This window comes from Roseofilum sp. SBFL (assembly GCF_017746885.1).
GTDB lineage: Bacteria > Cyanobacteriota > Cyanobacteriia > Cyanobacteriales > Desertifilaceae > Roseofilum.
This window is the reverse complement of record NZ_JAGHZH010000048.1, coordinates 1-57,671: the sequence shown is the minus strand read 5'-3', so window position 1 is coordinate 57,671 and position 57,671 is coordinate 1. Positions and strand designations below refer to the sequence as shown.

Below are 57,671 nucleotides of genomic sequence, written 5' to 3'. Positions count from 1 at the left end.
AAACTTACGAATACACCACCATGGATATTCACCGTAATTATTAATCATTAATTGCTTTCCACTACAGCAGAATTTCGTTCATGTTCCCGAAACTCAACACGCTTAACTCTTACTCTACCTTCACTTTCCGTCTGCACAAATTCATTAAGCTTAGTCAACACCAACTCGGCAAACTTTTCTGCACTGACTGCTTGAAGCACTCGAAGCTGAATCACTCCCTGTTCTTGTAGTTGATAAAAACTCGGTAAATAGGGGTCATCTTCTGCTACAATTACCGTATGATCGAACATATACTCCATCCATGCTTTGGGATTCATGCCATCAATTTGAGTCCTGGCTCTTTTCATACCGCCAAAATCCCATACCCAACAATGACAATCTAGCTCTCCTTCAAACCAAACCTTAAACGAGACGCTATAACCGTGTAAAAAATGACAATGTGACCCCTGCGATCGCCACTGTCGAAAGCAAGTAGAAAATCCATCAAAAACTTTTGTCGATTGGTACTTCAATTTAGGCTTTTTATCAATGGGTTCAGAAGCAGAAACGATCTCTTAAAGCAAAAAACAAAGATGCACGCTTAAGTAGAAATCACTCCGTAGTATAACATACTCAGTCAGAATGCGATCGGCTCCATTTAATCAAATTCCGAGACCCAGATTTCTACTACGAGAAATTTCCATCCAGAGAGCAATTTGTTGATTTTATCGGTTCTCGACTTCACTTCAAACATTAGAGCGGGGACTAATTCGGCATAACTGTTAGTTGTACAAAGAATTCATTGATAAAATTATTCATTATTCAGGGTTAAGACTGCTTGCATCTGGCAAAACCAGTTAATTAATTGATCCAGTTGTTGATTGGGTTTGAATACACCTAAGCCTCGTACGGTGACTTTTTTAGGCGTATAGACAAAGCGAGCATGGAAGCGGCGATAATGCTCCGCATCGCTGGCGCGATCGAGTTTTTCTTTTAATAGATTCCAAGCGGGTTCTTCCATGGGTGTTTCTAAAACAACATGCTGTTTTCCGTCGGGTTTAATGCGCGAAAAGCCGAGGGATTTTGCCAGTTGTTTGAGTTCCATCACCTGGATGAGTTGTTGAGCCGGTTGGGGAATACTTCCGTAGCGATCGCCCCATTCCCTCTCGATTAAGCGTAATTCATCACCACAACTTGCCGCCGCTACGGAGCGATAGGCTCGCATTTTCTGATCCATATCCGGGATATAATCGGCGGGAATAAACGCGGTAATCGGCAGATCGATACTGGTATCCTCAACTTTGGGAATCTCTTGCCCTTGGACTTCTTGAATCGACTCCTGTAACATTTCCATGTATAATTCAAAACCAATGGTAGTCATCTGTCCGGACTGTTCCGCACCTAATAGATTGCCGACTCCGCGAATTTCCATATCGCGCATTGCCAACTGATACCCAGAACCTAACTGGGTAAACTCCTGGATTGCCCGCAACCGTTTTTGAGCCGGTTCCGGTAATACTCGGCGATCCGGATAAAAGAGCCAGGCATGGGCTTGAATTCCTGCTCGACCGACGCGCCCTCGTAACTGATATAATTGCGACAATCCGAACTTCTGGGCATCTTCAATTAAGATCGTATTGACGCGGGGAATATCCAAACCCGACTCAATGATAGTGGTACAAACCAGCACATCTGCTTCCCCATTACTAAAACTGAGCATCGTTGCTTCGAGTTCCGTTTCCGCCATCTGTCCATGGGCGATCGCCAATTGCACCCCTGGAACCGTTTCCCGAATCCGGGTACTGATCTCCTCAATTCCCTCAACCCTGGGAACCACATAAAAGACTTGCCCTCCCCGATCCAACTCCTGGCGAATGGCAGTGCGGACTGCCTCCAAATTATACGCCGCCAAATGAGTTTTAATCGGGCGACGCGATGGCGGTGGAGTGGTAATCAAACTCATCTCTCGCACCCCTGACAGGGACATATAGAGCGTCCGTGGAATCGGTGTAGCGCTGAGGGTTAAGACATCCACCTGGGTTTTGAGCGCCTTAATTTTCTCCTTCTGATTCACTCCAAACCGTTGCTCCTCATCCACCACCAATAAGCCTAAATCTCGGTACTTCACCTCTTTACTCAACAGCGCCTGAGTACCAACCACCACATCCAATTCCCCCGTGGCTAACCGTTGCTGAATCTCCTTCCGTTCGGTAGGAGTACGAAATCGGTTTAATAATCCCACTTCAATGGGATAGGGGGCAAATCGTTCTTTGAGCGTGTGATAATGTTGCTGGGTTAAAATTGTTGTCGGAGCCAAAAATGCCACCTGTTTCCCTGCCGTCACTGCCTTAAAAATGGCGCGAATTCCGACTTCTGTTTTCCCAAATCCCACATCCCCACAAACTAAGCGATCCATGGGGCGCGGCGATTCCATGTCCCGCTTAATATCCTGAGTTGCCTTCAGTTGATCGGGGGTGGGTTGGTAGGGAAACGAGTCTTCTAACTCTTCTTGCCAAGCGGAATCGGAGGGAAAAGCAAACCCTTCTTGTTGCGATCGCGCTGCATAGAGTTTGAGCAAGTCCACCGCCAATTTTTTAATGTTTTTGCGGACTTTATTTTTGGTCTTTTCCCAGGTTTTACCTGCTAATTTATGTAAAGTGGGGCGCTTGCCGTCAGTAGAGCGAAATCGGGATAAAGATCCTACTTGATCGGCGGCGACACGAAGTAAACCATCTTCATATTTAATGACTAAATATTCCCGGGTTTCGTCATTCACTGTGAGCTTTTCTAACTTGATAAAGCGTCCAACTCCATGACTCTTGTGAACGACATAATCCCCTGGTTTTAGGGTATTGGGATCGACTTGTTTGGAGGCAGCACGGCGACGTTTGCGGATGTAGCTAGGGGTGGCGAGGCTATGTTGCCCGTAAAATTCGCGATCGCTCACCACCATGATCCGAAACGTCGGCAGGACAAAGCCTTCGAGTTCGGCAACTCCGGAATATTTGAGGGCGATCGGGGTATAGTGAACTTGTAAAGAGTCGATCGCTTGATAGTCCTTGGAATTGGGTATAAATTTAGCTGCACAATCATGTTCTTGCAGCAAGGAAACCGATCGCGAGGGTTGGGCAGAAATGACAAAGATTAACGTGCGATTTTTGCTTTCTTCTCTCAGGGTTTCCGCGAGTTTGGCAAACTGATGGGGGAGAACCGGAACCGGGCGACTGGCGACGTTCAGCCCGTTAGTTATTTTACTTTCAGCCAGTTCCGATAAGTACAGACAAGGGTAGTCTTGAACGGGAGTTAAGGACTGGGCAAAGGAGCGATGAATCGGGGGCACTTTACCCACCCCTTCTAGTTCTTGTAAGCTTTCGTACTGCTCTTCGATATGATTGACCCAATTATTACTATGACTCTCACATTGGGCAGGTTCATCGATCGCAATCAGACTATTTTGGGGTAAATAATCCAACAGGGAAGCAGGTGTATCAAAGCCCAACCCTAAATAGGCTGAGGAGAATTCCGGCAAGGTTTCCACCCCCAGATCCGTGAGGGCTTCCTCAATGATAGGCGTAAACGCAGTGGGGGTTAAAATGACTTCTGGGATCGGATCGAGCGATCGCCCCGTGGCTGGATCGAGTTCCTTAATCTTCTCCAGCGCATCCCCATCGCCCTCCGTTGCCCACCATTCCAGGCGCACCGGCAACTCCGAAGCCACCGGAAAAATATCGACAATGTCTCCTCGGCGACTCCATTGCCCCTCGGTTTCCACGGAAGTCACCCGCTCGTAGCCCAGTTGACTTAACTTCAGATCCAGTGCCTTACTCTCCCAAATATCCCCCTTTTGCAACCGCAGAGCATAGGGTTTAAAGGCTTCTAGGGGCGGCAGATGGGGCTGTAGCGCCCGTTCCGTACAGACGATTGCTCGTTGACGCTCTGGATCGCCCAAAACCAACTCTGCCAACACCTGCATCTGTCCCCAAACCATCTCCGGTTCCGGAGGGCTGAATTCATAGGGCGAGGCTTCCGTGGTGGGATAAAAGAGAACAATATCCCAATCCATGGCTTCTAATTGCGCCGTCCATCGGTTCGCCTCTTCCGTGGTTGCCGCTACCACCAACAAGGAGCGAGATTCCGCTTGGGAGAGGGCAGACGCAACTAAACCCTTGGGAAACCGGGGAATTCCCTGAAGTTCTAAGGAGCGATTGTCGCCGAGTTTAGTCAGTAGCTCTTGCGTAAGAGGCGATCGCCGCAAGGTTCGCAAGATGGAGGAAAAGGCCATAAATCCAAGTGTTAGCGAATGTGAGTCCAATCTATTATTTTAAACCGGGAATGGGTTATTGGCGATCGGTCATGGGGAATGAGAGATGAGACCCTTTAAAATAGAGGAACAGCTCCTCTGCTTAGTAAAATGCTCTAGAGTGACTAACCGTATGCTCAAAGTCATCACAGAGTTTGTTCACCAGATCTTCCATTTCTTTGAAGAAATAGTCTCCTACAGTTTTCCGCTTAGTGGCTTTGTACTTTCGATAAATCTTAGCAAAATCTTCATAAATTTCATCTTCAGATACATCAGAATTAATTTTAATAATCAGGCGTTTACCCTCTTCAGAGTCCCTGACATATTGAAAGAAATCGCGAATCTTGGTCTCAAATTCCTTAATGCGTGCGGCTTTGAGATCCTCTTGCTCATTACGGGACTCAATAATTTCTAGGATATTAAATGGGTAGACAGTTTGACCCGGTTCTTTACCCTTGGCCACTTTAGTTTCTTGTTTTTTCTTAGGTTCCTTTTCTTGGGCTTCAACTTCGACAATACCGATTTGATTGTCAAAGTAAACTTCAATCGCGTCTTTGATATCATCAGTACGGTGGTGCTGATTATAGAGCCGATTGAAGAGGTGTAGGAAGGCTAAAAAGCTGGGTTCCTTATACTTTTCATCGATCGCGATCACATACTCAATACGGTTAAGGAGGGTGAAGTATTGCGCTGCTTTTGCTTTGGCATCGGCGGTATGCTGAGGGTCGGCCCAGATGTGGTTTTCAATGCTGCTTTCTAAATCCAGATAGCTTTCTGGATCGTTGCGTTTGGCATTGTCGTTAAAGATGTGAAGAAATAGGTCAAAAAACTGGTTATATACTCCAGACTTTTTGAGTTCTGAAAAGAGGATCTCTAGCACCCGGCGATCGCTGAACGGGTCAAAGTCACTCACCACCACATCAGAGAAATGCTCAAAGGCATCTTTGATCGTTTGGACGTTGACATTATTGTAAGAGAAGTCAACGATCTTACAATCGTTTTTATATTTGGCTGTGCGGTCAACCCGTGAAATGGCTTGAATGGCGGCAATACCTCTGATTTCTTTGTCGAGGAATAGGGTATGGAGTCGCCGCTCATCAAATCCGGTTTGCAGCTTGGCAACGACGATAATTAAGCCATTTTTTCTGAGGGCAAAGTTTTCTAAGACTTTTTCTTCGCTGAGTCCATTATTTAACCCAGTAGCGCTTTGCTGGTCTTGACTGCTGGAATAGACGACATAGATCGGAGCATCGGCGTATTTTGCGTATTTGGGCTGTTGGGTAAAGGTTTGGAAATGTCGCTTAATGGCTTGTGTATAGAGAATCGCGGCTTGGATGGAGTACACCGCTAACATGGCTTTGCCTGTGCCTCTGATTTGTCGATAGACATCTTTAACGAGTAAATCCGCAATATATTTACTAATTGCGTCTATGCGATCGCGTTGTTCATAGATTTGCTTTTTATCCACGTCTTTGTAGTTGGGTTCCTCAAAACCCTCTAGCGGGTTGCGGGGAAGATCGAACAGCATTTTTGAGGCAACGGGAACGATATTTTTGATGGGGTTGAGGATAAACCCATCTTTGATCGCTTCATTCATGGTGTAGGAGTCGAAGGGAACCCACAGTTTTTCGCTTTCAGCATAGCCGCTAAATTCTCCGAAGCGTGCCAGGGTGTTATCGTCTGGGGTGGCAGTGAAGCCGATGAGTAGGTTTTTCTTGGTGCGGATGAGATTATATTGGCGGTTTGCGTCAAAAGGGGTTTGTAACTCATCGAAGATATTGATCATTTCTTCGTGTTGGCTGCCACTATTGGAGCGGTGAATCTCATCAATGAGGAAGACGATCCGGAGTTCCGCCAGTCTCTGGAGGGTGTCAGCATCGAGAATTTTTTGCACGTCTTGGAATTTTTGCAGGTTGATGATGACTAAGCGCTTATCCGAGGTGAGGGCTTTTTGAAAGGTCTTTTTGTCGTGGGCTTCTAGGAACATGGACTTTTCAATGTTCATGTTCCGCATTTTGGCATCAATCTGGCTGCGGAGTTGGAGGCGATCGACCACAATCATAACTTTATCGTAAACATAAGTACCATTGCGGCGCAGGTCTTTCAGTTGCAGTCCTGTCCAGCCAATAATATTGGATTTACCAAACCCGGCGGCGTATTGCAGCAATAGGGAATAGACGTTTTTATTATTGGCGTAGGCTTTACGCTTTTCAATCAGTTCGGCGCGTTTGGTTGGAGCAACCTGGGCTAGTTGTTGCTCTAGTTGGTGAATGAAATAATCATCTTCGAGTTCGTGTGCTAAAAACTCGTCAATTTTTGCCAGAATCTTATCTGTGCCAAATTTTTGTTTGGGACGGGGGCAAATCAGTTGTCCTTTTTCGTCTTTGAGTTCTTTGCGACCGTTGATGGTGCAAACTTCCCGCTCGATGAAGTTGTAGTAGAGTATTTCTTTTTCAATGAAGCTTTTGCCGTAGTGGTAGCTAAAAAGTTCTTTCAGTTTGTCTTTTTTGTCGGCGTGAGGGTTGAGCAGGGGATAGGGTTTGAAGTCTTGTAGAACTTTCTTGGTGTAGTCCTCTCGATCGAATTTGCCTTTTTTACAGGTGTCTAGGGCTTCGTCAAAGAATTGGTCAATGGTGCGGATAATGTAGGTTTCGGCAATATCGGTGGTGGTGATGTGAATGGCTTTTTCAAAGATTTTGAGGAAGTCTTTGCGGTAGTGGGCTTTTTCGGATTCACTCAGATGAGGGTTTTGATCGAAGATTTCGTAATATTTTCTGACGGCTTCAAAGTAGTCTTTGGAAACTTTGCCCCGTCCGTTTTTCTTGGCGGTTTGGTTGCTAAAGTTGGCTTTCAGTTCGCTATAGCCCAGATACAAGCCATTCACAAAAAAGCTGAGGTCAGGACGGAAGGAAAAAATCTGTTTGCCTTGATAGTCGTATTTATAGGGCAGTTCTTGAATGACGGAAAAGATATTTTGCTTGAATAGGTCGCTATCGTGAATCACGCTGTCATCGGTGTAGAACAGATGGAGCTTAATGCCATGTAGGGTAACGGATTTGTTAGCGTTGATAAACAGCGCCATGTTCCGACTGCTGGCGATTCGTTCTTGGATGAGTTCGAGCAGGTCGGCGAGCAGGGTTTGGGCGTTGCCGTTGTATTTCCTCAGTAGGGTTTCGTAGGGCTTTTGGTTGAGGGTGGTGGTAGCAATGAACTCTTGTAGATCATCTTCAATGATCAGGGAGTTGGTAACAGTGTTGGGTTTGACTTCCCGGTAGTCTAGTTCGGTTTTGATGAACGGGACGAGGAATTTATCTTGCAGGTGTAGTTCACTCATGGGTTAAATCACCTTTATTTTTCCAGTGACAACATCGTTGATTAGGGTTTTACGGAGTTCTTGGAGTTTTTCGATTTGGGTGTTGATGGTTTGGATAATTTGGTCTATTTGGGCGGTTTTGGTGTCGAGGTAGTCAACTATCTCTGACTGCTCTTCTCTACTTCCAAAAGCCACAGGAAAATTCTCAAACATTGGCATCCTTAATGAATCAACAGTTGCTTTTGCATTAAGCCTAAGAGCCTCCTTATAAAAATGATTTTTCATATAGAAAAACAAAAATCTCCCTATCAAATTCCTAAAATGACTGATTTTATAAACACGCTGGTGATAATCAAATTTGCCCTCAAAATAATGAAAAACCTTACCTACTCCAACACCATCGCCAGCAGTTAGGATGGCCTCACCATTGAAAGAGTAGGAATTGATTCGCTCTATAGTTTGCGACCGGACAAAAAAGGGATAAAGCCCATTCTCTATATTGTTATTAGTATCCTTACTTCCAGTATTTATTTTGGCTAGATTTTTCAATCGATCAAGTTCCCAATGCTCAGGAATTTCGCCTAACCACTTGATGCCGCTATCTTTCATCGGCACAGACTTATCTAGACCGCGTGTGACAGTTTCGTTGACGATCGCTCTCTTCAGTTCCTCATAGCGTTGGGCTTTTTGGGTGAGCAGGTCAATTTGGCGATCGATCTGGGCGGTTTTGGTGTCGAGGTAGTGGGCGATCGCTTTTTGAGTGCTTAATGGAATAGATACAGTCTTGAATTGCTTGAGCTTAGAAGAACTGAGGTTTGCTTGGTTAGCTGTTTGTATTGCGTTCGACCGACTGTAGCTTAAGAAATTTTCACTATTGAGTAAATACCAGTAGAACTTACTAGAATTGCCTTTTGAAACCCTCAGCCTGATTAAATAAGATGCAAAAGTAATGTTTTCAACAGAAGACTCAATCAAGCCTACTTTTCCAACCAATGCAAGGCTATTAGTTCTATTGAAAAGCAAATCTCCTCTTGCTAAAAGTAGTTCCTTTTGCACAAAATCAACAAAGCGTATTCCAGGGAAGCTGACTCTTCCATCTTCAATCTCTCCCATTCCCAAAACTTCATATTTTCCATCTTCTTTGGTTTTATCTGAAATTCCGTAGACACATTCGCTGAGAATATCCTTTAAGCGTCTGGTCTCCCAAATCTCTGGTAGAGAATCCAGCCATTCAAGATCGCATTCTGAGTAAGAGTTATATGTTTTCAGTTGGCTTGAAGTCATAGTGTAAATCCTTCCTCAAGCTCTTTTAATGTGTTGCTCAAAGCTTGGATATCATCTAATATCTCTTCCACACTCCGTAACTGCTCCGGCTGATAAAACACCTTGTTAAAGTTAATCTCCACCCCCACCACATTTTCCAAATACTCAAACGGCTTCGTGATGTACTTCGCCATAAATGCTTCAATCCCCGCCCAATTCTCATCCGGGTCACGATGATAGGGAATAATCTCATAATCCTTCTGAGTATCCGGCATTAACTCCACCGTAATTACAATACTTTCGGGCTTCGTTTTCGTCTTTTTCTTAAACGACGACTTCACCACAATCTTGCCACAGCCCAACGCTTCCCGCTTACCCAAAATCTCCTGAATCAGCGTTTCTTGGTCATTATCAAAGCTGTATTGCTCTTTTTCCGTCGTCACCACCAAAGGCTGTTCCTTATAGTCCAACGAACTGATAAACGGCTTAATCTCCTGCTCAAAATAGGTCGCCAAATCCCCCCGGCTGTCGCCACCCCCCTTATCAAGGGGGGCAGGGGGGATCGTAATCTCAAACTCCGTTAACGATCGCTCTCCATTGTCCAACTTGATAGGGTTTAGCTTCAAACTTTTTTTACTCTCCTGGAGGCGACTAGCAAACGTTCTCCCCTGCTCATCGACATTCGTGAGCATAATCGCCTGCTTATTAAAATAGAAAAACTCCTTATCAAACACCCTGGCATAGTCATTATCTGCCCACTGCGCCAACGTTGCCACAATCTCTAAACGGTTCACCTCATCCACCTCTTTCCGCTTAGAGCCTTTATTTTTCTTCAACGGCTTAAACTTTTCACTGGCATTAATCAACATCACCCGATCCTTTCGTTCATCAAGTTTCTGCTTATTCAGCACCCACAAATAAGTATAAATCCCCGTATTAAAAAACTCATCCGTCGGCAACTGAATCACCGCTTCCACAAGGTCATTATCTAGCATCCACTTCCGGATATTGCTTTCCCCTGACCCCGCATCCCCACTAAACAGCGTCGAGCCATTGTGAACCACAACACCCATACCTGTTTCATTCATCTTCGAGATCAGATGCTGCATAAACAACAACTGCCCATCTGATACCGAGGGCAAATACTGAAAGCGTTGGGTCTTGTCGTTGCGGATATCCTTCTGAAACCCCTTCCAGTCCACCCCATAGGGCGGATTGGCAATCACTACATCAAACTCATCGTTGTAGAACTTGTCATCCGTCAGGGTATTACCATGCTCGATTTTAGAATCCACCCGAAACCGACTTTCAATCTTGGCAAGGGCGTAAAGGGGATCATTCCAGTCTTGCCCAAACGTCTGAGTGAAGCGGTTGACCTTTGCCTTAATCCGGTCTTCCACCCCAAACAGCAGATTTCCACCCCCACAGGTACAGTCATAAATTTTCAGTAGGCGATCTGAGTCCTCAATCTTTGACGCGATAATCTCCGCAATCAGGGCGATCACATCATCCGGGGTGTACTGTTCCCCTGCTGTATCCGCAGAAATATCCGCCCAACGGCGCTTGATATGTTCTTCTAGGGTGGTAATATCTGAGTTATTAAACGGCTTTAGGTCAATGCCACTCCACTCTTTGACGTAGCTAAACAGCACCTTCTTCCCTTTCAGTGTGGCGATCGCTCCTTTGATATCGAGGTACTTTTCCCCCTCAAAAGCATCCACCCCCAACAAATCTCTCGTTTCCCCGTCAAATCCTTTCAGATAGGCATCAAAGTCAATATCAAAAGCTTTATCGTTCTGGCAGATGTCCTTTAAAGTCTGGCTTTTCTCAAAAATATAGACGTTGTAGCCTTGTCCCTTATCTTGAATTAGCTCGCTCAAATCATCCGGTTCAATCTCAAAGAGAGTATCTTCCCCCAGTTCCGCCTTTAACTCATCAAACATCCGCAGCAAACGGCTCTCAATCATGACTAGGGCAAAGAACGGCATCATATAGGACGGCCATTCTGATTCTTTGATGCCACAGCCCCGCAACAGGTCAGCCGTAGACCAAATCGTTGATTCGTATTGCAGGATATTGGCTGTAGGGTTTGATCTGGTCATTTCAGAAAGAGTACGATTCGTTTCAACGGAAACCTTTTATCATAGCTTCTAATTGCGCCGCCCATCGGTTCGCCTCTTCCGTGGTTGCCGCTGCCACCAACAGCGATCGCACTAATCAAATTTTGTATATGATGGATCTAGCCATTTTTGACACCTTGATATAGAGGTGCCCTTAATTTACAGCAATTAAACAAACACTCTAAAATCATCAAACTAGCTGAACAATATCACTCCACTAATATTAGAGGATTAGGTTCAGTTGCCAAAGGTAAAAACACCGAAAATAGTGACATTGATTTCCCGATCGATCCCAAACCAGAACAAGATTTATTTGATGTTATTCATTTACGAAGAGCATTACAACAACTGCTTACCCATAAACAGACAATAGGGATCGGGCTGATAGTCACCAAAAGGTGGACAGTCCACATATCCTAATTTTCGATATAAAGAAATCGCTTCGGTTTGATAAATTCCGGTTTCTAACTTCGCCTCACGAATTCCCAAATTAATCAGATGGTTTTCCATTTCACCCATGAGCATCCGAGCTAACCCTTGACCTCTGAACTCTGGCTTGACATAGAAGCGTTTCATCTCCCCATAATCATCAAAGATTTTGACGGCTCCAATTCCTACCAATTTGCCATCCACAAAAGCACCCATCATATGGACATTCTCTTGAGAGAGAACATCCACCGAATCTAAATAATTACTTTCATCAGGATAAAAGCCCTGGAGATAGATATCCAGTTCTGCAATTAGCTCTTGTGCTTCAATAGCTTCAATAACTTTCAGCATTCTCAGGTTTTAGGATGGATTGGGAGCCGTATAGCCTTGAAGACTTTCCGGTTCAAAGGTGCGAATGATGACAGTCGCTTGCTCAATCAGATTACTTGAGCCTTGTACCACAACTAAATACTTGCCTTCTTGTAAGCGGTTGCGATAGGGAAGAGCATCGCCACTACCGCTAATTAAACCGACACCACCACCAACAAATAAAGCTCCTAGCCCGCCAGAAGCAGCACCTAAAATCCCACCAACAACATGATTGCCGATTTCTCCAGCCCAGGCGAAGGTATTCAGCCCAGAAATGACGCTAAAGGTAGCCCCACCAAAAAATCCAAAGGGGACTAACCAAGTCGCCATCAGTCGGGCTTGTTTTTGGGCGGCTTGGTTGGGGTTAATCAGGCCAAACTCATCAGCACTTTTGTAACCTTTACCTAAGATGTTAACTTGGCTTATGGGTAAGCCTCCTTTTTCTAAGGCACAGTAGACTCCTTCAGCTTGAATGCGATCGCGCAATACGGCAACTAGATAATTCATCAGCTCTGGTAATTTAACTCAACACTCTGATCGCGGTTCTTCCTATGATACCGGTTTACGCCTAAGCTGATAAGAAGAGTCTCAATCGAGCGACAATAGTCACAATTCCCAATTGCGCGATCGCCTCCTACGACAGAGTGCTACATATCATACAGCGCAAAGCCCTCTCCGTCGAGGAATGAGGGAAGTCAACAACAGACTCAATCTAGTCAGTGAGCGATTCTGGCGATCTTTAAAAACCGCCATTTGATGTACTGCATAGCAGAGAAGGCAAAAAAGCTCAAATGGGTTCTATCGATAGTTCAACCGTTATGAGCGAAATTGGCGTAACACTTCAAATGCTTTTTCCCTCATCGGTTGAGGTAACCGAGACAGTCCCAATCCAATCCAAGCTTTTTTCGGTGAAAAAGATCTTCCTTTTTGAATCAACTCTCGACCTTCTGTAACTTGATTTTTTTCCACCAGACGCAACCCTAACAACAGTTGAGTTTCTTGCAACCGTTGTTGGCGAATCGTTTCTAACTTTCGATCTTCAAACTGGTAGCTCGATAAATAATTCAGTTTATCTCGTAAATACGGAATCGCTCGATCGATCCCTTGCTGTTCTGGATGAAATCGATATTCCATTAATCTCTGGGGTAAATAGTACCCCTTTTTACCCGCCAGAGCTATCCGAACAAACAAATCATTATCTTCACAATTTTGTAAATGAGGTCGCATAAAATCGACCTCTTTGAGTACCTGAGTCTGAAATAGGGTTGCACCAACCTGAAAACTTTGCTGAACAAAAACTGTTTCCAGTAAGTTATTGACCTGGCCTTCTAATAATTCAGTTCTACCCCAGCGACGAGAATTAATTTCTGTTTGTTCTAGATTCCGTTGATTATCCAGATCGATAATCCAATGATCGGTTCCCACAAAATCGATTTCTGGATGGTCGATCAAGATTTTGCTAGTCGCTGCTAAAAAATCTTTCCCTAATCGGTCATCATCATCGAATTTAACAAAAAAATCACCCTTCGCTGCATAAAAACCTGACCGCATATTATTACTTTTGCCAATATTTTGATCGTGGCGAATATAGGAAATTCTATCATCCTGTTGCTGATATCCAGCCATGATCTGGGGGGTTTTATCCTGAGATCCATCATCACAAACAATCAACTCCCAATCCATTTCAGTTTGTGCGAGTACACTCTCAATCGCATAGGTCAAAAGCTGAACTCTGTTAAATGTAGGAATACAAACACTAATTTTAGGGTGACTGGAGTTCATAAAAATAGGGTGGAATAAAAACTATAGTCAATGGGCTAAGGCTATACCCAGAAATATTGATCTCGGCAAATGATAAAATTCCCTTTGGGAATCTGCGCGATCTATGCAATCAGAGATAAGATAGCAAAGATATCTTATCTCTGATTGAATGTCTCTCAATTTTTATGAAAATTTTAATCCTCTCAGTAACCTTTCCCTATCCTCCAACACGGGGGGGAACTCAGGTGAGAACTTTTAATTTACTCAAATATTTGAGCCACAACCATTCTATCACCCTAGTGACTCAACGTGCCAGTGATGTCAGTGATGCAGAAATTGAAGCCTTGCGCGAGTGTGTGAAGGAGTTAGCGGTCTTTCCTCGTCCCTCAGAACCACCTCCTGGAAAGTTCTCTAAACTCAAACGCTTGCAGGACTTCTTTCAACAGGGAACTCCCCCGAATGTGAGAGCTGTCTTTTCAGAAGCTATGCAGCAATGGGTCGATCGAGCGGTAGCTGAGGGAGACTTTGATGCGATCGCCTGCGAACATAGTGTTAATGAAATCTACATCCGTCCGGAATGGAAATCGACCTGCGGTACGGTGGTCAATATCCATAGCTCGGTCTATGGTAGTTGCAAAAATCAGTTGGAGACTAAAACTTCGGAAAATCAACTGCGAGATAAAATTAATTTGCCTCTACTTCGACAGTATGAAAAACGCTACACGAGCAAGTTTAGGCATCTTGTAGTCACCACAGTTGAGGATAAACGAACGCTGCTGGAGATTAATCCTGAAAGTACAATTAGCGTGATTGCAAATGGTGTAGACCTAACTCTGTTTCCTAAGCGTACTGAAGATCCGGGGGGATATCAATTGGTATTTATTGGAGCGATGGATAATATTGCTAATATTGATGCGGCTCGTTTTTTGAGCTTAGAGGTATTTCCTCAAGTGCAAAATCGCTATCCGGATGCATCCCTAATGTTGGTTGGCGCTAGGCCGGTTCCAGAGGTGAGTTCTTTAGAAGAGCGGCCGGGAATTACGGTGACGGGGCGAGTGCCTTCGATGGTAGACTATTTGCATCGCTCGACAGTTTGTGTGATTCCGATGCGTACTGGGTTTGGGATTAAGAATAAGACCCTGGAAGCGATGGCGGCTGGTATTCCGGTGGTCGCGAGCGATCGCGGTTTGGAGGGCTTGGCTGTTGATGGGCCGGAGATTCCCCAGCGGGCCCTACGAGCCAATACCTTAGAAGATTATGTGGTGAATATTAGTCGTTTGTTTGAAAATCCTGCTTTAAGAAAAAAACTATCCCGTAATGGCCGAGATTTGATTGAACAGGAGTACACTTGGGAACAGGCAGGTATGCGCTATGAACAAGCGTTGATTGCTTCTACCCAAGGTTAATCTAAATCATTAGAGGGTCTGATTTATTCCCACTGAAAAGCTATGAATGAGGATACAGGAAGCGTATTTTCTGAAACTAACCCTAGACGGCCTTCTTCCCTACAGGCCCTTTTTGGCCTGATCGTTTTGACCTTGGGATTCTCTAGTGTAATGGCTGGAGTTTGGGTGGCCTTAAAATTGATGGTTAATCCAGATGCTCTGATTTGGGTCAATCAATATTTACCAAAAACTACTCAGTTAGGAGAAACGAATCGTCGGTCTCTACAAACCTTAGATGAAATTGAAGAAAAACTGATTCAATCGGGTTATACTCCTGGCTATCCCTTGCAGATGAAGGTGGGCCCCTATGAGGATATGATGCTACCGATTTTTGCCCATCGCCAAGGGTGTCAACCGGATGCCCCAGGATCGCCGCCTTGTCGGTATATCGATCAGTTAAGGGTTTATCGCCGGATTAGCGATCCGGAGCCGTTTGAGCGGGAGAAACCGATGTATCAGTTTATTAATCAACTGGAGATCGAATCGCTAACTGAGGGCTTTGTCCTCAAGCCTTTGAACTTAACAATGGAAACGTCCAATGAATTCCTACCACTAACGGGTTTAAAGTGGAGTAATAGCGCTTTGGTTAATGGTGAGTCGGCCCAGTGGGTGCATCTAACGGGCACTATTACTCGGGAAGGAAAAGAGATTCTCTATGGTCAGACGATTTATTACAATCCCAAAACCACTTATGTTGCTTCGTTTGCCAGTTGGACAAGTCCCGCCCATGAGTTGCCGGTATGGTCGAAGCATCCGAAGTGGCCAAAACAGCCGTTTTTGACGGTGAATCAAACGGTGGGTTTGGAACCGCAGTTTAAGATGTATCAACTGCAACCGAGGACATTTTTGCCTGCACCCGTGGAATTGCAACCGGTTTCTCTGGATCGGATGTTGTTGAAAGGTTCTGAGTATACAGAGGCGATGCAGTTGGCTAAAAGTGGCTTATGGACTCCGGCAAAGCAACGGTTGCATGGCTTATGGAATTTACCGGGATGGTCAGTGGATATTCAAGGTCAATGGGAGTTGATTAACCGTCATACCCAATTGAGTGCCCACAATGCTCGGCAATCTTGGGCTTCTCCGAGTCAACAGATCTTGACTCGAATGATCGATGGGCGCTGGGATGAGGCGTTGCAGATTTATGAGGCTTCCGAGAACCGGGAAGAAATGAATCGCTTGTTGGCGACGGATACGGGGGTATTATGGAATCGGATTAAGGGGGCGATCGCGGTTGAACCCAATCACAAGGGGGTCCTGACTTGGGGGGCCTTGCTGCGGGCAGCTCAGGATGGACCGGAAGGGGCGATCGCTTGGCTCAAACAACAAGGAGTTGAGGAGGATTGGGAGATTTTTGATGAAAGCATTTGTGACGGGGGGAACGGGTTTTGTGGGGGCGAATTTGGTGCGATCGCTCCTGGACAAGAATTATCACGTTCGGGCCTTAGTCCGTCGCCAAAGTAGTTGGGATAATCTGGATGGACTCAATATTGAAAGGGTGGTAGGCGATTTTCATGCCCCCAATTTAAGTCAGCAAATGGCTGGATGTCAGGTCTTGTTTCATTGTGGAGCGCATTATTCCCTATGGCAAAGGGATGCTAAAGCACTCTATTACGATAATGTGGTGGGGACGCAAAAGATACTGGCGGCCGCTCGTGAGGTAGGAATTGAGCGCACGGTTTATACCAGTTCTGTGGCCGCTATTGGCGTGGGAAATGGGCAAAAACCTGTAGACGAAACCCACCAAAGTCCCTTGAATGAGCTGATTGGAGAGTATAAAAAATCTAAATATCTGGCGGAACAGGAAGCCCACAAAGCGGCTAAACTGGGTCAAGATATTGTGATTGTTAATCCCAGTACGCCTATCGGCCCCTGGGATCGAAAACCAACCCCCACTGGGGATATTATGGTCCGTTTTCTGCGTGGGAAAATGCCAGCTTATGTGGATACGGGATTGAATTTTATCGATGTGCGAGATGTGGCTGAGGGTCATATTCTGGCACTCGACAAAGGGAAAAGGGGCGATCGCTATATCCTCGGAAATCAAAACCTGACGCTCAAAACATTCCTCGAATATCTGGCAGAAATTACCGGAATCCCTGCACCCACGCAAACCGTCCCCCTATGGCTTCCTCTGACAGTTGCTTGGATAGATGAAATCCTGCTCGCACCTCTCGGTAAATCGCCCTCGGTTCCCCTGGATGGAGTGCGGATGTCCCAACATTCCATGTACTATGATGCGTCTAAAGCTGTCCGGGAATTAGGTTTACCCCAATCCGATATTAAGGGTGCAATTAAGGATGCGGTAGAATGGTTTCAATAATTAACAATTAACAATTAAAAATGAAACAGCCCTACCTTATATCAAGTCCAGCTAATCAGTTATAAATAAGTCATTGCGAAGGTCACGAAGCGGAGTGAAGCAATCTAGATCATCTCGGAGGGATCATCATGGTTACAACAGTAGAAAAACGCAAAGTTATTAGCTTAGAAGAGTTTTTGGCACAGCCAGAAACCAAGCCTGCCAGTGAATATTTCAATGGGGAAGTGAGTCAAAAAATGATGCCACAAGGAAAACATAGTATTTTACAGGTTGAACTTGCCTCTGCAATTAATCAACAGGCGAAACCTAATAAGTTAGCTTATGCTTTGACAGAGTTGAGATGTACATTTGCTGGGCGTTCTATTGTGCCGGATATCGCCGTGATTCGTTGGGAAAATTTGCCCAGAGATGAGGAGGGAGAAATGGCCAATCATTTCGATCGCCATCCGGATTGGATCGTTGAGATTTTGTCACCGGATCAACCGATGGCATTAGTGATGGAAAAAATTCTGTTTTGTCTCCAAAATAGCACAGAATTGGGTTGGCTCATTGATCCTAAAACCCAATCGATTACTGTATTTCAATCGGGTTTGCCCAAAATTTATCGAGTCGCTCATGGGGATACAGAACCGTTACCAATGTTGACGGGTTTACAGGAATGGACGTTATCAGTCAACGATATTTTCAGGTGGTTGAAAGCTTAGAGTCATTTAATCGGCGCTTGGAGATTGACGGAGATCGTCGTCACCCGGCCAAAATTCATCATCTAACACTAGCAGGTAATCAATCTCGTAAAGTGTGGTTAATTTTTCTGGCGATACAGCGCTTTGCGCTGTAACGGAGTACAGTCTCATTGAGATCAGTCATTGCGAAGGTCACGCAAGTGGAATGAAGCAATCGCAAAATCCCCCAATCTTGGCGATTGCTTCCCTGCGGTCGCAATGACCACTCACATCTACGATCAACAATGTACCTCATAGCAGCGCGAAGCGCTGTAAGCTCATCACTCATAGCCCTTACATCTGTTCAACAGCTTACGCACAGTTTAGCCGATGATTATAAATCCAACCTTACAGCAGTAGGAGCGAAAAATTTTTCGCCCCTACAGATGCATGTCAATTCGCAATGACTTTTATAATGAATTAGCCGAATATAATATTACTTCATCGTTGAAAGATCGAGCGCATCAAAGGATTGCAAAAACGCGAGTAGTTTACGGGCAATTTTAGCCACACCACCGCTAACATTGGATTCGATATTTAGGGGAATCACCGGATCGTGGAGGGACAAACGTAAGAGAAACCATCCATTTTCTTCTGGAGCAGTGCAGGAAACTCGCACACCTTCATAGTTATTGGGAACCACGCTCCAGTTCGGTTGAGCGTTAGCAAAGGTTTGCAAGGCTTCAATCACCTGATTCCCATAAGGTTTGAAGTCATCCAGGGCAAGTTTAATGCGGAATTCCTGGCTTTCGACAGGTTCTTTGAGGTTAGTGATTAAATCATTGAGCGATCGCCCTTCTAATTTCGCTTTTGCCAATTCGATCGCCAGTTTACTGACTAAGTAAGCTCCATCATCAAGAAAGTAGTTTTCTTTCATTGCTGCATGACCGGAGGTTTCAATGGCTAACCAAGATTCCTGACCTTCTGCGTTCAATCGTTGGGCTTCATTGATCACATTTTTATACCCACGCTTAAACCGATGATGAGTTCCCTTGAGGTCTTCGGTAATGAACTTCGCTAAACCATCAGAGGTAATGGAGTCCGTAACGATGGTCGATCCGGGATGTTCTCGCAACACAATAGCAGAAATGAGGGCAATGAGACGGTTACGGTTCAGTTCTTTACCCGTCCCATCTACGGCTCCCCCGCGATCTACATCAGTATCAAAGATAATCCCCAAATCCGCTTGATTCTCCGTGACCACTTTACAGATAGCATCCATTGCTTTGCCATTTTCGGGGTTCGGTACATGGTTAGGGAAATGGCCATCTGGGTCAAGAAATTGACTCCCTGTGGTGTCTGCGCCCAAGGGTTGCAAGACTTGACTGACATAAAAGCCCCCTGCACCATTACCGGCATCAACGACAATTTTGAGACCTTTCAGGGGTTGTTCAAAATCTGTCGGATGGTTCGTGCCTTCCCGGATTTTTTGCACCAGTTGACCCGCATAGACGCTCATAAAGTCTTTTGGCGTAATGGTTCCGGGGGTAGCTGCGGGGATAAAATTGGTTTGGGAGGCAATGCTCAGAATCTGACTAATATTTTGTTTTTCTAATCCCCCTTCAGCCGTAAAAAATTTACACCCGTTGCGATTTGAGGGGAGATGACTTGCCGTAAGCATTATTGCTCCATCGCACATAAACCCAGGGGTTACCGTACTCATGAATAGGGCAGGGGTCGAAGCCAGTCCGAAATCATACACTGTTGCTCCCAGAGCGGCGATCGCTTCCATCATCGCATCGATCAATTCTGGCCCAGAAATACGGCTATCGCGTCCCAACCCTAGAGTTAATTCTGTAATCGGTTTTTCTAAAGTTTGACTGAGCCAAGTGCAAAAACTTTGACCAATTTTACGGCAAACGTCCGGCGTTAAATTAACCGGCTCATCGGGGATCGAGGGAAGTGCCACCCCTCGAATATCTGAGCCATTTTGTAATTTTTTCCAATTGATATCATTAACCATAGCTAGTAAGCATAGATAAAGCTAACTTTCAGAGTACCCTAAGTTTCGCTTTTTTCCTCTAAGCTTAAGATAATTTACCGAATATTGATCCAGTCATTATGAAACCCATATTAATTCTCGATCGGTTATGTCAAGAAGCAAAACTTTTTGCGGAAATTGAGTCTGATCATCATGAATCTTCTCTCTATGGTATCACGGATGGTAAAGCCCTAGGAACCTACTTCGAGCATAAATTTCAAAAGTATCTAGAAATCCATTACACTTTCGATCGAGGCAGTTCAGCTAAAGGCATTGATTTTCCTGGATTAAATGTGGATATGAAAGTAACCAGCTATCGGCAACCCCAATCCTCTTGTCCTTTCAAATCTGCACGTCAAAAAATATATGGGTTGGGATATAACTTACTAATTTTTGTCTATGATAAGACTGATGACTCCAACACCAAGACCGGTCAGCTAAAAATACTACACTCAGTCTTGGTAACCAGAGAAAAGACAGCAGACTACCAAACAACACAGGGAATTCAGAAACTCTTAGAAAATAATGCTAACCTAGATGACTTACTCACTTTCTTTGCCGAGCGGATGCTTCCTCTCGATGACATTCAAGCGGAACAACTGGCTGAAGAAATTTTGCATCACCCTCCTAATTTAGGCTATTTAACCATTTCCAATGCCTTACAATGGAGACTTCAGTATCGCCGTGTGATTGCTGAAGCGGGTCATATACCAGGAATTATTCGAGTTTTATAAGATGAGAATCAGTCAACATAGAAAAAAGGAATATGGTGATTTTCAAACGCCTTGGAAATTTACTTGTAAAATCTGTGAATTGCTGTATCAGAAGGGCATTAGACCTCTATCAATTATTGAGCCAACTTGTGGTCAAGGAAATTTTTTGATGGCGGCTATGGAATGGTTTGATTCTGTAGAAATTGGTCTGGGATATGATATCAACGATCGGTATATCCAATATGTAAAAAATCAAGTGTATAATCAGCATTATGCCGATCGAATAAAAGTAGTAAACGCTAATTTTTTTAATATGGACTGGAAAAGGATCGCGACTCAATTACCAGAACCTATTTTATTTATTGGCAATCCTCCTTGGGTAACCAATTCTTTTCTGGGAAGTTTGGAGAGTGAAAATATACCGAAAAAAAAGAACAGCGATCAAGACAAGGGCTTAGATGCATTGACCGGTAAAAGTAACTTTGATATTTCTGAATGGATGTGGCGCTATATTCTAGACTCTCTAGAGAAAAAATCAGGTTGGGTTGCCCTACTAACAAAAACAGTTGTTGCCCGTAAAATCATTCAATACTGTCATAAAAGTCAGTTGCCTATTCTACGATCTGAACTTTATCTATGTGACACAAAAAAACATTTTAATGCCACCGTGAATGCGGGTCTACTTCTGTGTTATATCGGCCCGGGAATATCTAGTTATAGCTGTTCGGTTTATCAAGGCATTAAAAATCCCGTTAATCAGTCAAATTTCGGGGTTTATGAAGGACAGTTGATTGCCAATTTAGAATATCTGAAAACATGGAAACATCTTCAAGGACAGAATATTTATCAATGGCGATCGGGGATTAAACACGACTGCTCTAAAATCATGGAACTAACGGGGAAATTCCCCTATCTCAAAAATGGATTGGGAGAAATACTTAATCTGGAATTTTTTTATTTGTATCCTCTATTAAAAAGCTCTGATATTGCTCATCAGAAAAACAAAGAGATTTCGCGTTATCTCTTGGTGACTCAAAGGAAAGTCGGAGCTGAGACTGACTCTATTTCTATTCACGCACCATTGACTTGGCACTATTTAACTGAATATAAAGAGTTGTTCGAGCGGCGAAAAAGCTCAATCTATCGAGGGAAACCTTCCTTTTCTATTTTTGGAGTTGGTGATTACTCCTTTTCGCCTTGGAAAGTAGCGATTTCTGGACTCTATAAAAAAATAAGTTTCTGTCGGATATCATCCCATGAAGGAAAACCGGTTATGCTTGATGATACTTGCTATTTTATTGCTTGTAAAACTGAATCAGAAGCCGTTCTACTAGAGCAATTATTAAACTCACAGATTGCACAAGAATTTTTTAGTGCATTTATTTTTTGGGATGCGAAACGCCCAATTACTGCCTCCATACTGAACCGTCTGGATTTGTTTAAACTAGCAGATGAATTAGGAAAAGGAGAGGAATTAAGAGGCTATAATCATTGCCCTGATGTTTCATCTATAATTAAGAAATGATGCAAAGATAGGAGAGAGAAAAATGAGTCAAATTTTTCTGACATTAGGATCGCTATTCGCAGCGATCGCCGTTGCTGCCGGCGCTTTTGCTTCCCATGCACTCAAAGATCAACTGAGCGATCGCTCCCTGGAAATCTTTGAAACTGCCAGTAAGTACCAAATGTATCACGCTCTTGGCATTATCCTAGTTGCCCTATTACTGAGTTTTATTCCTTCTGGAAATACCTGGATGGTGACAGCCGGATGGGCATTTGTCGCCGGGATTCTCCTGTTTTCCGGTAGCTTATATGCCCTCAGTGTCACTGGAATCAAGATCCTGGGAGCCATTACCCCCTTGGGCGGTGTAGCTTTTTTAATCGGTTGGGGCTGTTTAGCTCTGTCTGCATGGATGAAAACGGCTGTTTAAACTGAAGACTAAATTATTTAAACGTTACTGATACTTCCCCTAAACCCTCATATTGCGCTCGAATTATCATTGCCTCCTTTACTGGAGTTAAAGGGGTAATGGTTCCTAAAGATAACAAATCTCCCGGCTTGAGCTGAATTCCAGCAGCATTCAAATCCTCTTTCAGCCATAATACAGCTTGTAAAGGATGCCCTAACAGTGCAGCACTGCTACCCTCGGATAGTTTCTCTCCTTCGCCATTTTCCATGACTACCGTAATGGAGCCTAAGCGCTTTTCCCATGCGGGAGTCGCCTCAAGTGCTACCGGTTCCCCCAAAACTCCTAACCTGGCTCCAGTATTGATAGCAACTAAAGCAGGGCCATTTAAGGGTACAGTGCGATCGTATATCAAATCGGCCAATTCAATAAAGGGAATGACAGCATCTAAACTCTCCAATACCTCTTGGGGAGTTCTAGCTTGATTGATCTTTGCATCTCTGACGCGCACGATCAAATCCGCTTCAAATACGCCACGAGTGCCAAAGTTGACGGGAACAGTTGCACCACTCGAGAGTAACATTTCTTTTAATAAAGTTCCCCGTAGAGGATGGGAAACCCCGAAGCGCTCCTGAGCCACAGGACTGGTTAAAGCTGCTTTATAGCCGATAATCGGGCCAAGTTGGGGAATGAGGGCTTGTACAAATTGTTGCTGAAATTGGGCAGCTTGTTCTAGAGTGCCATTGGGAGCGATCGCTGAAACCGGAGTATGATTCATATAATCTCTCACCAAGCGCTCTACAGAACTCGGCATCGAACGAACTTCAGTCCAGACACTGCCGGTGAAGAGTATGCCTCCAGAAAGTCCTATCAGTAGAGGTTTTTCTAATCTCCACATCATAATCGTCTCGTCCTACTCAAAAAAATGAATAAATCAAGGTGACCTTATTATAATCCAGAAAATAAGGATAATTCCCAAAGGCTCAAAGCGGCTGTTCCTGCTGTTTTTTCTTGGAACTTTTTCATCAATCTATTCTGTTGATCGGCAGAAAAATGACATTTCCAATCTCCAATTTTTCCTTTACGGATAAAAGGAGTAAGTGTGTCTGGACGTTCGCTAGACCAACGACTTTGATCTTTACTCATTTGACTAAAGCTGGCATGGTAAATTATCGCCTCTAACGTTTGTTCTCGTTCAATTATCTTCCGATAATCAGGACCAATAAAATCGGCTATCTTAATCACTGCCGATCTGGTATCTTCCTGAATTGATTCATAGGTTAGGAACAGGATATTTTCCTCATCTTTACGATCTATCCAGGACAGCAAATGAGCGAAATAGTCTCCCCAGTCCACTTCTCCCTTCATAAAACACTCAAAAAAGCTATCAAATGTACCTTCAGAAAAATTATAATGCTTGATAAATCCTTGGGTATGGTAATAAAAAGAGACCACACAATCAAAGGGATTACGAGCAATATAAATGTATTTTGCTTCAGGATGGTGGGGAGTTAGATCGTAGGGAAAATGCGTTTTAATAAATCGGGGTTGAGGAGAACTTTTGACAAAATCTGCACCAAATTCTTCAAGGTGAGGAACTTCTCGATTAATTTGTTTACCCACTGGGAAGGGTTGACCTTGATGACTTAACATCCATAGTATGTTCTGTACCCAAGTAGTGCCACATTTGGGATAGGTAACAATAAAAGTATCCCCTTTTTGGGCTTTATAATTTAGGGCTGAATCAAAATTTTTGGGAGGGAATCCCATCGGTAAGCGAAAATTATGATGTAGGATATAGCTTGGTTTTAAATCAGGAATCATAGGGTTTAGCTTATTAACAAAGTCAATTATTGAAAGAATAAGTTGACAAGAATATCTGTTTCACATAAAATATGTTTCTATCTCTTCTGTTAGTAACATTTCTGGGTGTAATTAACATGGTTTTAGTTCAAAAAGCATATCAGGATTTTTCTGACTATTCAAGGCAATCTTATGACAATTGGCAACTGCTTTTAAAAAAGCAGTTAGTTAATATTGAAGGGAGAGCAACCGGCTATTTTATGGAAGGCTTAAAAAGCATCTTACCTTTAATTCAAGATATTCCTAATATTACCGTATTATCTGACTTTTTGTACCAGTCTATTGGCTGGCAACTCTGGCCAGTTCAAGGACTCTTAGAACCTGGTATATTTTTTTATTTATTATCCCATCAATATTTCCCTGTATCAACAGTTGTGCGATCGCAAACGGATTTTACTTATTCTCCAGTCCCCGATCTGTGGCATGATATTTTCGGGCATATTCCTTTACTGTTTTTTCCTCCTTATTCTAGTTTAATACAAAAAACAAGTCAAAACTACTTGGATTACCCCAAATTCAAATCAGCTATCGGCAGTTTATTCTGGTATACAATAGAGGCAGGAGTATGCAATGAACATGGCGATCGGCGAGTTTATGGTGCTAGTCAACTCTCTAGTATTGAAGAAATTGGCTATGCTGTAAGTCATCATCCCATTGTTATCCCCTTTGACTTAGGTCAAGTCCTCAATTCTCCTGTGCAAATTGATAAATTACAAGATTATATTTTTGAAATTCCTTCCTTAGATTACCTTGATAGTATTCCCAATCAGCTCGATCAATACTTATCTTACCAATAGTTGTCCATTGATTTCACTTTAGCGATCGGATGATTGCTTTTGATATGTTATAAAGTTACTACAACACTTACTTGGGTTAATCTCAAGACCTACGTCTTGGAATAATAACGGATAGAGAGTTTGCTTAAAAAACAGCATTGTCAACTCTTCTTGAGCTAATAGTTGTTCATCTTTCTCAAAAAAATAACGTTTTTTATGAAGACGATACTCTGGATTATCTTCTATGGGTTCAATCACTTGGGAATACCTGATTCCTCCAGGCAATTTTTTAGAGAAGTTAACTCCTGGCTTTTGTCGATTCAGTAATATCAATCCGCCTTCTCGCAGATGATGAACAACATTCTGTAACCCTTGCAGATTTTGTTCATAATCAGATAAATGACTGGCTAGTTCTAAGCGATCGCCCCAATCTAGAAATACCCATACTCCCCCATTAGAAAGCATGGCATCAAACGTTCTATTTAGCTCCATAGTCAGGGCATTTTCCTCTCTCAAATCAACCCGATCGCCTAGACGATTCTGGGCCAGATTCAGCATAGATGTAGTAATATCAATACCTGTAAACTGACAGGTTTCGTCTAGGGCAATATACTCTTCTGCTAGTAGCCCTGTCCCAACACCTAACTCAAGAATTTGACAACCTCTACCGAGAACTGAATAAGCATCCTCAGCCAGGCTAGTATAATCGTAATAACCAGAATTCATTAACAGATCATAATAGTGCGTAATTCCTGTATATTGGTTGTTCATTGATCAATCATCCTCATCCTTTCAGCCCAGATACTTTCTGTAGAGAGAATACCACAAGAGCAGCTCCTCACTCCCCATTCCCTATTCCCCAGCGCTATGATGAAGATTATTTCAACAAGTGTGAATTATGTTTTCTGGCGATCGCACCCCACCTTAGCAAAACCCCTTACCTACCCTGTACGATTTACCTAGTGAAAATCCAGAGGAAACCGGTTGCGGGCATTTCGCTTACAAGGCGATCTCTACCAAGAACAACTCCTTCTCGATCGCCATATCTGGTTTAATGAGTTAGACCTAGGCTGATGCCTATGGCAAGGAATCTATGACTATAGAGAAGGACTCTGGCTCTGCTGGTATGATGCCCAAGGAAACTGGATTCCCCCTCCTAGCGAGTAGCCCCAAGAGAGGGATGAGGAGCTAGAACAACAACGCCAACGCGCTCAAGACGCTGAACAGAAAGCCGAGTAACTTGCAGCCTATATCAAGTCTCTAGGACTCAACCCAGAATATATCAACCCTCCAGATTAAGGAGCGATAATAGATTCTGTTGCATAAGTGGACAGAAAATAAATAGCAATGGAGTAATCCCTATTCCCCATTCCCCATTCCCTCTTCCCTGACTTCTGCAAGAAGTCTAATGATCGAGCGCGATGTGGCACAATAAATGGGAAGCGCAAGAATAGGGTAGAGTTCAGAACATGACCAAGTTCGTATTTGTCACGGGGGGTGTAGTTTCCAGTATTGGTAAAGGAATTCTCGCCGCCAGTTTAGGACGACTGCTCAAATCACGGGATTATTCTGTTTCTATTCTCAAACTTGACCCCTATATTAATGTAGACCCCGGCACAATGAGTCCTTTTCAGCATGGGGAAGTCTTCGTTACTGAAGATGGAGCAGAAACTGACCTAGATTTGGGACACTACGAGCGCTTTACCGATACTTCCATGTCTCGCCTCAATAGTGTTACCCAAGGCTCTATCTATCAAGCCGTGATTAATAAAGAGCGTCGGGGAGACTACCATGGGGGAACAGTGCAAGTAATTCCCCACATTACCCATGAAATTAAAGAACGGATTCACCGGGTAGCTCGCAATTCTACCCCAGATGTGCTGATTACCGAAATTGGTGGAACCGTCGGTGATATTGAATCTCAACCCTTTTTAGAAGCAATTCGCCAATTCCGCAAAGATGTGGGACGCAATCAGGTGCTGTATATTCATGTTACCCTCGTGCCCTGGATTCCTTCGGCGGGAGAAATGAAGACGAAACCCACCCAGCACTCAGTGAAGGAATTGCGCTCGATTGGCATTCAACCTGATATTTTAGTCTGTCGGTGCGATCGCCCCCTACCCGACTCCCTAAAATCCAAAGTCTCTGAATTCTGTGATGTTCCCGTCGGATGTGTGATTCCCGCTCAAGATGTCAGTACCATCTACGAAGTACCCTTGAGAATGGAAGAGGAAGGATTAGCCACCCAAGTGATTGACTTACTGCGTTTAGAACAGCGTCCTCCCCAGCTCCAGAAATGGGAAAGCCTCGTCGAGTGTCTCTCTAATTCTACTCGCTCCCTAGAAGTGGCGATCGTCGGCAAATATGTCCGCCTCACCGATGCCTATCTTTCCGTCATTGAAGCCCTACGCCACGCCGCCATCACCATTAACTCCCATGTTAATATTCACTGGGTCAACTCTGAAGACTTAGAAAAAGACGGAGCCGAAACCCATCTCCAAGGCATCCATGGCTTAGTCGTTCCTGGAGGCTTTGGCATTCGCGGTGTAGATGGCAAAATTAAAGCCGTTGAATATGCCCGTTCCCATCAAATTCCCTTTCTGGGATTATGTTTAGGAATGCAATGTTCCGTGATTGAGTGGGCGCGAAATGTAGCCCAATTAAACCCTGCCCATAGTGCCGAATTTGAACCCCAAACGCCTAACCCCGTCATTAACCTATTACCAGAGCAAGAAGATGTGGTGGACTTAGGCGGAACCATGCGTTTAGGACTCTATCCTTGCCGCATATTGCCCAATACCTTAGCTGCCCAACTCTATGAAAAAGAAGTGATTTATGAACGCCATCGACATCGCTATGAATTTAATAATGCCTATCGCAATCTTTTCTTAGAAACAGGATATATAATCAGTGGAACTTCTCCCGATGGACGGTTAGTAGAAATTATCGAATATCCCCAACATCCGTTCTTTATTTCTTGTCAGTTTCATCCTGAATTTCACTCTCGTCCTAGTCATCCCCATCCTCTGTTTCAAGGGTTTATTAAAGCTGCCCAAGACTATACAGAAGAACCTTTAGAAACTTCAGAAATACAGGAAGATTTTACTCCTAAAACTCCACTTCCAGCCAATTTAGTATAAGCACGATCTGGAGGTAAACTGGTGGCATTCTGGGCTAAAATTCCATTTGAACGTCAAATTTATGTGATCGATTTAGACCGCATAGATACGTTTATTTGTGCCACGAATGGTAAAATTTCCTTCTGGTTACCCGATAGTCAAACGCCCATTGTCCTGACTCCCCAAGGCGAATCTGAAAGTTACTTGAAAGTTCAAAAGTATATTCATAACTGTTTAGAGAATCGTAAGAATAGAAATTGGCTGAAGTTTCACTATGAGCGCAATGACTATTTTATCAATTTGATTCAAATCAGTTTGTTTGCGTATCATCCAGGGAATAAGAAGCTGACCTTTTGGTTGCCTAACAGTCAGACGGAAATTGTCCTCAATCCGAAATTTCATGAGCAAGCTTATTATGAAGTGATCGAGTATATTCGACAACAAACTCATTATTCCTTGGATGAAGAATGATGGATGAGTAATAGATAATGGGTCAGGGGTAAGAGTGTAAATACTTAGTGTTTGAATGGGGAATTTTCTTTATTTTTTCTTAAATTTTAATCGGACAAGATTACGTTATTATAGTAAGCTAAAAACTGTTTCAGTATAAACTGAGAAATTATGGCAAATTCAACCCATCATCAAATTGTAATTGTTGGCGGAGGTTCCGCAGGAATTACAGTAGCAGCCCAGCTCTTAAATGCCAACTCTAATTTAGATGTGGCGATTATTGAACCGTCAGAAAAGCATTATTATCAACCCGCTTGGACTTTAGTCGGTGGTGGAGCATTTGTCGCAGAAGATACGGTCAAACTCGAAAAAGAATGTATTCCAGAAAAAGCAACTTGGATTAAAGCCTATTGTCAGGAATTTCAGCCCGATCAAAATCAAGTGGTTACCCAGGATGGAGGAGTGATTTCTTATGATTATTTGGTGGTTTGTCCTGGGCTACAAATCCATTGGGATTGGGTGGAAGGGTTACCCGAAACATTAGGAAAAAATGGAGTTTGTAGTAATTATGACTTTGAGCAAGCCCCCAAAACTTGGGAAATGATTCGCAATTTTAAGGGTGGAACCGCGATTTTTACTTATCCAGGTACGGCAATTAAATGCCCCGGTGCGCCCCAAAAGATTATGTATTTAGCCGATGAAGCATTCCGGAAAAATGGGCTTCGCGATCGCTCTAAGATTATGTATTGTACGGCAACTGGTGGGATTTTTGGCGTTCCTGCCTATGCCAAACCGTTGATGGAAATTGTTAAGCGCAAAGATATTGAGATGAAGGTTAAATATAACCTGAAAGCGATTAAAACTAATCCCAAAGAGGCGATTTTTGAAGTGACGACAGATGAGGGTGTGGAGTCGGTGAGTATTCCCTTCGATCTCCTCCATGTCAGTCCACCGATGAGCGCTCCAGATTTTGTTAAAAATAGTCCTTTAGCGGGCACGGAAGGGGCGGCTAAAGGTTGGGTCGATGTGGATAAGTTTACCCTCCAGCATAATCGCTATCCCAATGTATTTGGCCTCGGTGATGCGTCGTCTCTTCCTACGTCAAAAACGGCGGCGGCTATCCGTTCAGAATCGCCAGTGGTGGTGCAAAATTTGTTGGCTCTAATGGAGTCGAAATCGCTGAATCATCAGTATGATGGTTATGCCTGTTGTCCGTTAGTAACGGGGTATGGCAAGGTGATCTTTGCTGAGTTTGATTATGATAAAAATCCAAGTCCTACGTTTCCCCTCGAGCCGACGGAAGAACGTTATAGCATGTGGTTGCTCAAGCGCTACGGTTTGCCGTTCCTGTACTGGAATCGTATGCTCAAAGGTAAGAATTTTGAGCGATCGCTACTGAAAAAATAGGTCATTTACTCTTTTTTACTGGAAGACAAGGGGCACCCAGCCCCTTGTTTCATAACAAATAATTGAGAATTAGGGAGTTAATTACTGCGATCGGCCCAGATCTGAGCTGAATTTGCATTCTCACCATAAGTAACAACCCGCTCCTGAGCCGCTCCATAGTTTTCACTATCCTCTGGCACTTGAGCCATTAAATCCCGTGCTTGCTGCCATTGACTGGAAACCTCTTCCCACTCAGCACGGGTACTGGCAGTTTGTGCCAGTTCAGCAGCACTCATCGCTAGGTTAATCCCTTCTCTCCACGGATTGGTCGAAGCTGGGGGAACTGATGCTGGATTTGCAGGTGTGGCTTCCGGTTCTGTCGTTTCTGGTGGGCTTTCTATGGCTGTCTCAGGAGCAGCTGTCTCAGGAGCAATTTCCGGTGCAGTTGCAGGAAGAAGAGGAGCTGGAGCCGGACGTAGGAAAAACCACCAAACTGCCGCACCAATGAGAGCGACAATAGGGATTGCTAACAAAGGCAAGAAATTCTTCGCCCCTGATTTCTTCTGTTCTCCAGATTCATCAAGCTCTGAATCCAAAGGTTCCGCACCATCGAGATCGTTACCGTTATAGGAATTTAAATCTTCATCCGGATCGTCAAGGGCAAAATTGGGTAGCTCTTCCTCATCCTCTTTCCCTTGCAACAAGTCAATCGTGTCGCTCCAACTCGGCTTTTTCGATCCAATTTGGCGGCCGTAGATTTGTAGGGTTGGGAACGAGTCAATACCCATATTGAGGATTTCATCATGAACGATCGCCACATATTCTTCCTGTTCGGGTATGTTTTCCCCTTCTAGGAGGATATGTAAACAGCCTTCTTTAACCAGTGCTTTGGCGGTAACCCCTTGGGGTTGTAAGACACTGTTGAGAGCATCGGTGATCTCTGCTGGATTCGGTTGTGCCATGGCGCTGAGTACCCTGAACCGGATGAATTTGGACAAGGAGGATTGAGACAGACAATGGTGACTCAGGTTAAGTCTTCAATTCCTGGCCCATTACTATCTCGGGTCAATAGTAGCAGAGTTTGAGGCTCTGTGGGAGTTTTTTGGCTTACAGGGTATTGATATTTTATTCGAGATCTTGTGTTACAAGAGGCCATTAGATCAATATCATACTGAATATAACTGCGATTTACTTAAGGAAAGAAATTCTAGAAATAGCGGCTAAACAGGGTTTCGTTGACTACTTATTCCCAGCATACTAGGGATAAATCGCGCGATCGCCCAAAGCGCTATATTAGAATCAAACATCAAGCCCACACTATAAATTCTATGCCTAAATTAACTATCAAAGACTTAGAATATCTCCAAACCCAGCATCCCAACTATCGGATGGAATTAGTTCAAGGAGAAATTATCTTTATGAGTCTTTCCGGATTAGAATCAGATGAAGTGGCTGCTGCTATTGTTGCTGAATTATCCCATTGGGTGAGACCGCGAAAATTAGGGCGAGTCATTGCCTCTAGTGGTGGATTTTGTTTACCCAATGCTGACGGAGATGTTCGCGCACCCGATGCTTCTTTTATCCTGGCTCAACGTTTACCTCGCACCACTGACAGTTATGCTGAATTAGTGCCCGATCTAATGTTTGAAGTGAAGTCCAGAACCGATAGTCTCATCAAATTGCGCCAGAAAATCAAAGAATTTATAGTATTAGGAACTCAGGTGGGAGTATTGGTCGATCCGAGAACTCGTACAATGGAAGTTTATCGACTCAATCAAGACCCGATAACGTTATGTGATGGGGATATTTTTACCGTTCCTGCATTACTCCCTGGATGGGAATTACCTGTAGTAGAAATCTGGGCCCCGGAATTTGATTAAAGACATCGATCGCAAAGCTGCACAATGGAAAGCTGGAGAGGAATAGCTGAAGTTTATCGTGTTGTTCTAGCGATCGCGATCGCACCCTGCCCCAAGGATAACCCTCCGTCATTGCAGGGAACTTGTGCCTGAGATAAACAGGTATACCCTTTTGCTTCTAGTTTAGCCGTCAGTTCTTCGAGTAGAATCCGATTTTGGAAGCATCCTCCAGAGAGAGCAATGTGTTGAATGGACAGTCCATCCGATTGACAGTTATGGATTAATTTTTGTACTAACTGTATCATTCCTTGGATTAAGCCTTGGTGAAATCGAGTTGCCATCCGAGAGACACTTGCGCCTTGGTTCAAGTCTTCCAATAAAGAAAACCACATGGGGCTAGGGTCGAGATAGAGAAGTTTATGAGTTAAATTAATATCAAAAGGATAAGCAAAATCATCATCAGATTCTGAGAGTAAATGGAGATCGACAGCCATTTCTAATTCGATCGCCCCTTGACCTTCAAATAGGGCGCGATCGCGACATAAGCCGATCGCCGCCGATACCGCGTCAAACAACCGCCCCGTCGAACTCGCCAGGGGTGCGTTGAGCCGTTTTTGCAGCATTTGCTCAAAGAGAGCGATTGATTTATTCTGGAAATAGTCAAATAATTCCAGATGACCGAATTTTTCAATTAACATCTGCCAATCAAAGGCCGTTTTTAAGTGAGCATAGGTGTTGCGCCAAGGTTCGAGAATAGCTTTCGTTCCTCCAATCATCGCCACCGGTTTTAAGGTAGCTAACCGTTGATAGCCTCGATAATCTGCGAGTAGAAACTCTCCCCCCCAAATCGTACCCTCTTCGCCAAACCCTAAGCCATCTAGGGCAATGCCTAAAATGGGAGAGTGGTCTAAAGGAATGCCATTTTCAACGAAGCAACTGGCAATATGGGCATGGTGGTGTTGAACTTGAATTAAGGGTAACTGATGAGTTTGGGCCTGTTCTTGAGCCAGTTTGGTCGAGAGATATTCGGGATGGAGATCGGCGACTAAAATTTGCGGTTGATGATCGTAAAGTTGGCGAAAAAGTTTGAGGTTTTTCTGATAATCTGCATAGGTAATCGGGTTTTCTAAATCGCCTTGATGTTGGGATAAAATAGCTTGATTATTTTGGATAAGACAAAAGGTGGATTTGAGTTCTCCGCCATAAGCTAAGATGCTTGAGTGGCGATCGCATCCTGGCGGCAGGGCGATCGCTCCCGGAACGTAACCCCGACTGCGACGCAATAAACGGGGTTTTCCTGCCATAATTCGCACCACGGAATCATCTATGCGATTGGCGATATCTCGGTTATGAAATAATACAGTATCCGCTAATCCGATCAGTTTCTCCCTGGCTTCTGTATTGCTAATTAACTGAGGTTCGTGGGATAAATTGGCGCTGGTCATCACCAGGGGATAATCCAGGGTTTCGAGTAGTAGAAGATGCAATGGAGTATAGGGAAGCATAAAACCGAGTGTTCTTACTCCAGGGGCGATCGCCTCCGGTAAACGCTCCCCTCCGTCAGCATTCAACAGCACAATGGGAGCCGCAGGACTCGTAAGCGCCTCTTCTTCGGCTCGACTCACCCGACAATAGCGACGAATAACCCTAATATCCCGCGCCATCAATGCAAAGGGCTTACCAAATCGTCGTTTACGTTCGCGCAAGCGGTTTACAACGTCTTCATTCGTCGCATCGCAGGCTAAATGAAATCCCCCTAACCCCCGAATGGCAAGAATTTTGCCTTGTTCAATCCGGGAAATCGTCTGTTGGATCTCTTTTCCCGGTTCCCCAACCCTATCTTTATCCGTGAGGGACTCTAGCCAAACTTTCGGTCCGCAAATGGGACAGGCGATCGGTTGGGCATGGAAGCGGCGATCGCCCGGATCGTCGTATTCCTGTTGACATTGGGGACATAACGGAAAATTCGCCATCGTTGTTGAGGGGCGATCGTAGGGAACCCCTTGAATAATCGAAAGCCTTGGCCCACAATGGGTACAGTTCGTAAACGGATAGCGATAGCGCCGCTCTGAAGGCGTATAAATTTCTGCCACACAAGCAGAACAAGTCGCTGTATCAGGGGCAATTTGAGTCTGGGTTTTGCCCCCCACACTCTCGACAATAGCAAATTCCTTAAACTCAATAGCTTGCTCTTGTTCTTGGATTTCAATCGTCTCTATCTGCGACAGGGGAGGCGCTTGGGACTCTAACCGTTGCCGAAATTCGGATAGTGCTTCCGGTTCTCCACTCACCTGAATGCGTACCCCTTGCCCATCATTGCACACCTGGCCAACTAGCCCAAGCTCATAGGCTAAATGCCAAACATGGGGCCGAAATCCTACCCCCTGAACCCGCCCTCGGACACGAATTTCCAGAGTTTTGCTATACTCTGGGTTCATGCGCTTGCATCCCTCAAAATTTCCTCCAATGTCAATTTAAACAGAGGAAAATCAGTTTGAATTGTTTCCCAGATAATTTCTAAGTCCAACTGGAAATATTCATGAATCACTACATTTCTCATGCCTCGAATATCAATCCAAGGCACTTGTGGATAAGTGGTATGTACTTGCGGGGAAATATTAGCTGTCGCCTCACCAATGACAGCTAATCCATACAAAATAGCCTTTAAAGTGCGCCGATCTTCACAAAATTGCGTAAATATCATACCTTCGACAAATTGCTCAATCTCAATCACTTCTGTCAGGATATCCTGGACTCTATCAGAAAACTCTCTAGAAGGCACGTATAGCCTCCTTCAAAACCTTTTCCTTCAAAGCGGGTTTGAGAGAATTCGGCGTACCCAAATCCACTGAGCAGCCGAGGATCTCTTCTAGATAATGCTTGAGACCCAGAAATGTAAATAACCCAACTGGGCACTCAAATTCGACTAGCAAATCTACATCGCTATCTGGATGCGCCATATCTCTGGCAACTGACCCAAATAAAAACAACATTTTCACGCTGAATTGCTGTAATTGTTCGCGATGTTCTGATAAATTATCTAGAACGGCTTGCTTGCTTAACATTTTCCCATTACCCATTACCACACGAAGCGCTATATCCATAGAAATCAATCCGATAATCGGTGATTTTAACCCCAGTTTGCGCTTCAATTTGATCGATTAACTCTGGCGGTAGCTCGACGTGAATATCCAGAATTTTGCCATTATCTAAGCAATTAATGTGAGAATGGGGGTCACTAATATGACCGTAGAGCCGGCCATCGGCGCGATCGACACATTCAATGATGCCTTGGGAAGAAAGGGCTTCGAGATTCTGATACACTGAGGTATGACCGATCGCTCTTCCTTGCTGATTCAGTAGGTCATAAATTTCCCGTGCTGAAAGATGCTCTTGTTCCTGCCAGAGTAATTCTAGGATAAACCGCCGTTGACGACTCAGACGCATTCCCAGATCTTGACAGCGATGAATGGCATCTTCTAAAGAGCGGATCGGTTCTAAGGTGTTCGGTTCGTTGCTCATGTTCAATAATATGGGTTCTCCTGAAGAATAAACAGCATTAGGATTAGCTCGTCAGGGTAAAGTGCGATCGCTTTCGCGAAACGGAGTTTTATTACGTCAGCAATGGCTTGCATTATCGCTCTCCACTTGTCCTCGTCTTCCCCGTTAAAGTAAACTCATTACCACTTTAACTCAGAATTCCCTAGCCTGTCTTCGAGTGGAACAGTCGATTGAGGTGAATCGAGTCAGTAACAGGGGAGTCGAAACCCTAGAATCAGGGGGGAGTTGAGTACAATTTATTAAGGCGATCGCTATCCAATTTGACTATAATGACCTATTGGATTTCTGACAAAGTGACTAATTCTGATGAAATCCAGTCTGCTTTTTATTTTCAAGTCTTTTATCCTGTACTGAGGAAATTGGTGTTTTTTATTGCATGATTAAATCTCATGATAAAAATCTGTGTTACTGGTCCATCTATGTTGAACACACCATTTACCTCAAAGAAGGGAGTTGATTTTTTTGAGGGTAATCAGATCGAGTTTGTTGAAGCCCAAAAATCCGATTTAATTATCAGTGGAACCTGCAATAAGATCTTGGATGTTGCACTAAAATTTGGCTCTACTAAACAGTATTTAATTTGGACTCAAGAACCTCGGTTTAGCAAGCATTTTAGTCAGGAAATTTCATCTCCTTTCCTGCCCAAAATAAATGTAATGAATGTCTACACAGGGATTTTCAGTGATAACTATTACTATCTCCCCTGCCTATCAGAAGAGCCAAGATTAGTCATAAAAAGAACAGGATTTGAAAACAAAAAAATAGTTTCACTAATGACTTATCAGGCAGGAAAAAAATGGAGGATGATTCATCAAGGTACTGACATAGATTTATGTAACTTGAGAACTGAAATAGCACTTAAAGGTCATAATATTGGTTTATTAGATATTTATGGTAAGGGTTGGCCCAATGGGATTTCTGTTGGACAATCTAGAGGAAAGTTTTGGAGATCGAGAAAAATTGAAATACTAAAAAAATATAGCTTTAACTTGTGTTTTGAAAATACAAATTGGCCCTATTATTGTACTGAGAAAATATGGGATTCTATCCAGGGTGGATGTCTGCCAATTTACTATGGAGATGGCAATAAAATTTATGAAGACTTCCCAGAAAATAGCTTTTTGGACTACTTTAAATTTAGGAATCCAGATTTATTGTTTGATTATATCCAGGACATCAGAGAGGCCGAATTTGAAGAACGCATGCTCCTTTGCGTTGATGCATTAAGAAATGCTCTGAATCGTAAACAGGAGGAGCAGCCGTACCAAAAGGTTCTTGATAGAACTTTGCTTAGAATTCGTACGATACTGGGCTGGCAAGCTTAAAATCGGGGGGATTTGTGTGCCATAAGTTACAACAGTCGATCCCGACAAGCCACCATAAAATAGCTGGCAATTTCTTAGGTACAATCTACCTTGTTGCCGCAGTGTTAAAATAAATCTATTCGATCGCCAGTTAAAGAGTCAATCCCGTGACCGTTAGTCAAAATCTAGAAATCCTCAAACAGAGCCAATCTATCCTACACAATGGTAAAACCACCCTCGATACAGCTCTAGAGTTATTTGATGCCCTAGAACCGGTTAGCTTAGAATTTATGTTCGGTCGATGGCAAGGTTCTCAATTGCATACCGATCACCCCATGGATGGCTTATTAGAAGCCTCCAATTGGTATGGAAAAGAATTCATTAATGCTGAAACGGTACACCCTTTGCTATTTTTAGATGCCCAGGGACAAATTATTAAAGTTGCACCCAATGTTAGAGCTATGGAATGGATTGGCAAAATGCCGAAGATGAATCTAGCTATGCTCAAGCCTTTATTGGGTTGCACAAATTCTCTACTCAAAACAGAAAAAAGTCAAGCCCGATTACGGATGATGGAATACCGAAATAAACTCAGCGCGACGATGATCTATGATTATTTGCCGATCAATGATTCCTTTAGAAAAATTGACGGTAAAACTGTTTTAGGAGTGATGGATTTTAAGAGTTTGCCCCGACCTTTCTTTTTTATTCTCAAGCGGTCTGCTCAAAAATAATCTCTTCTCTAAATCGCCATGATTAATGACAATCCAGAATTAAAAACCATGTCTATTGAAATTAAATTGAGTGCTAAAGCCATTCAAACCTTAGATCTTGCCCCAGCTCAGGAGGCGATCGCTCCCCTATTAGCGGAAAGTCAGTTATCTGCCTACGAACAACAACTCAAATTTAACATTGAATATCCCTGCGAAGATACTGATCCCAGGGAACTCTCAGAAATTCCCGAAATTCGCCTCTGGTTTATCCGTTTAGATACCGTCTATCCTTGGCTGCCCTTCCTATTGGACTGGAAAGGAGGAGAGCTAGCCCGTTATACCGCCATGCTCATTCCCCATCAATTCCATCGCACTGATGGTATTCAATTCAACCCGGAAGCCCTGGAAATTTTTGTCATGTGTAAAACTTTTGTCTTAATGACCTGGATGCAACAGCAAGGAATTGAGGCGCGATCGCGCCTCAAAGCCATGACCCAAATGCTAGGCTACGAATTAGATGATGGTTTCTTTGACCTGATTATGAACCCTTAAAGTAAGTAATGAGGATTAAAACTGTCCCATATACCCTTGATAAATCCCGCCCCAGTTATCGGGATTTTGGGGATTAAAACCTAACCGACACCACTGTTTGCTCCAGTCTTCCCAATTCAGGCGGCGATCGCCATCAGAATAACCCCATAACATCTCTTCCCTGATCCGTTTATGTTCGAGATCGTTCGGATTTTGGGGATCTTCACACAGCCAAACAGCCAGAGCCTTAAATTCAGCAAACAATCGTTGTTGTTCGGCATTCAAACGGGGTTCCCACAACGCTTGAGACGTTTCTGATCCTACAATACCATCCACCTTCAGTCCCTTAAACTCTTGAAACCGAATAACCGATTTTTGGGTTTCGGGGCCAAAAATACCATCCACCTTGAGGCTCCCTCCCGGTTGGGGAGGGACTCCCCAGTTATTGAGTTGAATTTGAAGCTGACCAACGCGATCGCCTTGACTCCCCACTTTCAAAATAGAGGAGTGTTCCTGAATATAACAGCCCAAACCGCGATCGAGTAAGGCTTGTGTTTGAATCCCAACAATGCCATCGATCGCAATGTTCTGAGCAGCTTGTAAGGCTTTAACCGATTCTGTAGTAATGGGGCCATAATAGCCCGTACTGCGCGTACCCCTAGGAAAACATCCTACTGCTTTAAGTCGATCCTGAAGCTCCACAACCGCAGGGCCATAATCCCCCAACTGCCACACATAATTTCCTAGGGTGGGAGACATTTGACTCAAAAGAGAGATGACTAAGGCGATCGCCAAAAGCTGCTGAACATTAGCAATCTGATCGCCATTGAAATCATCCCAAACCAGAGCGTAATGGAGGTAGGCTAAACCATCCATAAACACCATACCTATTGAAAAACACCACCATTCTATAGTGTCTACGATCAATGCATTGAACAGGGAAGATCTGCTTACTCCCAACTCCCGACTTCCCTCAATGCATTAAACATCAGTTAACTCTCCACGAGAAATTCACCCTAGTGGAGGAAGTCACGGTATCAATTCATCATTAACCTGAAAAGACAAGAGGTGGATAGCTCATAACCCATGGATACCAAAATCATAACTCAGGGATACCCAATTAGCCGATACAGTTTGCTCAGTGGGGCGATTGTCTTAGTGTACTTCATTGTCGCCTATATAACGACAACAATGATGGGCTTAGGAGAAATTTCTCCAATTTGTCCAGCCGCAGGGATAGCCCTAGGGGTATTAGCGGTTTATGGTATCGAGCTTTGGCCAGGAGTGGGTCTAGGAAGTTTGGCTTATGCCCTCATTTTAGGCGCTTCCCCTGTAGTGGCGATCGCTGGGGCACTCAGTCATATCACGGGTGCGGCGATCGGCGTTTATTTATTAGGGTTATGTCGATGGAAACCCATGCTTCCGAAACTCAAACCCATACTTCAGTTAGTCTTTTGGGGAGCTACGATCAGTACGGGGATTATGGCATTCCTGGATACCGTTTTGAGTCTATGGTTACAGATACTCACTTCGCAAATGGCTTTAGAGCATCTGTGGAGAATGTGGTTGAATGAGAGTATGGGAGTTTTATTGATTACTCCAATTCTTGTCTATGGGATCAGCCGTTGGTCTTTGGGGAAAGAGTCAATTCAGATTAACACTCCTGAATATTGGATAGAAACCCCGATCGCGATCGTCCTTTTCTTCGTGGTTAGTAGCTTGATTTTTGGTCTCCCCGATATGGGGTGGATTAACGATCGGTGGATGCTGGATATAGCTGATGCGCCCTTAGAATATCTCTGTTTTCCATTTATCGTTTGGGCAGCCTTTCGCTATGGGGCGATCGGGATTTTTACCACCAGTCTCTCGATCGCAGTTGTGGCTTTAATGGGTTTGAGTCAAGAGCAAGGTCTATTGATCGTAAGGGCAGATACTAGGCAAGAAGCCATCTTCGGGTTTGAAATCTTGATCGGATCAATTCAGATCACAGCTTTGATCTTGGCTGCCAGTTTAACGGAACTTACGGTTAATGCCGAGCTACTGCGCCATAATCACGATCACTTATCGGAAGATATTACCCTTAGAGAAGCTTCGATTATAGAGTTAGAAACCACCTTGGAGCAACAAAAGCAAACCTTACAGGAAAATCAGGAGGCCTTAAGCCGCTCCAATCAACTGAAAAATTGTTTTTTTCAAGCCATTGCCCATGATTTACGCACCACACTCATGGGAATGCTGATGCTCCATCAAAATTTACTCAAAAAACCGGGAGAAACCCTATCGGTGAGTCGATCGCTCCTGCAACGGCTCACTGAAGGAGGCGATCGCCAATTGCGTAAACTCAACACTCTGCTGGAAGTGGCTAATCTGGATTCTAACTTAAGAGCGATCGAGACTGAAGCCATTAATCTCACTCTCGTTTTAGAACAGGTACTAGAAGAACTGCAACCGGATTTTCAAGCCAATGAGGTTCGCCTAACGTATCATCGGCCAGAGAAATTACCCCTCGTTGATGCCGATCCTCAGCAGATGAAGCGTGTGTTTGAACATCTGCTCTCCAATGCCATCAAGCATAATCCCCCTGGAGTCGAGATCCAGATTCAGTTCCAAACTCAACCTAACCGTGAGGTTTGCTGTTCAGTGACCGATAATGGCGTTGGTATTGCTGCCGAAAAGCTGCCCTATTTATTTTCCTTAGATCCTCAAGCTTCGGACTCTCACACCAGCCATCCCTTAACTGGCATTTCCCTGGGCCTATATCAATGCGATCGGATTCTAGCCACCCATGGTGGTCAGTTAGGTGTTGAAAGTTATCTAACTCAGGGGTCTCGTTTCTGGTTGTGCCTTCCTGAGTATCGCTCCTCCTCCCCTTCTGTAAATTTAAGCTAATTTTAAACCCAACGTTAACCCAATCAGATTACGATTGAAATGGGGTGAAACAGATACTATTTTGGTACAACTTAATGCAACCGTTATTTTAGCGGGTTGAATAAAAATGCGACCTGACCGTATCTTCATGACTGATCCCAATTGATCCCTCCCTAAAAGTAGTCATAGATGATCCCTTTTTAAGATAATGCAGCATTTGATTGCTTCAGGTAAACTAGATTCTTTGTCAGTGATTGCACAGTATGTTTTAGCTGTAGCTCAGGAGGCAGGGTTAGATCGTAAATCCTCTTATAAATTGAGATTAGCAGTTGATGAAATCGCTACTAATATTATTATTCATGGTTATGTAGAAGCAGGCATTAATGGGGATTTAGATATCCGAGCAGATATGACCGATCGAGAACTGATGGTCTCTATGGAAGATACAGGCGCTGTTTACGATCCCACAGAAGAAGAGGAACCCCCTCATTTATGTTTGTCAATCGAACAACGGCCCTGTGGGGGGTTAGGGGTTTACTTAGCCCTGCAAAGTGTAGATCGGTTTATCCATGAGCGCACTGGCTCGATCAACCGTAATGTGTTTATTGTCAAACGGCAAGAACACTCCTTAGATCCGCTCTAGACTCAGAATTGAGCTGATGTGACTTCCTCTCCACCGCCAACCCAAGAAACCCTAAAAGTGTGGCAATTAAAGATGCAAAAGGCAAAAAGGAATGGGTTTGGTGGTTGCTATGCCTAAAATTGATCCCTTCTGAATCCTGTCAAGGCTTTTCCAGTCTTGTTTAGAGAGATAATCGAGTATGGCCATTTGTCTGATGTGTCAATTCTTCTCTGAGCTTACCTTGGCTTCTACCAAACTCAGGTTAGACTAAGAGCCAAATGCGCTAAATGTCGAGTGTTCGGTTGTGAATCGGATGTAGAAGGGTTAACCTTTCTATTGACTACTCCCTTGAACCTGAATCCTCAAGCCTATGTCCTTTAGTCTACTCAAGCGACTGCGAAGAAACCATTATACCCAAGCCATTGGCCGACGCAGTGGCAAATCTTCGCGTTTGAATCAGTGGTTTAAATGGCTCTCCCCTGGATTGTTCGTTAAGCGCTGGATGGTGATTAGCGCTGGGGGAATGATTCTGGCAACTTTGGGGTTGGCGATTTGGACGAAGATGACCCCAGTTTTTTATTTGCTGAGATTAACGGAGGCAGTATTAAGCGGTTTGGCTCAGTTGGTTCCGAATACGATTAGCGGGCCGTTGGTCGTGATTGGGGGGATTCTACTGATTTTGTGGGGCCAGAGTCAAACCGTGAATTCTATTAGTCAGGTGCTAAGGCCTCCTGGGGATGAGGAGTTGGTGGATATGTTGATGAACCATCGTCGTCTGCATCGGGGGCCGAAAATTGTGGCGCTGGGAGGAGGAACAGGGTTATCGACGCTGTTGCGGGGGTTGAAGCTCTATAGCGCTAATATTACGGCGATTGTGACGGTGGCCGATGATGGAGGGTCTTCGGGACGGTTGCGACGGGAGTTGGGAGTGCAACCGCCTGGGGATATTCGCAATTGTTTGGCGGCTTTGGGGGATGAAGAGAAGTTGTTGACGGAGTTGTTTCAATATCGTTTTAAGACGGGGGATGGGTTAGCGGGTCATAGTTTTGGTAATTTATTTTTGACCGCCATGAGTGAGGTTACGGGGGATTTGGAGCAGGCGATCGCCGCGAGTTCTCATGTGTTAGCGGTACGCGGTCAGGTGTTACCAGCAACGTTGGAAGATGTGTATTTGTGGGCTGAGATGGAGGATGGCCGCCGGATTGAGGGGGAATCTCGGATTCCAGAGGCAAGGGGAAAAATTGTTAAGATTGGTTGTGTTCCGGAGTCTCCGCCAGCTCTGCCCGCCGCGATCGCCGCGATTGAGGAAGCCGATTATATTATTGTGGGGCCAGGTAGTTTGTATACGAGCGTGATTCCCAATTTATTAGTACCGGAAATTGTGGAGGCGATCGCCAAAAAACGGGTTCCCCGGATCTATGTCTGCAATATTATGACGGAACCCGGAGAGACCGATAGCTATACTGTTTCCGATCATATTCGGGCGATCGATCGGGTGGTGAAACGGCGGCTTTTTGATGCGGTTTTAGTGCATAAACGGCCCCCTTCTGAAGCCGCTCTAATGCGATATGCAAAGCAGCGTTCCCATCCAGTATTTTTGGATCGCGAAGATGTGGCACGGTTAGGATATCGGATGGTGATGAGTAATGTCATGGATGAGGACGCGATCGCTCACAAAGTCCGCCATGATTCCCATCAGTTGGCGAAAGTCTTGTTACGTTGGTATAGCCGAGTACGGAGCTTGTAAGAGAAATCCTAGGAACAATATAAACGACTTCAATCGATCTGAAATAAGATTATTCATAAATTTTAAACCATGACTTATGCCCAAAAGATCGCCAATATTTTCCAAATGACGGATACAGTATGGGAACGTCATACGAATCCCTGGAGTTTTTGGACACGCTACCTGAGTTTACCTCTGTTAGTATTAGCCAGTTGGAGTCGTCTTTGGTTAGGTTGGGGCGCATTAATTCCCATTACCTTAGTTTTGTTTTGGATTTGGATTAATCCGCGCCTGTTTCCCAAACCAGAAAGTACCCAAAATTGGGCTTCAAAAGGCGTATTAGGAGAACGGGTTTGGCTCAATCAAAAGCAAATCCCGATTCCCAGCCATCATCAACCCATGTTGACATTTACGAATACAGTGAATGGAGTCGGTTTTGCGATCGCGCTCTGGGGTTTGATTACCTTAACACTTTGGCCGACTTTGCTGGGTTTATCTTGGGTGCTTTTGGCTAAAACCTGGTTTCTCGATCGCATGGTTTGGCTCTTTGAAGACATGAAAGACCATCCCCAATATCGCGATTGGTTGTATTGAACTCAAGCGTATTCGCAATCTTTCCTATGAAATGCCTGAACAATAAGATTCAAAGGAACTATTGTGTCAATTTTTTGATAAATTTCATCTCTCCTTGGAAGTCTCCATCCGATTCAACACCAACGGGAACCCAGCCCAGATGTAAATAAAAACCGTAGGCTCTGAAGTTGGGATTGTTACCTGTCAGCAACCAAATCTCTTCAATTTCCTGCAACCCTAACCAATCTTCAGCCGCTTGTATGAGGGCACGTCCAACTCCTCGATCTTCAAAAGCAGGGAGAACAAATAGGCCCAATATGGTTTTTTCTGTGGCATTGGCAATAGAGAAACCAATGGGTTGACTCTCAATCTCAGCAACCCATGCACAACTATCTGTTGCTAACATTTGGGCAACTGACTCTGGAGTAATCCCCAGTTGAGCAATCTCTTCACGGGATTGATAATTTTCGACGACACTGGTTCTAATCTCAAAGAGAGTCTCAATATCATCGTGTTGGGCAATTCGGAGTTTCATACTGCGATCGAGGGAATAATTCAATATTCTGCATTTGCGATATTATTTCCTACAATAAGCTGAAGTTGGAATTCTCCGTGTCTGATTACTTCGGAGATTTGGACAAATTTTCGTCTGAGGTATCGCTTTCCTCTTCCCGATTTCCTTAATGCCCTATTGTCGCAAAAACTCAGCATCCCATTCCGGCAAAGAGGGATTAATACTCACGCTAGAAGCAATTTCAAATCCCGCAGGAGTGGTTAACCGGGGGCGGATTTGGCAATACCAGTGAACTTGAGGTTCTTCTGCCTTATAGCGAGCTGCGGTATTGATGATGTAGTTATAGTCTGGATCGTTGAGTTTTGCCGATAACCGCGTTAAAATACTTTGTAAGATAGCGGCGAAATCTGCTTTTTCTGTATCCGTCAGACTGCCAAAATCCGCCTCATGGTGTTTTGGGGCGATCGATATCTCAAACGGCACTTCAGCAGCAAAGGGTACAAACGCCAAAAATGAATTATTTTCCTCTAGTATCCGCGTCTGCTCCTTGTACTCAAACTTGAGAATATCACAGTACAAACACCGCCCCCAGTCATCATAATATCGTTGTGCTTCCTCCTCGCGCCAGCGTCGCTGTTGAGGTACAATACTCGTAATGATAATCTGGGAATGGGGATGGGATTGGGAAGCACCTGCTCGTTGTCCGTGATTGCGGAAGATAATCCCCATCATGCTCTCATGTTCCCGCATTAGATCGATGTAGCGGTGATGATAGGTTTCTACAATCAGCTCCACTTCCGATCGCTCCATGGTAGGAATATCCTTATCATGATCTGGACTTTCGATAATTACCTCATGGCGACCATAACCTGGCATCGTGAGGTAAATCCCATGGGAAGCGCGCAGGGTATTGCCTTGAGTCGAAAGTGCCGGATAGCGATTGCCAACAACACGGGTTTGCCACCCAGAACCATTCGCTTTAGGCAGTTCTAGTAAAATGGGTTCCTCTTCATGAGTCCCTCCAGGACAAAAGGGGCAAGGAAGGGGAATTGGAGGAGCGATAGTGCAGGCTTGTCGCCAATCTTGGGGACGGTGCTTTCTCTTGGGAGCATAGATGACCCATTCCCTGGTGACCTTATTGAGTCGGATGTGGTTACCTTCAATATCTTGCACTTGAATCCCGCGCCATATTTGTTAGATTTGCCTACCTTACTTTAACGCCTAATCCTGCACTGAAACCGGCGATCGCAAGATTCACCTTCTGGTCACCATGCTTTTACGACTGAAGAGGTTTGGTTTAAGACTTGAGCTATAACAGATTTTTAAGTGTGTTCAGCATCATTTTTGCCTCATCCTGGTGTTCAAGGATCAGAATTTTACGTTTTGTCAACATCTAGTACTGTAAAGCACCTGCGATTGCTTTTATGTTACAATGATATCCATGACATCCATGTATATTGCTAGTCTTTTTACACTCAGCAAAAAATACTCAAGGACTGTAAATTAATTTCAATACTACCCCAGATCGGTCTAACTTCACTCAGGGCACTCTCGCTTGACCTCCATATTTCACCCCATCTTTTAACCTTATTTTACCTCGACTGTTAACCATGAATACCCCATTCAATATTAGCTTGCGTCCCTCTCGACACTGGACGATCGCTCAAGAAGAATCCGTTTATTTCCCCACATCCATTCAATCTCATGGTGTATTATTAGTCTTAACTGAGCCAGATTTCACCCTCATACAAGTTAGTGAAAATACTGAGCATTTTTTAGGCTATCCTCCAGAATCTCTCCTCAATCAACCTTTGTCCGTATTATTAGACTCCTCCCAACTGAACCTGCTTCAAAATCATTTAGCATATCTGAGTGTTGATGCAAATAATCCACTTCAACTGAAAATTAAGGGCATGGGAGAGACTTGGTTTAGTGGTATGATTCATCATCAAGATAGTTGCCTGATTCTAGAATTAGAAAAAAGCAGCGATCGAGGTTTGAATCAGTCCCTTAGTTTTTATCATCTGACTAAAGAATGTGCCATCAAACTGAATACAGCTCAAACATTGGAACAAGTCTGTGAAGTCGCGGCTAAAACTATTCGTAGAATCACGAATTTTGACCGAGTAATGCTTTACAAGTTTCATGAAGATCATCATGGCAGTGTGATTGCTGAATCTAAACGGGAAGATCTAGAGTCCTATTTAGGTTTACATTATCCCGATATTGATATTCCTGAACCGGTTAGAAATTCATTCCTCAAAGATCGATTGAGAATTATTTTTGATACTCGTACAGATGCGGTAAAAATGATTCCTGATATTAGTCTTTTAACTCAGAATAAGCCTGATTTGAACGGATCATATTTAAGAAGTGTATCTCATTGTCATCTGCAATATTTAAAAAACATGGGTGTGCGCTCCTCAATGGCAATTTCTTTAATTCAAGATCAAAAACTTTGGGGATTAATTGCCTGCCATCATTATGATACTCCCATTTCCATCTCTTATGAACAAAGATTTACTTGTGAGTTTTTAGCCCAGTCCTTATCTTTGGAATTGGGGCATAAAGAATATGATGGTGATTACGAATACAAGCTCGATCTCAAAGATGTCCAATCCTGTTTATTGGAATCGATGTCTAATGCCAAAAATTATGTGGATGGATTGGTTGAAAATCAACAAAATCTCTTAGATTTAGTAGGAGCAACAGGGGCGGCAGTTGGCTTAGACGATCGCTTGATTTTGATTGGAGAAACTCCCGACAGAACTTATGTACAAAAACTCATACAAAATCTCAGTTTCTATATGGGGGATACTCGTTTTTTCCATACTGCTTGTTTAGCTGATATCGACCCTAAATCCACGGCCTATAAAAATGTAGCGAGTGGGATATTAGCAATTAAAATTACAGCGACTAAAGATAAATATTTGATTTGGTTTCGCCCAGAAATAGTACAGACTGTTAATTGGGCAGGCAACCCACAAGATTCCTTGAAAAATAGCAAAAACAATGTTTTTCTTTGCCCTAGACAATCTTTTGAATTATGGAAAGAGACAGTAAACTTACAATCTTCTGCGTGGAAAAAATGTGAGATAGATGCAGCCTTAAGTCTGCAAAATTCAATTATTAAAGTTGTCTTAAAAAAAGCGGATGAACTTGCCAAAGTCAATGAAGCATTAAAAATATCAGAGGCAAGGGAAAAAGAAAGAGCTATGCAACTTGAACAAACACTTCAGGAACTGAAACAGGCTCAAACCCACTTAATCCAAAATGAGAAAATGTCCAGTTTAGGGCAATTGGTAGCTGGAATTGCCCATGAGATTAATAATCCGGTCAATTTCATTTATGGTAATCTTTCCCATGCCGATAATTATATCCAAGATTTACTCTTGGTTCTTGAGCTTTATCAAAAGTTTTATCCTGCCCCTCCTGAAGAGCTAGAGGAAGAATGTGAAGCAGTAGATTTAGAATTTTTAGTTGAAGATTTACCTAAATTACTGAAGTCAATGCACATTGGAGCCGATCGCATTCGAGATATTGTACGCTCATTACGCAATTTCTCTCGTCTTGATGAGAGTGAAGTGAAAGCGGTAGATATCCATGAAGGAATGGATAGCACGTTGTTGATCTTAAATAATCGACTTAAATCTAAATCCCATCGCCCAGAAATTAAAGTTCTGAAAGATTATAGCAATTTGCCTTTGCTCGAATGCTATCCCAGTCAGTTGAATCAGGTATTTATGAATTTAATTGCGAATGCCATTGATGCCTTAGAAGAAGCTAATCTAAAACAAAATTGGAGTTATGAGGCGTTAGAGGCTGATCCTAACCAAATTAAGATTTCAACTTCCCTATCTGCTTCCAAAGATACAGGCAAAGATTGGGTAGTGATTGAGATTGAAGATAATGCCTTAGGTATTCCGGAAGATTTGCACTCTCGGTTATTTGATCCATTTTTTACAACTAAACCGATTGGTAAGGGGACAGGAATTGGATTAGCCATTAGTTACCAGATTGTGGTGGAGAGGCATCAAGGAAAATTAACCTGCGCGTCTACGGTGGGAGAGGGAACAACGTTCCGGATTGAAATCCCGGTAGAACAATTAACAATTAACAATTAATAATTGGTTTTACCAATCATCTATCTCTAGATCTGAGTCTTCAGACCAATCATCTTGCTGAGAAAGATTGGGGGGAAGGGGTTCGGGAACTTTGAGGGATGAAATGGGAGGAGTCCAAGAAGAGGATAGGGCTGTAGAATCGTTTTCTTCAGACGGTTCAGATGTGGCTTGGGTGAGGGGATGGACGACGCGATCGATCGCATCTTGAATGAAGGCTTTGACAAATTCATCCCGTTTGTTGAGTTTGAATTGACGTTGTACAACTTCTGTAATTCCACCGTCTCCCCAATCTTGATCTTGGCGGAAATATTCGATAAAGCTTTTACCGGCAATGCGGGTTAAATAGGCGGCGGTGACTCCTTGAATGGCTTTACCGATAATGAAGGTGGCGACGTTTAATTGTAGAGCAGTAGTCACTAATTTTAACGCTCCTTCTACGATACCTAAACTGGTTAGGGTTTTGGCTAATGAGAGGGCTAATTCTCGTCCCCGTTCCATGTTTAATTCGCAGCCATAGATCCGCCCTAATTCGATTACCATTTGAGCATTGACGGCTGCTGTCGCTAATAAATCGACGACAGGTAGGGGGGTTACGGCGATCGCCCCGGCACCGATCCATTGGAACTGTTCCACTGTCTTATCGGCTTGGCGCTTGCGCTGGGTATCGAGAATCCGCCGGGCATCGTCGCCTAGGGCGCTGGCTTGCATCAAAATGTTATCGGCAACCAAATCTTCACCCTCGGCTCTGAGAACGGCGGCTAGGCGGCGGATTAGGGGTAAAATGACAGGGTCTGGAACCACTAAATCGCCGGAGGGTAAAACGGCGGCTTGGGGATTAGCGGTGATCGCCAACACGTCACTACTGCTCATCAGCCCCTGTACCCGTTGTTGTAAGCGGCTGAGAATCCGCTCCCGGTCTTCATCTGTATATAAATCGGTCTTATTGAACACCAATAAAGAGCGCTTACCAATTTGGGCTAAGGCTTGCAGGGGTTCATATTCTGATTGACGCAAATCATTATCGACGACAAATAGCAGTAAATCGGCTTGAGTCGCTAACTGGCGAGCAATTTGGGCGCGATCGCTGCCTTCTTCTCCAATCTCCAGAATACCGGGGGTATCAGTAATCAGGATTTCCCGGTTTAATCCTCTTAAAGGTAAATGATAGGTTTGCCCCTCCTGAGTCGTTCCGATCGTCGGCTGCACTTGACCCACCATTTGTCCCAATAGGCCATTAATCACCGAAGTTTTACCCGATGAACCTGTGCCAAAGACAACGACGCGTACATTCCGACCTTGGAGACTCGATTCTATTTGCCGCGATCGCTCTAATAAGGCTTCCCGTGCCACCCGATCCTGAATCTTATCCATCTGTTGGCGTACTGCTTTCAGGGTTTCGGCGGCTGCCTCTTTTTTTTCTGTGGGAACCTTCACCACCCTTTGACTACCTCTTTTAGAGGTTTTTCCCCCTTGAAATATCCAGGCATAATAGATGACACCAGCCAGTAACACCCCCAAAAGAGCAACGATTAACAATAAAACCACGGTTCCCAAGAGCGGGGACGTATAGGAAATTTGTAGGTAAAACCAGCGTAGGGCATCAATGAACCACAGCATTAGCCCTAAAACCAGCGTAATACCGACAATAAGAATCAGGAGGCGAGGCAGGGGCATTGGGGAAATGGGGGAATGGGGAAATGGGGAAATGGGGGAACAGTTCACCCCTGGTTAAGCAGAATAGAATTTAGAACATGGTATTACTTCCCTGTTCCTTGGTAGGTTGACATACTCCCCGACCTGAAGGTACGGGGATTCTCCGCTCAAACAGCAATAGCAGTCTGGGACTGTCTGACATCGCCTAACGAATCAGTTGATGCCCCAACTGATTTTATATTTCTAGCCGCATTTAAATCTCTATCATGCTCTGTTGAACATGAAGGACAAGACCATTGACGCTCTTTTAACTTCAGTTCATTGAGTACATGGCCACATTCCGAGCAAGTTTTGGAACTGGGAAACCATCGATCAATATAAACTACATGCTTAGATTTTTGGGCAGCTACACATTCAAGAATGGAAAGAAATTCAGCCAGTGCTAAATCATTTATTTTCCTACCCCAAAGTCGTTGCATCCCTTTCAGGTTTAGGGTTTCAAAGTACAAAACATCAAACCGATCGGTTAACTCATGGGCTAACTTCCACTGCCAATCTCGTCTACGATTAACAATCTTTTCATGTTTGCGAGCCAGATTAAGTCTTGCCTTGTTCCAATTTCTAGAGCCTTTTTTCTTGCTCGATACAGCTCTGGACGCTTCCCGAACATCTTTGATCGACTGCTTCAGGAATAAAGGAGATTTAATCTTGAATCCTTCTGAGCAAGTGAGGAAATCTTTTAAACCAAAATCAAACCCTGCTGTTTTACCGGACTTGGGAGCGATTGGTTTTTCTGAGCTATCCACCACAACGGCTATGAACAGTTCACCTAATGGTGTCCGTTTTACCGTTAGAGTTTTAATCTTGCCTTCTATTTCCCGGCTTTTCCAAAACTGATAGACTTTAGAGCCTATCTTTACCCGGTTGCCACCTAGGAATTTATAGCCAACTTGTTTTAGGGTAAAGGACTTATATTTTTTAATCTTCTTAAAACCCGGCGGTCTAAAACCTTTTCCGTGGTTGGTGAGCGAAGCCGAACCCTGATGCTTGAAGAATAGCTTATAAGCTTTATCTATTCGCTGACCAATATCTTGAACCGCCTGAGAACCAACTAATTGCCAAAAAGAATTACGCTTTCTTAACTTAGCAATATGCTTTTGCAATTGGGCACAGTTTAAGTATTTGCCCCACAAGCGGTAGTACCGCTTGTGAAGTGCTATGCAATGATTATAGATGACCCCAGCAGCATTTATCTGTCGCTTCAGGTATCTATTTCGTTTATGTTTGTATAGCTTAAACTTTAGGGTTCTCATGATATTATTATAACACAAGGAGTCGGGAAAAAGCCGCCCTTCCAGGGCGTTGCTCTAGACCCATCTTTTTGGTAAGGGAACACCCTCTAGGGTAGCAAGTTTAGGAGGAAAAGATTATGGGATGGTTTAATCAGATTCTGGGTGCAGTGAACGAGCAGGGGGGTTTAGGGCAGATCGGTGGACTGGTGAATACCGTGCAGCAATTATCCAATGATACGGGTGCAGATGAAGGGCAAATGCGATCGCTGCTTTCTGTGGTGGCAGGCTTTTCGCGATCGGCTCTGCAAGAACAAGGAGAAGACAAAGCCCAAAGTCTTGTCAATCAGTATAGTGGACTAGCCGCGAATCCCCTAGCCGTGCAAGCGCTTTTTAGCGTGCCCCAACTGCAAAACTTAATCCAGGTAGCGGCGGATAAAACCGGTTTACCCGCAAGTACCATTGAATCTGTATTACCGACGGCTGTCCCCTTAGTCCTAAAAGTAGTGGAAATGGGAGCCAATCAAGCAGAAAAAAATCCCGTTTTGAGTCAATTACTCGATGCCGATGGCGATGGGGATATCGATATTGCCGATCTAATGCAATTAGCCAGCCGTTATTTATAAGTCAGCTCATTATTAAGCATCCACTGTGCGCCCCTTTTGCGGGAAAATCCCTGCCGGACGGACTTGCAGGAAAGCAATAATGAACGCAAACACCATCACCTTTGCCATGCTTGTCGTGGCAAAAAAGGTAAAGAAATCAGCAATCGGTTGAATAGGAGTGGCAATTAAGGCGAGGGTGCCGGAACCGATGAGATAGTTTAAGGTACCAATCGATAAGGCTGCCACTAAGCTACCCACCAATTTACCCACACCTCCGACGACAACCACCATAAAGGCATCAACAATATAATTTTGTCCTGTATTGGGGCCGACAGAACCGAGTAAGCTAATGGCACATCCAGCCACCCCTGCTAACCCAGAACCGAGGGCAAATGTGAGCGCATCAACTTGATGGGTGGGAATGCCTAAGCAGGCGCTCATGGTACGGTTTTGGGTGACGGCTCGAATGCGTAATCCCCAGGGCGATCGCTGTAAAAATACATAAATTCCCACCACACAGATTGCAGTTAAGGCAATGATAAATAAGCGAGCGTAGGGGAGTTGAAAGTTGAGGATAGGAATCCCCCCACGTAACCAAGAAGGAGCAGTCACATCGACGTTTTGCGCTCCAAACCAGGGTTGAGTGACGGCTAGTTTGAAGATATTACCAAGGATAACCCCTATGGTCAGAGCAATTCCGGCAGATAGGGGTAATAAGATAGAGAGTGCCCATTTACGTATCTGCTCAAAATTGGGACGACGCGACACCAACCACCAACCCCCGAAAAATAGCAGACAAAATATCCCTAACCCGGCTACCATTTGCCAACTCACACTCCGGACAAACTGTTGTAAAATTAAGCTTACTCCCCAAGTGGCTAACAGGGTTTCTAAGGGGCGACCATACAAAAACCGGATGACTCCTCGCTCTAGAATAATTCCCATGATTGCGGCGACGACAAAGGCCGCAGGGAGAGCAAAAAAGATATAAACTTCAAAGAATTGATCGCCCATGGCCTTAAAACCATTTTGCACCACAAATGTGGTATAAGCTCCTAGCATCATTAACTCGCCGTGAGCCATATTAATGACACCCATTAAGCCGAAAATAATCGCTAGACCAAGGGCAGCCATGAGCAAAACCGAGCCAATGCTAATGCCGTTAAAAATTCCTTCAAGTAACAGTTGCACAATTTTCTCCAAATTAATAATAATACTTATACCATTTCTCTATGATGTTGCGTGTAACAAGGGGGTAAGAGCAACTTGCCTCTCAAGAATCGATTAGTAGCACCCTTAAAAAGAAATGGTATTACAAAAATATGTAGGGGCGAAAAACTTTTCGCCCCTACATATGCCTAACCATTATTAATCATTAGTCATTAATTTTAAATCTTGAACTTGCCTCCTTTTGCCTTATCTGACCAGTCGCAGGCAAAACCTTTAGTTTCAGCTACAAACTGGTTCCAAGGAAGAGGAGAAACCGCAGCATCGGTCGCGTTGACAATCTCAAACAGACCATCGTCGCGCACTTCTCCGATCCGTACCCACTTGGACAAATGATGGCTATTATTCATCATCACCGGCCCTTCTGGAGCCTCAAACGTTTGACCATAAGCGGCTTCGCGGACAGCATCTAAATTATCAGCCGTTCCTGCTGCTTCTACAGCCTGTTTCCAGATATGAACACCAATATAAGCGGCTTCCATGGGGTCATTGGTGACGCGCTCTGGCCCATACTTAGCCTTAAAGTCAGCCACAAATTTATCATTGGCTGGATTTTCGACAGTCATGAAGTAATTCCAAGCGGCGTATTGACCCTTGAGATATTCAACTCCGATCGCCTTCACTTCTTCTTCAGCGATACTTACCGACATCACTGGATACTTATCTGGAGTCAGCCCAGCCCCTTGCATCTGCTTAAAGAAGGCGACATTACTATCCCCGTTCAGAGTATTGTAAATTACTCCACCATCAGGCAAAGCTTGGCGAATTTTCGTAATAATGGGGGTCACTTCCGTATTCCCCAAGGGGAGATAATCCTCTCCTACGGTAGTTCCACCTTTCGCAGCCAGTTGCTCTTTAATAATCGTATTGGCGGTGCGGGGGAATACATAGTCAGAACCGACTAAGAAAAATTCTTCACCTTTTTCGGCTAACAACCAGTCTACTGAAGGCTCAATTTGTTGATTCGGAGCGGCTCCCGTGTAGAAAATATTCTTTGAGCATTCCTGGCCTTCATACTGCACAGGATACCAAAGCATATGGTCTTTTTCTTCAAACACCGGTAAAACGGCCTTGCGACTGGCAGAAGTCCAACAGCCAAAAATCGCCACCACTTGGTCTTGATCGATCAACTTTCTCGCTTTTTCAGCGAAAGTGGGCCAGTCGGACGCGCCATCTTCGACAATCGCCTCGATCTGTTTGCCGAGTACTCCACCCATTTCATTAATATGGTCGATCGCCAATTGGGTCGATTCCACCACACTTTTCTCACTAATTGCCATGGTTCCACTCAGGGAATGCAAAATACCGACTTTAATCGTATTGCTTGCTGCTGGAGTAGTGCTATTACTTTGCTCTACTGGCGAAGTTTCAGATGTTTCATTGGCTGTATCTGTTGGACCCCCACAAGCTTTAAGTAAAATACTCGTGCCTAGAGCAGCAGAACCATAGACGAGAAACTTACGCCGACCAATACGATGTGCCATACCGTTACACTCCTGTTGCCTGAGTTAAGGAAACGTTAAGTAATTTGCCAAAGAAACTATTTTAATCCAGTTGGATCGTTTTTTTGTTACCTAGATTACAGAACGCTTCCCCAACTTGAGAGGAATGTTATTCCAGCTCAACCGTAGAAACGGTTGTTCCCTTGTGATCGAGCATGAGCGATAAAGCATCGACATGGATACCGTGAGTTTTCCAGCTTTCTACCATTGCTGTACCCACTTCAGTCCCTCGATCTGCATTGACGAAAGCAATCAACGTCGGCCCTGCACCACTAATGGCAACGCCCAGAGCGCCAGCTTCTATGGCTGCTTGTTTGACCTCATCATAGCCAGGAATTAGGGTTTTACGATAGGGTTGATGAATGCGGTCTTCCATGCCCCTTTTCAACCATTCTGGGTTACCGGTTTCCAGACCTCGCACCAATAGTCCGATATGGCTGATATTAAAGATGGCATCTTGGCGATCGTATCCACTGGGCAAGATCCGGCGTGCGTCTGCGGTGGATAACTCAAAATTGGGAATGGCAACCACTGGAATAATGGTCTCGTGCCAAGGAATATCGCAGATTAACCAACCGCTTTCGTCTTTTGTGGCTAAATGACAGCCCCCTAAGAGGGCGGGCACCACATTATCTGGAAATCCTTCTATGGCGATCGCCAATTCCATCAGTTCGGTTTGGCTCAAAGGACTCTCAGCCAAATGATTAGCGGCTACCAATCCAGCCACAATTGCTGTTGCTGAACTGCCTAACCCCCGCGTCAGAGGGATTTCCATATCAATCTCAATCTTCACCCCTGGGGTCTTTTTTCCCAGGCGATCGTACAACCGCTTAAAGGATTTGTACGCTAAGTTATCAGCATCTGTGGTCAGATGAACCACATCAATTCCCTTCAGGTCAATGTCTAGGGAACCTTCATCAGGAAGGAGCGAAAAGCAAAATTCATTATACAATGTTAGCGCTGCTCCCATACAATCAAAGCCAGGGCCCAAGTTAGCTGCGCTTGCCGGAGTCCTGACTCTCACTGCCTCCACCATATGTAATTACTCCTGTTGTAACAATCAATAAATCCATCCTCCATTAAAGCAAAGGAATGGAGGGATGGGGAGCATGGAGGGATCGGAAGGAGGAGAGTTGTTCGTATTTCATGTTTAATGGCGTTATGTTGATGATTAGCCTGGGTGTATCGGGAATAATTTGGGTAATTTTACTCTGTTTTTGGGGGAACTTTTGGTGGGCAAATCAGCAGCTAGAGGCATCAGTTAATGCTGAGGATGAGCCGCAGGTGAGTTATCCTAAAGTGGGCGCGATCGTCCCAGCGCGGAATGAAAGTGAGGTGATTAGTCGGAGTGTGCGATCGCTCGTCGATCAAGATTATCCCAGCCCCTATTCTATTCTGGTTATAGACGACCAAAGCACTGATGATACCAGAATCCAAGCTCAATCCTTTGATGGCGTGACGGTCATTTCTTCAGAATCTTTACCCTCTGGATGGACAGGGAAGCTCTGGGCGATGGAACAAGGCGTTAAATACTACCAATGCCAATCTTCTCCCCCGGATTATTATCTGTTCACCGACGCTGATATTGAACATTCTCCGGAACACTTAAGCCAATTGGTACACAAAGCCCAACAGGAGGATCTAGAGCTAGTCTCAGTGATGGTCAAATTACACTGTGAAAGTGTTTGGGAACATCTCTTGATTCCCGCTTTTGTCTTCTTTTTCCAGAAACTCTATCCGTTTCCTTGGGTGAATAATCCCCGTAAATCTACGGCAGCCGCAGCAGGGGGCTGTATTTTAATTACGCCAGATGCCCTAACCCGAATTGGCGGATTGGAGCGCCTGCGAGATGCTCTGATTGATGATTGTACTTTGGCTCAAGCGGTGAAGTCTACTGGCTCCGGGCGCATCTGGTTAGGCTTAAGTGAGACAACGTACAGTTTGCGCTCTTACAGCACGTTACAACCGATCTGGGATATGGTTGCTCGAACGGCTTTTACCCAACTCAATTATTCTCCTGGGTTATTGCTGGGAACACTTTTGGGGATGGTGTTGGTTTATATTTTGCCCGTGGTGGGTTGTGTTTGGGGGCTGGTTACTGGTGTTCCCATTCTGACAGCGATCGGCGGGGGGACTTGGGCATTAATGGCGATCGCCTATACTCCTACGGCTAAACTCTATCGCCAATTTCCCTTAGCCGGTTTCGCCCTACCTCTGATTGCTTCACTCTATACTCTCATGACTCTAGACTCGGCTCTACGCCACTGGCAAGGTCGTGGTGGCGCTTGGAAAGGAAGAGTGTATCAATCATAGTGCTTCGCGCTAGCAATGGGTAGATTATTTCTCCTAGAAATGTAGATGGGTTTCAATGCGAAATAATTGGCTATGTCAAGACTTCCAAAAACACTTACGTTTCAATCCCTCATAGGGATTTAAGTAGGTTTCAACCTTGAATCCCTTGATGAAAGTAGCCGCGAAGATCGGAAAAGAAGTTTCAATCCCTCATAGGGATTTAAGTAGGTTTCAACCATCACAATTTCACTCTCCCTAAAATAATACAGAAGTTGAGTTTCAATCCCTCATAGGGATTTAAGTAGGTTTCAACGGCATAGGCAAAAAGCTTCAGAAAAGTAAGATTCATTTCGTTTCAATCCCTCATAGGGATTTAAGTAGGTTTCAACAGGCAACTAAGCCAAGAGCCAGGTTAATAATCCCGTGTAGTTTCAATCCCTCATAGGGATTTAAGTAGGTTTCAACTTTCAACCCCAGTCCGTGCTTATTTTT

49 protein-coding genes and 1 CRISPR repeat array are annotated in these 57,671 nt (G+C 44.1%); of the genes, 23 read left to right on the top strand and 26 right to left on the bottom strand.

Features of this window, described 5'->3' with window-relative positions; genetic code table 11:
- Positions 1 to 47 precede the first annotated feature (47 nt).
- The 5 genes from J7545_RS05220 to J7545_RS05200 form a co-directional block, all read right to left on the bottom strand.
- Complete coding sequence (locus tag J7545_RS05220) at positions 48 to 512, bottom strand: 6-pyruvoyl trahydropterin synthase family protein (protein ID WP_318699155.1); 465 nt, start codon at positions 510 to 512, stop codon at positions 48 to 50.
- A 278-nt stretch (positions 513 to 790) separates the two neighbouring features.
- A complete protein-coding gene (mfd, locus tag J7545_RS05215; RefSeq protein WP_318699156.1) occupies positions 791 to 4,261 on the bottom strand; it encodes a transcription-repair coupling factor in 3,471 nt (1,156 codons plus the stop codon).
- Between the two features lie 121 nt (positions 4,262 to 4,382).
- Positions 4,383 to 7,613 carry a DEAD/DEAH box helicase family protein gene (locus tag J7545_RS05210; protein ID WP_318699157.1) on the bottom strand — a complete coding sequence of 1,077 codons (3,231 nt, stop codon included), beginning with the start codon at positions 7,611 to 7,613 and terminating at the stop codon, positions 4,383 to 4,385.
- A 3-nt stretch (positions 7,614 to 7,616) separates the two neighbouring features.
- The gene (locus J7545_RS05205; protein ID WP_318699158.1) at positions 7,617 to 8,876 is read right to left on the bottom strand and encodes a restriction endonuclease subunit S; all 1,260 of its coding nucleotides are present in this window, start codon (positions 8,874 to 8,876) and stop codon (positions 7,617 to 7,619) included.
- Positions 8,873 to 10,957, bottom strand: a complete 2,085-nt coding sequence (locus J7545_RS05200) for a class I SAM-dependent DNA methyltransferase (RefSeq protein ID WP_318719262.1) — start codon at positions 10,955 to 10,957, stop codon at positions 8,873 to 8,875. Before J7545_RS05200 ends, J7545_RS05205 begins: the two co-directional genes overlap by 4 nt.
- A 204-nt stretch (positions 10,958 to 11,161) precedes the next feature.
- Between J7545_RS05200 and J7545_RS23920 the strand changes: the two genes are divergently transcribed.
- Positions 11,162 to 11,395 (top strand): nucleotidyltransferase family protein, encoded by a 234-nt coding sequence (locus J7545_RS23920; RefSeq protein ID WP_413039284.1) that lies wholly within the window; start codon positions 11,162 to 11,164, stop codon positions 11,393 to 11,395.
- On the opposite strand, the gene J7545_RS05195 is transcribed toward J7545_RS23920, so the two are convergent.
- The 3 genes from J7545_RS05195 to J7545_RS05185 all read right to left on the bottom strand — a co-directional run bounded on the left by J7545_RS05195 (position 11,315) and on the right by J7545_RS05185 (position 13,555).
- Positions 11,315 to 11,755 carry a GNAT family N-acetyltransferase gene (locus J7545_RS05195; RefSeq protein ID WP_318700704.1) on the bottom strand — a complete coding sequence of 147 codons (441 nt, stop codon included), beginning with the start codon at positions 11,753 to 11,755 and terminating at the stop codon, positions 11,315 to 11,317. The two genes, J7545_RS23920 and J7545_RS05195, sit on opposite strands and share 81 nt — an antisense overlap.
- Before the next feature lie 9 nt (positions 11,756 to 11,764).
- Positions 11,765 to 12,280 (bottom strand): hypothetical protein, encoded by a 516-nt coding sequence (locus tag J7545_RS05190; RefSeq protein ID WP_318700705.1) that lies wholly within the window; start codon positions 12,278 to 12,280, stop codon positions 11,765 to 11,767.
- A 309-nt stretch (positions 12,281 to 12,589) separates the two neighbouring features.
- Positions 12,590 to 13,555, bottom strand: coding sequence for a glycosyltransferase family 2 protein (locus J7545_RS05185; protein WP_318700706.1), 966 nt, complete (start codon positions 13,553 to 13,555; stop codon positions 12,590 to 12,592).
- Between the two features lie 164 nt (positions 13,556 to 13,719).
- Between J7545_RS05185 and J7545_RS05180 the strand changes: the two genes are divergently transcribed.
- The 4 genes from J7545_RS05180 to J7545_RS05165 all read left to right on the top strand — a co-directional run bounded on the left by J7545_RS05180 (position 13,720) and on the right by J7545_RS05165 (position 18,003).
- Positions 13,720 to 14,940 (top strand): glycosyltransferase family 4 protein, encoded by a 1,221-nt coding sequence (locus J7545_RS05180; RefSeq protein ID WP_318700707.1) that lies wholly within the window; start codon positions 13,720 to 13,722, stop codon positions 14,938 to 14,940.
- Between the two features lie 42 nt (positions 14,941 to 14,982).
- Positions 14,983 to 16,440, top strand: coding sequence for a hypothetical protein (locus J7545_RS05175; RefSeq protein WP_318719260.1), 1,458 nt, complete (start codon positions 14,983 to 14,985; stop codon positions 16,438 to 16,440).
- On the top strand, positions 16,334 to 17,299 hold the full coding sequence (gene hpnA / locus J7545_RS05170; protein ID WP_318700709.1) for a hopanoid-associated sugar epimerase: 966 nt from the start codon (positions 16,334 to 16,336) through the stop codon (positions 17,297 to 17,299). Before J7545_RS05175 ends, hpnA begins: the two co-directional genes overlap by 107 nt.
- 128 nt (positions 17,300 to 17,427) lie before the next feature.
- Positions 17,428 to 18,003: a Uma2 family endonuclease gene (locus tag J7545_RS05165; RefSeq protein WP_318700710.1), complete on the top strand. Its 576-nt coding sequence runs from the start codon at positions 17,428 to 17,430 to the stop codon at positions 18,001 to 18,003.
- A 6-nt stretch (positions 18,004 to 18,009) separates the two neighbouring features.
- Here J7545_RS05165 and J7545_RS05160 read toward each other — a convergent pair whose 3' ends face one another.
- Positions 18,010 to 18,153, bottom strand: coding sequence for a hypothetical protein (locus tag J7545_RS05160; RefSeq protein WP_318700711.1), 144 nt, complete (start codon positions 18,151 to 18,153; stop codon positions 18,010 to 18,012).
- A 304-nt stretch (positions 18,154 to 18,457) separates the two neighbouring features.
- Complete coding sequence (locus J7545_RS05155; RefSeq protein WP_318719258.1) at positions 18,458 to 19,984, bottom strand: hypothetical protein; 1,527 nt, start codon at positions 19,982 to 19,984, stop codon at positions 18,458 to 18,460.
- 98 nt (positions 19,985 to 20,082) lie between these two features.
- Here J7545_RS05155 and J7545_RS05150 point away from each other — a divergent pair, with 98 nt between their 5' ends.
- From J7545_RS05150 to J7545_RS05140, 3 genes are read left to right on the top strand one after another with little or no spacing between them, the layout of a single operon-like run.
- Complete coding sequence (locus J7545_RS05150) at positions 20,083 to 20,736, top strand: hypothetical protein (RefSeq protein WP_318719257.1); 654 nt, start codon at positions 20,083 to 20,085, stop codon at positions 20,734 to 20,736.
- A 1-nt stretch (position 20,737) separates the two neighbouring features.
- Positions 20,738 to 22,240: a hypothetical protein gene (locus tag J7545_RS05145; RefSeq protein WP_318719256.1), complete on the top strand. Its 1,503-nt coding sequence runs from the start codon at positions 20,738 to 20,740 to the stop codon at positions 22,238 to 22,240.
- Between the two features lie 22 nt (positions 22,241 to 22,262).
- Positions 22,263 to 22,646, top strand: coding sequence for a DUF423 domain-containing protein (locus tag J7545_RS05140; protein WP_318719255.1), 384 nt, complete (start codon positions 22,263 to 22,265; stop codon positions 22,644 to 22,646).
- A gap of 13 nt (positions 22,647 to 22,659) precedes the next feature.
- On the opposite strand, the gene J7545_RS05135 is transcribed toward J7545_RS05140, so the two are convergent.
- The gene (locus J7545_RS05135; protein WP_318719254.1) at positions 22,660 to 23,523 is read right to left on the bottom strand and encodes a hypothetical protein; all 864 of its coding nucleotides are present in this window, start codon (positions 23,521 to 23,523) and stop codon (positions 22,660 to 22,662) included.
- 47 nt (positions 23,524 to 23,570) lie between these two features.
- Positions 23,571 to 24,446, bottom strand: a complete 876-nt coding sequence (locus J7545_RS05130) for a sulfotransferase domain-containing protein (RefSeq protein WP_318719253.1) — start codon at positions 24,444 to 24,446, stop codon at positions 23,571 to 23,573.
- Between the two features lie 116 nt (positions 24,447 to 24,562).
- Here J7545_RS05130 and J7545_RS05125 point away from each other — a divergent pair, with 116 nt between their 5' ends.
- Positions 24,563 to 25,282, top strand: a complete 720-nt coding sequence (locus J7545_RS05125) for a hypothetical protein (RefSeq protein ID WP_318719251.1) — start codon at positions 24,563 to 24,565, stop codon at positions 25,280 to 25,282.
- A gap of 18 nt (positions 25,283 to 25,300) precedes the next feature.
- Here J7545_RS05125 and J7545_RS05120 read toward each other — a convergent pair whose 3' ends face one another.
- Complete coding sequence (locus J7545_RS05120; protein ID WP_318719249.1) at positions 25,301 to 26,032, bottom strand: class I SAM-dependent methyltransferase; 732 nt, start codon at positions 26,030 to 26,032, stop codon at positions 25,301 to 25,303.
- A 698-nt stretch (positions 26,033 to 26,730) separates the two neighbouring features.
- Between J7545_RS05120 and J7545_RS05115 the strand changes: the two genes are divergently transcribed.
- The 3 genes from J7545_RS05115 (at position 26,731) to J7545_RS05105 (ending at position 30,237) form a co-directional block, all read left to right on the top strand.
- A complete protein-coding gene (locus tag J7545_RS05115; RefSeq protein ID WP_318719247.1) occupies positions 26,731 to 28,401 on the top strand; it encodes a CTP synthase in 1,671 nt (556 codons plus the stop codon).
- Positions 28,402 to 28,422: 21 nt separating this feature from the next.
- Positions 28,423 to 28,851: a hypothetical protein gene (locus J7545_RS05110; protein ID WP_318719246.1), complete on the top strand. Its 429-nt coding sequence runs from the start codon at positions 28,423 to 28,425 to the stop codon at positions 28,849 to 28,851.
- Positions 28,852 to 29,001: 150 nt separating this feature from the next.
- Positions 29,002 to 30,237, top strand: a complete 1,236-nt coding sequence (locus tag J7545_RS05105; RefSeq protein WP_318719244.1) for an FAD/NAD(P)-binding oxidoreductase — start codon at positions 29,002 to 29,004, stop codon at positions 30,235 to 30,237.
- A gap of 77 nt (positions 30,238 to 30,314) precedes the next feature.
- On the opposite strand, the gene J7545_RS05100 is transcribed toward J7545_RS05105, so the two are convergent.
- Positions 30,315 to 31,178, bottom strand: a complete 864-nt coding sequence (locus J7545_RS05100) for a hypothetical protein (RefSeq protein ID WP_318719243.1) — start codon at positions 31,176 to 31,178, stop codon at positions 30,315 to 30,317.
- Between the two features lie 366 nt (positions 31,179 to 31,544).
- Here J7545_RS05100 and J7545_RS05095 point away from each other — a divergent pair, with 366 nt between their 5' ends.
- Positions 31,545 to 32,096, top strand: a complete 552-nt coding sequence (locus J7545_RS05095; protein WP_318719242.1) for a Uma2 family endonuclease — start codon at positions 31,545 to 31,547, stop codon at positions 32,094 to 32,096.
- 53 nt (positions 32,097 to 32,149) lie between these two features.
- Here J7545_RS05095 and hypF read toward each other — a convergent pair whose 3' ends face one another.
- Genes hypF through J7545_RS05075 form a run of 4 tightly spaced genes read right to left on the bottom strand, consistent with a single transcriptional unit; the run spans position 32,150 to position 35,597 of the window.
- The gene (gene hypF / locus J7545_RS05090; RefSeq protein ID WP_318719241.1) at positions 32,150 to 34,513 is read right to left on the bottom strand and encodes a carbamoyltransferase HypF; all 2,364 of its coding nucleotides are present in this window, start codon (positions 34,511 to 34,513) and stop codon (positions 32,150 to 32,152) included.
- The gene (locus J7545_RS05085; RefSeq protein WP_318719240.1) at positions 34,510 to 34,857 is read right to left on the bottom strand and encodes a DUF86 domain-containing protein; all 348 of its coding nucleotides are present in this window, start codon (positions 34,855 to 34,857) and stop codon (positions 34,510 to 34,512) included. Before J7545_RS05085 ends, hypF begins: the two co-directional genes overlap by 4 nt.
- Positions 34,847 to 35,140, bottom strand: a complete 294-nt coding sequence (locus tag J7545_RS05080; protein ID WP_413039283.1) for a nucleotidyltransferase family protein — start codon at positions 35,138 to 35,140, stop codon at positions 34,847 to 34,849. The genes J7545_RS05085 and J7545_RS05080 overlap by 11 nt, the downstream gene beginning before the upstream one ends.
- Before the next feature lie 7 nt (positions 35,141 to 35,147).
- Positions 35,148 to 35,597, bottom strand: a complete 450-nt coding sequence (locus J7545_RS05075; RefSeq protein ID WP_318719238.1) for a Fur family transcriptional regulator — start codon at positions 35,595 to 35,597, stop codon at positions 35,148 to 35,150.
- A gap of 458 nt (positions 35,598 to 36,055) precedes the next feature.
- Between J7545_RS05075 and J7545_RS05070 the strand changes: the two genes are divergently transcribed.
- The 3 genes from J7545_RS05070 to J7545_RS05060 all read left to right on the top strand — a co-directional run bounded on the left by J7545_RS05070 (position 36,056) and on the right by J7545_RS05060 (position 38,205).
- Positions 36,056 to 36,961 (top strand): glycosyltransferase family 10 domain-containing protein, encoded by a 906-nt coding sequence (locus J7545_RS05070; protein WP_318719237.1) that lies wholly within the window; start codon positions 36,056 to 36,058, stop codon positions 36,959 to 36,961.
- Positions 36,962 to 37,107: 146 nt separating this feature from the next.
- On the top strand, positions 37,108 to 37,674 hold the full coding sequence (locus tag J7545_RS05065) for a DUF4334 domain-containing protein (RefSeq protein WP_318719236.1): 567 nt from the start codon (positions 37,108 to 37,110) through the stop codon (positions 37,672 to 37,674).
- Between the two features lie 48 nt (positions 37,675 to 37,722).
- Complete coding sequence (locus tag J7545_RS05060) at positions 37,723 to 38,205, top strand: CRR6 family NdhI maturation factor (RefSeq protein ID WP_413039282.1); 483 nt, start codon at positions 37,723 to 37,725, stop codon at positions 38,203 to 38,205.
- A gap of 15 nt (positions 38,206 to 38,220) precedes the next feature.
- On the opposite strand, the gene J7545_RS05055 is transcribed toward J7545_RS05060, so the two are convergent.
- Positions 38,221 to 39,069, bottom strand: coding sequence for a peptidoglycan-binding protein (locus J7545_RS05055; RefSeq protein WP_318719232.1), 849 nt, complete (start codon positions 39,067 to 39,069; stop codon positions 38,221 to 38,223).
- Positions 39,070 to 39,270: 201 nt separating this feature from the next.
- On the opposite strand from J7545_RS05055, the gene J7545_RS05050 reads away from it, so the two are divergent.
- From J7545_RS05050 to J7545_RS05035, 4 genes are all read left to right on the top strand, one after another.
- Positions 39,271 to 41,073: a sensor histidine kinase gene (locus tag J7545_RS05050; RefSeq protein ID WP_318719231.1), complete on the top strand. Its 1,803-nt coding sequence runs from the start codon at positions 39,271 to 39,273 to the stop codon at positions 41,071 to 41,073.
- Positions 41,074 to 41,260: 187 nt separating this feature from the next.
- Positions 41,261 to 41,695 (top strand): ATP-binding protein, encoded by a 435-nt coding sequence (locus J7545_RS05045; RefSeq protein WP_318719230.1) that lies wholly within the window; start codon positions 41,261 to 41,263, stop codon positions 41,693 to 41,695.
- 349 nt (positions 41,696 to 42,044) lie between these two features.
- Entirely contained in the window at positions 42,045 to 43,421 is a 1,377-nt protein-coding gene (locus J7545_RS05040) for a gluconeogenesis factor YvcK family protein (RefSeq protein WP_318719229.1), read from the top strand.
- A gap of 69 nt (positions 43,422 to 43,490) precedes the next feature.
- Positions 43,491 to 43,994, top strand: a complete 504-nt coding sequence (locus J7545_RS05035) for a DUF6653 family protein (RefSeq protein WP_318719228.1) — start codon at positions 43,491 to 43,493, stop codon at positions 43,992 to 43,994.
- A gap of 58 nt (positions 43,995 to 44,052) precedes the next feature.
- Here J7545_RS05035 and J7545_RS05030 read toward each other — a convergent pair whose 3' ends face one another.
- The gene (locus J7545_RS05030; protein ID WP_318732662.1) at positions 44,053 to 44,508 is read right to left on the bottom strand and encodes a GNAT family N-acetyltransferase; all 456 of its coding nucleotides are present in this window, start codon (positions 44,506 to 44,508) and stop codon (positions 44,053 to 44,055) included.
- A 153-nt stretch (positions 44,509 to 44,661) separates the two neighbouring features.
- On the bottom strand, positions 44,662 to 45,651 hold the full coding sequence (gene galT / locus J7545_RS05025; RefSeq protein ID WP_413039054.1) for a galactose-1-phosphate uridylyltransferase: 990 nt from the start codon (positions 45,649 to 45,651) through the stop codon (positions 44,662 to 44,664).
- Between the two features lie 446 nt (positions 45,652 to 46,097).
- Between galT and J7545_RS05020 the strand changes: the two genes are divergently transcribed.
- A complete protein-coding gene (locus J7545_RS05020) occupies positions 46,098 to 48,611 on the top strand; it encodes an ATP-binding protein (protein WP_318719225.1) in 2,514 nt (837 codons plus the stop codon).
- Between the two features lie 9 nt (positions 48,612 to 48,620).
- Here the strand turns inward: J7545_RS05020 and J7545_RS05015 are convergent, their stop codons facing one another.
- The gene (locus tag J7545_RS05015) at positions 48,621 to 50,285 is read right to left on the bottom strand and encodes a GTP-binding protein (RefSeq protein WP_318719224.1); all 1,665 of its coding nucleotides are present in this window, start codon (positions 50,283 to 50,285) and stop codon (positions 48,621 to 48,623) included.
- Between the two features lie 146 nt (positions 50,286 to 50,431).
- A complete protein-coding gene (locus J7545_RS05010) occupies positions 50,432 to 51,577 on the bottom strand; it encodes a transposase (protein ID WP_318719223.1) in 1,146 nt (381 codons plus the stop codon).
- A 116-nt stretch (positions 51,578 to 51,693) separates the two neighbouring features.
- On the opposite strand from J7545_RS05010, the gene J7545_RS05005 reads away from it, so the two are divergent.
- Positions 51,694 to 52,179 carry a DUF937 domain-containing protein gene (locus J7545_RS05005; RefSeq protein WP_318719222.1) on the top strand — a complete coding sequence of 162 codons (486 nt, stop codon included), beginning with the start codon at positions 51,694 to 51,696 and terminating at the stop codon, positions 52,177 to 52,179.
- A 12-nt stretch (positions 52,180 to 52,191) separates the two neighbouring features.
- Here the strand turns inward: J7545_RS05005 and J7545_RS05000 are convergent, their stop codons facing one another.
- The 3 genes from J7545_RS05000 to thrB all read right to left on the bottom strand — a co-directional run bounded on the left by J7545_RS05000 (position 52,192) and on the right by thrB (position 55,923).
- Complete coding sequence (locus tag J7545_RS05000; RefSeq protein ID WP_413039281.1) at positions 52,192 to 53,292, bottom strand: ABC transporter permease subunit; 1,101 nt, start codon at positions 53,290 to 53,292, stop codon at positions 52,192 to 52,194.
- Positions 53,293 to 53,546: 254 nt separating this feature from the next.
- Entirely contained in the window at positions 53,547 to 54,869 is a 1,323-nt protein-coding gene (urtA, locus tag J7545_RS04995) for an urea ABC transporter substrate-binding protein (protein WP_318719220.1), read from the bottom strand.
- A gap of 127 nt (positions 54,870 to 54,996) precedes the next feature.
- Positions 54,997 to 55,923, bottom strand: coding sequence for a homoserine kinase (gene thrB, locus J7545_RS04990; RefSeq protein ID WP_318719219.1), 927 nt, complete (start codon positions 55,921 to 55,923; stop codon positions 54,997 to 54,999).
- 110 nt (positions 55,924 to 56,033) lie between these two features.
- On the opposite strand from thrB, the gene J7545_RS04985 reads away from it, so the two are divergent.
- Positions 56,034 to 57,200 (top strand): glycosyltransferase, encoded by a 1,167-nt coding sequence (locus tag J7545_RS04985; RefSeq protein ID WP_318719218.1) that lies wholly within the window; start codon positions 56,034 to 56,036, stop codon positions 57,198 to 57,200.
- A gap of 98 nt (positions 57,201 to 57,298) precedes the next feature.
- A CRISPR array of direct repeats spans positions 57,299 to 57,644; the repeat unit is 37 nt; unit sequence GTTTCAATCCCTCATAGGGATTTAAGTAGGTTTCAAC.
- Positions 57,645 to 57,671 lie beyond the last annotated feature (27 nt).

Coding starts and splice junctions, on each gene's coding strand:
- mfd (WP_318699156.1), bottom strand. CDS start 4,261: ATGGCCTTTTCCTCCATCTTGCGAACCTTGCGGCGATCGCCTCTTACG.
- J7545_RS05210 (WP_318699157.1), bottom strand. CDS start 7,613: ATGAGTGAACTACACCTGCAAGATAAATTCCTCGTCCCGTTCATCAAA.
- J7545_RS05205 (WP_318699158.1), bottom strand. CDS start 8,876: ATGACTTCAAGCCAACTGAAAACATATAACTCTTACTCAGAATGCGAT.
- J7545_RS05200 (WP_318719262.1), bottom strand. CDS start 10,957: ATGACCAGATCAAACCCTACAGCCAATATCCTGCAATACGAATCAACG.
- J7545_RS05195 (WP_318700704.1), bottom strand. CDS start 11,755: ATGCTGAAAGTTATTGAAGCTATTGAAGCACAAGAGCTAATTGCAGAA.
- J7545_RS05190 (WP_318700705.1), bottom strand. CDS start 12,280: ATGAATTATCTAGTTGCCGTATTGCGCGATCGCATTCAAGCTGAAGGA.
- J7545_RS05185 (WP_318700706.1), bottom strand. CDS start 13,555: ATGAACTCCAGTCACCCTAAAATTAGTGTTTGTATTCCTACATTTAAC.
- J7545_RS05180 (WP_318700707.1), top strand. CDS start 13,720: ATGAAAATTTTAATCCTCTCAGTAACCTTTCCCTATCCTCCAACACGG.
- J7545_RS05175 (WP_318719260.1), top strand. CDS start 14,983: ATGAATGAGGATACAGGAAGCGTATTTTCTGAAACTAACCCTAGACGG.
- hpnA (WP_318700709.1), top strand. CDS start 16,334: ATGAAAGCATTTGTGACGGGGGGAACGGGTTTTGTGGGGGCGAATTTG.
- J7545_RS05165 (WP_318700710.1), top strand. CDS start 17,428: ATGGTTACAACAGTAGAAAAACGCAAAGTTATTAGCTTAGAAGAGTTT.
- J7545_RS05160 (WP_318700711.1), bottom strand. CDS start 18,153: ATGAGACTGTACTCCGTTACAGCGCAAAGCGCTGTATCGCCAGAAAAA.
- J7545_RS05155 (WP_318719258.1), bottom strand. CDS start 19,984: ATGGTTAATGATATCAATTGGAAAAAATTACAAAATGGCTCAGATATT.
- J7545_RS05150 (WP_318719257.1), top strand. CDS start 20,083: ATGAAACCCATATTAATTCTCGATCGGTTATGTCAAGAAGCAAAACTT.
- J7545_RS05145 (WP_318719256.1), top strand. CDS start 20,738: ATGAGAATCAGTCAACATAGAAAAAAGGAATATGGTGATTTTCAAACG.
- J7545_RS05140 (WP_318719255.1), top strand. CDS start 22,263: ATGAGTCAAATTTTTCTGACATTAGGATCGCTATTCGCAGCGATCGCC.
- J7545_RS05135 (WP_318719254.1), bottom strand. CDS start 23,523: ATGATGTGGAGATTAGAAAAACCTCTACTGATAGGACTTTCTGGAGGC.
- J7545_RS05130 (WP_318719253.1), bottom strand. CDS start 24,446: ATGATTCCTGATTTAAAACCAAGCTATATCCTACATCATAATTTTCGC.
- J7545_RS05125 (WP_318719251.1), top strand. CDS start 24,563: ATGGTTTTAGTTCAAAAAGCATATCAGGATTTTTCTGACTATTCAAGG.
- J7545_RS05120 (WP_318719249.1), bottom strand. CDS start 26,032: ATGAACAACCAATATACAGGAATTACGCACTATTATGATCTGTTAATG.
- J7545_RS05115 (WP_318719247.1), top strand. CDS start 26,731: ATGACCAAGTTCGTATTTGTCACGGGGGGTGTAGTTTCCAGTATTGGT.
- J7545_RS05105 (WP_318719244.1), top strand. CDS start 29,002: ATGGCAAATTCAACCCATCATCAAATTGTAATTGTTGGCGGAGGTTCC.
- J7545_RS05100 (WP_318719243.1), bottom strand. CDS start 31,178: ATGGCACAACCGAATCCAGCAGAGATCACCGATGCTCTCAACAGTGTC.
- J7545_RS05095 (WP_318719242.1), top strand. CDS start 31,545: ATGCCTAAATTAACTATCAAAGACTTAGAATATCTCCAAACCCAGCAT.
- hypF (WP_318719241.1), bottom strand. CDS start 34,513: ATGAACCCAGAGTATAGCAAAACTCTGGAAATTCGTGTCCGAGGGCGG.
- J7545_RS05080 (WP_413039283.1), bottom strand. CDS start 35,140: ATGTTAAGCAAGCAAGCCGTTCTAGATAATTTATCAGAACATCGCGAA.
- J7545_RS05075 (WP_318719238.1), bottom strand. CDS start 35,597: ATGAGCAACGAACCGAACACCTTAGAACCGATCCGCTCTTTAGAAGAT.
- J7545_RS05070 (WP_318719237.1), top strand. CDS start 36,056: ATGTTGAACACACCATTTACCTCAAAGAAGGGAGTTGATTTTTTTGAG.
- J7545_RS05060 (WP_413039282.1), top strand. CDS start 37,723: ATGTCTATTGAAATTAAATTGAGTGCTAAAGCCATTCAAACCTTAGAT.
- J7545_RS05055 (WP_318719232.1), bottom strand. CDS start 39,069: ATGGTGTTTATGGATGGTTTAGCCTACCTCCATTACGCTCTGGTTTGG.
- J7545_RS05050 (WP_318719231.1), top strand. CDS start 39,271: ATGGATACCAAAATCATAACTCAGGGATACCCAATTAGCCGATACAGT.
- J7545_RS05045 (WP_318719230.1), top strand. CDS start 41,261: ATGCAGCATTTGATTGCTTCAGGTAAACTAGATTCTTTGTCAGTGATT.
- J7545_RS05040 (WP_318719229.1), top strand. CDS start 42,045: ATGTCCTTTAGTCTACTCAAGCGACTGCGAAGAAACCATTATACCCAA.
- J7545_RS05035 (WP_318719228.1), top strand. CDS start 43,491: ATGACTTATGCCCAAAAGATCGCCAATATTTTCCAAATGACGGATACA.
- J7545_RS05030 (WP_318732662.1), bottom strand. CDS start 44,508: ATGAAACTCCGAATTGCCCAACACGATGATATTGAGACTCTCTTTGAG.
- J7545_RS05020 (WP_318719225.1), top strand. CDS start 46,098: ATGAATACCCCATTCAATATTAGCTTGCGTCCCTCTCGACACTGGACG.
- J7545_RS05015 (WP_318719224.1), bottom strand. CDS start 50,285: ATGCCCCTGCCTCGCCTCCTGATTCTTATTGTCGGTATTACGCTGGTT.
- J7545_RS05010 (WP_318719223.1), bottom strand. CDS start 51,577: ATGAGAACCCTAAAGTTTAAGCTATACAAACATAAACGAAATAGATAC.
- J7545_RS05005 (WP_318719222.1), top strand. CDS start 51,694: ATGGGATGGTTTAATCAGATTCTGGGTGCAGTGAACGAGCAGGGGGGT.
- J7545_RS05000 (WP_413039281.1), bottom strand. CDS start 53,292: ATGGCTGCCCTTGGTCTAGCGATTATTTTCGGCTTAATGGGTGTCATT.
- urtA (WP_318719220.1), bottom strand. CDS start 54,869: ATGGCACATCGTATTGGTCGGCGTAAGTTTCTCGTCTATGGTTCTGCT.
- thrB (WP_318719219.1), bottom strand. CDS start 55,923: ATGGTGGAGGCAGTGAGAGTCAGGACTCCGGCAAGCGCAGCTAACTTG.
- J7545_RS04985 (WP_318719218.1), top strand. CDS start 56,034: ATGTTTAATGGCGTTATGTTGATGATTAGCCTGGGTGTATCGGGAATA.